Origin of the sequence: Paenibacillus sp. lzh-N1, assembly GCF_002872435.1 — a bacterium.
GTDB lineage: Bacteria > Bacillota > Bacilli > Paenibacillales > Paenibacillaceae > Paenibacillus > Paenibacillus polymyxa_C.
Map to the genome: position 1 here is coordinate 1070687 of NZ_CP025696.1, position 57671 is coordinate 1128357.

The window sequence follows — 57671 nt, forward strand, 5'->3', positions numbered from 1 at the left end:
TAATTTACCTTGGGCCATAAACTGGACTGGCTGATCGATGATGCCTAGACCCATGAGCATATCGTTTACGACACCGCCATCCGCTGAAAGCATTTTGGTGACAATGCCTGCAGCAACCACCCATGAAACAAAGTGCGGCAGATAAGATACAGTCTGAACAAATCGTTTTACAACCTGAATACGGACCTCGTTGAGCAATAGAGCAAAGACAACCGGTACAATAAAACCAGCGACCAGTCCCATAAGACTCATAGCCAACGTGTTCCGCAGTACTTGGTAAAAATGATCATCTTGGAACAAAGTACGAAAATGCTCCAAGCCCACCCACTTCTGTTCAAAAAAACTCAAACCGGGTCTGTATTTCTGAAATGCCATTGTCCAGCCCCATAGCGGCAAATACTGAAAGATGAAGACCCAGATCACAAACGGAATGGACATATAATAAAGATACCTTTGGCTTTTAAATACCTTCCAAGCATTCCGCTTCGGTTTTTTGTATATGTTTTCCGAATTTACTGTTACCGCTTTCATTTTTTCATCCCCTCTCTTAAATCCATCATAAAACAGAGGAGAGTCAGAGCCCATACAACGGATTTCGGGAAAAATCATCCACAAATTATGGATTTCTATATTCCGACGGTGAACAGCCTTCGTACCTTTTGAACTTGCTGTAAAAGTAGTTAACACTTGTATAGCCGACGCTTTCAGCGACTTCGTAAACTTTCATTCCCTGGTCCAGCAACTCCTTTGCCTTGTGGATACGGACTCTGTCCAGATAGGTGTTAAAGTACTCCCCAGTCTTGTTCTTGAATAGCTGACCCAAATAGGCAGTACTATAGTTTAGTAGTCCAGCCAGCGTTTCCAGCTTCAGGTTGTCTGTATAATGACTGTGAATGAAGTCGATCATTTTTTTGAATTCCTGCTCCTTTCCACGAGGTTCGGAGTCTTTCGCCAAAGCTAGCAGGAAACGGTAGGTCTCTTCCAAAAGATCATGTAAATGATCATGCTGGTATATCCCATTCAAAAAACGGGAAACTTCCTCCGTCTCTTTCAACTCGATACAGAAACCCGCGGTCAGCTTGTGAATGACCGCATTGGACAGAAAGAAGAACGACTCTTTGATCGACTTCTCATCTTGCCCCTGTTGGAGAAAAAATGCTGCCGCCTCGTTCAACAATGGAAGTATTACAGTCTGGTTCCCTACTTCCAGACTGTAATACAGGCGGAAGATGAATTCCTCCATCGTTTCTTCAGCTTTATCAGCAGATAATCGGGGGGAATCCAGCGCAGGAGAAAAGAAAGGATACGGACCTAGCAGTCGGTTCTTCTCACTGAAAAAAGATTGTTTTACCGCTTCCTGGGCCTTTAAAAAAGATTTACAAATATCTTCAGGAGCAGATACTGCCCCTCCGGTTGCAGCGACGAACCTAACATTATCCGCAGCATTACGAATCTCATTGTGCAGAATTTCACGCCGTTCTCTTCCGCGCAGCGGCGCGTTGAGCAACAGGACTGTATACGGTGGGATTACTGTGACAAGCCCCATCATCTGCCCCTCGATCTTTGCCTTTAATCCATTCGAAAGCTGGTATGCGACATCGGAACGGTCCACTTCAGAAACACGCGGGTAGACGGCCACGACTTCGTAGCTGGTCCACAACAAATCCGCTTCTATTGCTTTACTTCTCAACTTGGCGGGATCTTCAGTTTTCTCTTGAGGGACGAGCAGACTGTGCAGGTATAAATCGCGATTAATAACCTCTCTCTTACGCCACTCCTCTTGAAGGCGTTCCTCTTCGATTCGCTCGCGTATCCGTTTTATACTGGACGTCATTTCATCAATATCGACCGGTTTAAGGAGATAGCCGAACACCCCGTATTTAATCGCTTGTTTGGCATACTCGAAGTCGGCATATCCACTGAGGATTATAAAATGCAAATGATGACCACCGGATCTCAAGTGCTCAATCAACTGTAAGCCATCCATAACCGGCATGCGGATATCGACAATTACGACATCAGGAGCTTTTTCCTCGATGACTTCCAATGCTTCTTTTCCATTAGCTGCCGTAGCTGTAACGATACATCCGAGGCTTTCCCATGGAATCAGTGTTTGAAGCCCTTGACGAAGCTTCGGTTCATCGTCAACGATGACTACCTTAATCATTTGGTTTCACCTCCAGGTATGAAAAACTGAATACAAGTGCCTTTTCCAGGCTTGCTCTCAATATGTAAGGCACTAGAGGTCCCATACAGTAAGACGAGACGATCATTTACGTTTCGTAGTCCAATTCGCTGGACCTCCTGTTCATGTACAGATGCAGCAAGCTCTGCTTGTACAAGGACGAGACGATCGTCCGTGAAACCGGCGCCGTTGTCACATACTATAACTCGAACCCCCTCCAGGATTTTCTTAACTTTCACTTCAATGACAGCTCCTTCTGCTTGATTATCCAGACCGTGTACAATAGAATTCTCCACCAATGGTTGAATAATCAGAGGTGGAACCAGTATTTCCTCCAAATCCGGATCAACCATTAAGCGATACTCCAAACGGTCTTCATACCGGAATTTTTGAAGATCAAGATAACAGCACACTTGCTCAAGCTCTTTACGCAGTGGAATCTTGTCGTTACCAGCCTCTAGACTGCTGCGCAACAACGCGCTCAACTGCCATACGGCTTTAGCGATATCGTCCTGTTGGCGAATGTGGGCCTCCATTCTAATGGACTCTAGAGAATTGAAGAGAAAATGCGGGTTGATCTGGCTTGCCAGCATTTTGAACTTGATCTCGTTCTGTCTCTGCTCCACCAGGTTTTTCTGACGATTCGTTTCTTGAACCTCCTGGACCAAATGGTTTACGCTGCTGACGAGCGCGTTAAATTCCCTCGATAGTAGACCAACTTCATCTTTTCCGTCGATATGGAGATAGGTTTCCCACGAGCCCGCCCCTACTTGGGTCATATGCTTGCTCAAGCGGAGAAGCCTTCTGGATAATAGCGAAGCAGAAGCATAGATAAGTAAGGCTGCAAATATTAGACTAGCTGTGATCACGACTCCGCCGAGCCATATCACTTGATTAGCATCTCGGGTAATTTCAGAAACGGAAAAAACGGAAATAATGCGAAGTCCATTCCAGCTGTTCTGTGGAGTTAGATTTGCGATCACCACTTTCGATGCTTTTCCGTTAATGAGTGTGTTGTAACTTCCTTCCTGTTGGAAAAGTATATTTTCGTCGGCATGAATTTCAGATAGATTCTTCCCAAACAACTCTGCTTCATTGGACGCGACAATCTGATTCCGGTTATCCACGATCAAGGTAGGGAACGATTCCTGATTCAGGATTGAATTTAATTGGCGCTTGTTAACATTTATGACCAGAACCCCTTTGCGCCCTGGTGAATTTACTGAGAATGATCGAATCAGGCTGAGATAATCGGCATTGTACCTCTCATCCTTAATTAAATTCCAGCCAGCCAATCCTTTCTGCTCTATGGCCTCCTTGTACCAACCTGCGGTTGTGATTCTTTCGTCCGGCTGGATAAATTCCCAATTATTAAGTGCTCCAGGATTAGGGACATAGACACGGATGCCGGATATCTCTTTGTACAATTGGAGGTAGTCACGAATACCTGTATACTCCCGGTAAGCCTGAATGACTTCGATGTAGCTGTCATACTTTTGGCTGGCCACCATTTTCATCCGATTGTCATTGGTTAGCCGATACGAGATGTCCAGCGGCACTTTAATCAGTTCTTCTGTACGATTTTGGACCCGCTCGACGTTGTTGGATGCTTGCATAAAGGCGTCCTTAATGACGGCCTCTCGAAGCTTCCCAGTCAGAAACAGGCCGCATAACAGCAAGGGAAGAACAGCTACCGAAATGAATGTAAGCGTCATCTTCTTTCTCAGTTTCATGTCATTCATCATTCGTATAAAAAACATGGCTTGTCCTCCCCAATCAGTACGCTGATGCGCGCAAAATGCCCCTTTATACAAAAAGGGGCATGCATAACTCAATTGATTGTTTTCTATCTTTCGCCAATTGTACTGTTGTACTGATCCTTTAAGCCTTAAGCCTTGTTGGACCTTAATGCCCGAAGCCTGAACCATCCACTTTCATAGTCTTTCTGTCTGTAGACAAGAGGGAGGCCCAACTTCATAAGCCGATCCCCCCCATGGATAGACTTTTGCCCGCTATTTCCTGACTGAACTTCATATTCGAGCTCTGGATTTAGTCCGTCAAGGCGCAGGGCTCGCCAAGGCGCGTTCGGAACAGCCATCACTTGGAAATAGTAGACGATGGCATCCTCTTGGTCTTCAGAAACAAACATCCAAGCCGATTCGTTATCTTCAAACGGGCTCTTTAGGCGATACAAGTCACCCTTCTGTACTAAGCCACGTATCTGCTTATATACTGCGATTTGGCGTTTGACCGTCTCTTTTTCCTCATCGGTGAATTTCGTGAGATCAAGCTCATATCCAAAATTTCCGGACATGGCCACATCACCTCGAAAATCAAGGGGTGTTATGCGTCCAACTTGATGGTTCGGAACTGCCGACACATGCGCTCCGGTGGCGCTTACGGGATAGACAAGGCTAGTTCCATATTGAATCTTCAGGCGTTCCACCGCATCGGTATTATCACTAGTCCAGACTTGAGGCATGTAGTAAAGCATGCCTGGGTCAAAGCGTCCTCCGCCACTTGAACAGCTCTCGAAAAGAATATGCGGGAAATCGGTAGTGACGCGCTCCAGTAGCTCATACAATCCAAGAACATAGCGATGGGCAGTCTCAGACTGGCGCTCCGGCGGCAGTTCGGCGGAACCAATTTCCGTCAGACAGCGATTCATATCCCATTTCACGTACGAGACTGGGGCGCTGGAGAAAATGGCAGCCAGCGAATCGTAGATGTAATCGCGTACTTCCTTGCGAGTATAGTCCAGCACCAGCTGCCATCTGGCTTCGCTGCGCCGCCGTCCTGGAACGTGTAGGCACCAATCTGGATGCTTCCGGTACAGCTCACTGTCTGGGGAGATCATCTCCGGCTCGAACCAGAGCCCGAATTTAAGCCCCAATTGATTGATACGTTTCGCAACATCAGCCAGTCCGTCTGGCAGCTTCCGACGATCCTCGTACCAATCACCGAGAGACGAATTGTCAGAATCCCGTTTTCCGAACCAACCGTCATCCAAGACAAAAAGTTCGATGCCTAGCTCTGCCCCCTCTTTCGCTATCGATACCAGCTTATCTGCATTGAAGTCAAAATAGGTAGCTTCCCAGTTATTGACTAGAATAGGGCGTTCTTCATCCCGATATGTCCCTCGGCAAAGCCGAGTTCGATACAAGCGATGATATGTACGCGACATTTCTCCCAGTCCTTGACCAGAGTATACCATAACGGCTTCTGGCGTCTGGAAGCTCTCCCCTGGGCTCAGTAACCAGGAAAAGTCAAAGGAGTTTACGCCAATGCTAAACCGGGTAGAGCCAAATGAATCTAATTCCGCTCCAGCCTCAAAGCCCCCGCTGTACACAAGGCTAAAGCCGAATGCCTCACCATGGCGTTCTGTTGTCTCCTGCGTGACCAATGCAGTAAAAGGATTAAGTTGGTGACTGCTCATGCCCCTTTTACTATCAATTCGGGTTTCACCTTGAAGGATCGGTTTGCGGGTAATATTCCCTTCCCGTGCCCATGCTCCCGAAAGATACATGAACTCTAAATCGCTTTTCCCTGAGAAATCGACACTGGCACTTAGCGCACGGAGGAGTCGAAGACTTTGTTCCCCCTCATTACTTAGACGAGCCGAACGAGCGATTACGTTTCGATCCGTAAAAACAGTATAAAGAAGAACCACTTTAAGACCTGAAAAGGCATCTTTTAATTCCAGTTCCAACGTATCCGCTTCAGCTTCATTCTCGGTATATACGGCCGGAAGGCCAGGTAAAGATGGCTTTCCCTTAATAATCCGGTAACCATCGTACTTTAATTCCGTGATGCGAGTTCCATCCTCCAGCTCTACTTGATACGCCGGGGTACGGAAGTCTCCACTTCCATACTGTGGGTATTCTTGCGGCAGCCGATCCAATCCAGCCGTCGTAGGAGTGTGAAGCAATAGATCAGCCATGGGCTCACGGTGCTTCAACCTGTCTCCCCAGTATACATGCACAGGAAATCCATCGACAATCTGAATAATATAACTCATGCCCGACGACTGCAAATGAAACAGCCCCGGTTGCTCTTGAACAATGATAGCCATTGGGAAAAATAACCCCTCTCTTAGATAATAATCATCGGTGATCCACACCAAAAAGGCACTTAGAAGAATCTTTATGTAGCAGGCGTCAACTAAGTTCATATGGTGTAAAGCTTGATAAGATCCAACAATATAGCAGTAGGTTCTACAGAAATCATATATTAATTTTAGATATGAAGTACATGGCATGGTGCTCACTATTTATGTTATAATGCTTGATAATTTACATAAGGAGATTTTACCGTGATAGAGTATTTGCCACGTAGTAAACAGCACTCTGAATTGTATCTAACTCAGTTTGGCATAGAGAAATGCATACCCAGTCACTTTTTTGGACCTGCTATAAGAGATCACTATTTGCTCCATTATGTTTTGGACGGAGAGGGTACCTTCGAGGTTGGCGGGTTCAGTTATCGCTTGCGGAAAGGACAGTGGTTTCTAATCTGCCCGCAAGTCATCACTTATTATCAAGCCGATGCCGTAAATCCTTGGTCTTATTGCTGGTTTGGTTTTAACGGGACACTGGTAGAAACACTCCTCAAGCAAGCAGGCCTGACGATGGCGTCCCCAATCCTCTACTTTGAAGGAGACCATTTGATTTATCAGTATTTGCAGCAAATGAACGAATCAAGTGGATGCCTTAAAGCTCGGGAAACTAGATTGACCGGGCTGCTTTACTTAATGTTATCGGAGCTTATAGAGTTCAGTCCGGCAGCGTCCTCCGACCAAAAGGAAGGTCGGGCGGAAATTTACGTTGAAAAAGTGAAGGATTTTATTGAAATGAATTATGCTCAGAAAATTACCATTGAGCATATTGCACATTTTATCGGACTCAATCGGAGCTATTTATGTTCGTTATTTAAACAACGAGTAAACACAAGCATTCAAGATTATTTGATTCGCTATAGAATCAATAAAGCTTGTGAAATGATGGGGAACGCCGAACTTTCGATAGGCGATATTTCCCGTTCAGTCGGCTATAATGATCCTTTGCTCTTCTCCAAAATTTTTAAAAGGGTAAAGGGATTCTCTCCCAAGCATTACCGAGCCGAAACCCATGCTCAAATCTAAAACAACTACTGAAATTACAAGTAGAAGCCTTTAACGAACAAAAGAGGTCAACCAGAAAAACTGGTTGACCTCTTTTATTTATTTTGCGGTTTGCCCTTCCAAATAAGAAACAGGTTCTTTAACCTCTACTTTGGTGCCCCCAAATTCATCCTTAATGTATTTTTGGGTATCCTCGTTATGATAGAGATCCGCTAATTTTTGTAGTCCCTTATCGTTTGCCTTATCCGATGAAGTAACCAGGACGTTAATATTGTTCTTTGTTGCCTGACTGATCTCTTCGTGGAACAAGGAATCCTTCAGTACGTTCAGACCGCCTTCTAAAGCAATCGTGTTCCCGATCAACACCAAGCCTACATCCTGAATCACGCGCGGACCTGTTTTGTCGTCGATTAGTTCAAATTTCAGGTTTTTAGGATTACTAGTAATATCATTGACTGTACCTAAAGCATCATTAAAGTCAGCTTTAAGCTTAATTAAACCGGATGCTTCCAACAGCTTCAAACCTCTTGCTGTATTCGCCGGGTTGTCCGCCAAAGCCACCAACGCTCCGTCAGTCACTTCATCAATGCTTTTGAACTTTTGCGAATAAATCCCCATCGGCTCCAGGTAGGTAGTCGCTATCGCCTTCAAATCGGCTTTGCTCTCTTTGTTATAGCTCACCAGATACGCCCATGATTGGAATGCATTCACGTCCACATCGCCTTGTCTAGTCGCATTGTTCGTTTCGATCCCACCGTTAATTTCCTTTACTTCAATATCCAGCTTGGCATCCTTGGCGGCCTGGGATTGGGCAATATGCTTCCAAATCTGCGCGTCAGACCCCATGGAACCAATAACTACTTTTTGCGTTTCCGCACCGGAAGCGGAGCTGGAGTCATTACTGTCTGTGCTTTTATTACCGCATCCTGCGGCTACGAGTAATAAACTAATCCCTAATAGTAAAACGAACGATTTTTTCATGTTGTTTTCCCCCAGATCATGCTAGTATGCTAGTGCATCGTCATTCCACCTGTAACATTAATCGCTTGTCCTGTCATATATGCGGAGAGCGGACTTGCCAGAAACAACACCACATTGGCGACATCCTCTACCTCAGCCGTTCTCCCCAAAGGTACCTGCGAACAATCTTCTTCATATATATCCTGGGCGGTCATTCCGCGAATAACGCCCCCTTCAATCCGCTCGCGATGCTTCATCGGCGTTTCTACGATACCTGGACAAACCGCATTTACCAAAATTTGATGCGGAGCAAGCTCAATGGCCATCACCTTGGTCAAGCCGAGAACCGCATGTTTGGATGCACAATATCCGCCCATGGCCCGATATCCATTTTTACCAGCCTGCGAAGCAATTTGGATAATTCGCCCTGGTTTACGCGCATCCACCATTTCCTTGGCAAATCGTTTGGACGCTACATACAGCCCAGTTGAATTGATCGAAAATACTTTTTCCCAATCAGCCAACTCACTATCAATCACATAATCCATCGTAGAAGTACCTGCGCAGTTCACCAAGATGTCAGGAACTCCCGTTTCGCTGATTAGCAGATTGCACCATCTTTCGATATCATCCGGTTTGGATATGTCCAATTGAGTTTCAACCAGCTGTGAATTGACCACTCTATACGGCTCTTCATAAGAAATATCAGCAGAAATGACTTTAGCTCCACTCTGAATGAACAGCTCTACAATCCCCTTGCCTATACCTGACTTGCCGCCTGTCACTACTGCTGTCTGATGAGATAGGTCTATTGAAATCATAGATTTTAAAATACTCTTTTGAAAGGATCGCGGCTAATGCCAGCCTCCAACACAATCTTCACATATTCCTGTGCTGAAAAAAGAGAATGATCCTTATAGTTCCCGCATTCCAAAGCAGTAACAGCCGGAACTTCTGTCGTTTCCAGAATTCTTTTCAAGGTTTTTTCCAAAGCAAGTGCAATTTCCTCAGGCTCGTGTTCATTCCATAAAATCAAGTAGAATCCCGTTCTGCAGCCCATAGGAGAAATATCAATAATGCCTTTGATTTCGTCTCTCAGATACGTTGCCAATAAATGCTCCAGCGTATGTACAGCTGCTGTTGGCAGTGCGTCTTCATTCGGTTGCAGAAATCTCAAGTCATACTTTTGTACCGTGCTTCCTTTTTCATCATGCTCTACTCCTGCTGCTCTTACATAAGGAGCCTTTACAATCGTGTGGTCTAATTGGAAGCTTTCTACTTTTGCCATTTTTCTCATCCTCATTTTCTGTAATTTTTATTTTTAGTCTAATGACGACTACTCAACATTTGTGCTATTTTTTTAAAAATTTAATGCTTTAAATCAGCATTTTTGCAATTATACATCGGATTACTCGGTTTTACCACTATAATTATTATTTTATTTCTCATTTCTTTGTCCGTTTCTCCTTTGCCTGTACGTTTTGACATAGTGTACAATATATACGGTAATCCATCTTTACGAAATAGATCGAGGACATCGTAAGCCTCATTTAGGAGAATGCTCTGTGAATGAACCGGATTGGAAGCACTTGAATGCTGTCCCTTTGCCCTTGCAGGAATTTCAGCTACAGCTGGACCAGAACAGTGTTGACGCCAAGCAACTAGAGGAATGGAAAAAAATCCCCGTCCTTTATCAACTAGCTCTGGAGGAATTAAAGAACAAAATTAAGCTGATCCAAACGGAATGGAAGCTGATAGATGGTTTTAGCCCGATTGAGCACATTAAAACCCGGATCAAAGAACCCCACAGCATTGTGGAAAAAGTTCGGCGCAAAGGGCATGAGGTCACCCTGGACAATATATTGCGTGAAATTCATGATATCGCAGGCATGCGTGTGGTATGCGCATTTGTCAAAGATATCTATCGCCTGATGGATCACCTCCGCACACGGGAAGACATTCGCATACTGGAGGTCAAGGACTATATTGCCCATCCTAAGCCCAACGGCTATCAGAGCCTACATGTTATTGTGGAAATTCCACTGATTCTGTTTGAGGGCACACGCTGGATTAAGGTCGAGATTCAATTGCGCACATTGGCTATGGATTTTTGGGCCAGTATGGAGCATATTTTGTACTATAAGTTTGATAAGAAAGTGCCCGAACATGTCGTTAACGGATTGACCGAAGCTGCACGTGCAACCTACGAACTGGATCAGAAAATGCTCAAGCTGCGCGGGGAAATTTTATCGCTTAGCGAGGAACAGAATGTGGAAGAGTCTCCAGGGAAACGAGCTGAAGAGTCAGCTTTGAAGGCACTTTCCCTCCCCGCAGATCACGCCACTTCTCGGTCGCAGACGTGCTAGGCATACAGCCACAGGATAACTAAATCATTCATTCTAGGCTGTTCCCCCTCGTGCTGGAGCTTAGGAACTTATGTATGATGTATAAATAAAGAGCCGTCAACACCACTATGATCATGGTTTTGACGGCTCTTTTACACTTTTTTTCAGTCAAATCAAATATTACTGCTTCTCATGAATCTCTGTGCTGATTTTCTCAACGATGTCCGCAATGCTGAATGACCCCAGATCGCCTTCACCCCGTTTGCGCACGGCTACAGTACCGGTTGTTTTTTCATTTTCCCCGATAACGAACATGTATGGAACCTTCTCCAATTGCGCTTCACGGATTTTATAACCGAGCTTCTCATTCCGAGTATCCACTTCGACGCGCAGACCCGCTTTTAGCAACGCTTCCTGCACCTCATTGGCAGTCTCGATATAGTTCTCGGATACAGGCAACAGCTTCGCATGAACAGGAGCCAACCACAATGGGAATGCACCTGTAAAATGCTCAGTCAGGATGCCCATGAAGCGGTCAATTGAACCGTAGATAGCACGGTGAATAACGACCGGACGGTGCTTCTGGTTGTCCTCGCCCACATAAGTGAGGTCGAATTTTTCAGGCATTTGGAAGTCCAATTGGATCGTTCCGCACTGCCAGCTGCGTTTGAGCGCATCGAGAATGTGGAAGTCAATTTTCGGACCGTAAAATGCTCCATCTCCCGCATTAATACGGTAGTTGATGCCCAGGTGATCCAGCACGTTTTGCAGAGCTTGTTCCGCTTGATCCCACAGCGCTGGCTCGCCCATAAAGTCATCTGGACGTGTGGACAATTCCACTGTGAAGTCAAAGCCAAACACACTATACATTTCGTTAATCAGCTTGATTACGTCCGTAATCTCTTTTTCAATCTGACCTGGTGTAACGAAAATATGCGCATCATCCTGACAGAATGTACGAACACGCATCATACCGTTCAGCGCGCCGGACAGCTCATGACGATGCACTTGTCCAAATTCGGATATACGAATCGGCAGATCGCGGTAAGAATGAAGTTCATTTTTAAATACAAGCATATGCCCCGGGCAGTTCATCGGTTTCAAAGCAAAAGTAGTTTCATCTACTTCGGAGAAGTACATGTTTTCCTTGTAATGCTCATAGTGTCCCGATTGTTCCCACAGACGGTTGTTCATCATCAGCGGTGTACGTACTTCCTCATAGCCATGCAGACGTTGAATGTCACGGGAATAATCTTCCAACGCAGTACGCACAACCATACCTTTAGGCAGGTAGAACGGCATACCAGGTGCTTCTTCGGAGAACATGAACAGCTCCAGCTCTTTACCCAGCTTGCGATGGTCGCGTTTTTTTGCTTCCTCCAGCAAGTGCAAATGCTCATCCAGTTGTGCTTTTTTAGGGAATGCTGTTCCGTAGATACGTTGCAGCATCTTGTTGTTGGAATCGCCTCTCCAGTATGCACCCGCTACACTTAACAATTTGAAAGCCTTGATACGGCCAGTGGACGGCAGATGCGGGCCACGACACAGGTCAAAAAATTCGCCTTGATCATAAATCGTAATTTCCGCTTCTTCTGGCAAATCACGGATCAGTTCCAGCTTCAATGGATCTTCCATTTCACCAAAAATACGAGTTGCTTCCTCACGGCTAACCACACGACGTGTAATCGGCAGATTTTCCTGCGTGATCTTCGCCATTTCCTTTTCGATCTTCGCCAGATCGTCAACGGACAGTGTGTTTTCGATATCAATGTCATAATAGAAGCCGCTGTCGATGACTGGACCAATACCCAGCTTCACATTTTTCTCACCGTAAATGCGTTTGAGCGCCTGGGCCAGCAAATGCGCTGTGCTGTGACGGTAAATTTCCAGACCATCTGCACTGTCCAGCGTAACAATTTCAAGGTCAACGTTCTGATCCAAAACGGTGTTCAGATCGACAGCCTTCCCGTTCACTTTACCTGCTACTGCGTTCTTTTTCAGCCCGGAGCTGATCGAACCCGCCACGTCGGCGATAGTTACGCCCTGCTCGTACTCACGTACGGCTCCATCCGGCAATTTCACTTGAATACTCACGATTAAAGCCTCCATTTCAAATTGTGTGCTATATCAAAATTGAACGCAAAAAAACGCCTCTCTCCCTCAAGGGACGAGTGCGTTCAGCTCGTGGTTCCACCCTAGTTCGGCCCGCTACTGTACATACATTCATGTTCATCCAAACATGCTCATGCACGACCTGCGTGGCCCTCCATTGGTATCCGTTAACGGGGATAAATCGGTGGGCGCTTACTGATGTCACTGCCAGCTTGCACAGCTACACGTTCAACGTCACGGCTACAAAGGGGTAACTTCACATGCGGTTGCCGGAAAAGCTCTCAGCCTCGTCTTTTCTCTCTGAACGGCCCTTCAAGGAAATCATGTCTTTGGTCAATGCCTTGAATATTACTATATGCTACAGCATTATAGATCAAATTTGCAGGTATTTCAAGTGGACGTTTATGTAAGTTTCTGTCTTATTTATCATCCGGCTATGGAGACGAATAGGCCTATATTTACACACTACTAAAAAAACTGTAAGATAATTTCATCTAGACGATACCGTACAGAAAGAGAGCGGGAGAGATGCCTAAAATTATTGTCACAGAAGAACAATGGATTCAAAAAGGAATGGAACGTTTTGAGCAGGGGGGAATCGATGAACTCGTTGTTGAAAAAATGGCCGCTACTTTAGGGTGCAGTAAAAGCAGTTTTTATTGGTATTTTACCAATCGCAGCAGCTATATTCGACAGATTGTAGAGACATGGAAGGCACAGACGACACAACAGGTTATTGCCGCGTCCATCACCCATGCCGCTATAGATGAGCGAATCCAAGAGTTGTTAACCCAGATGTTTGGCAAGACAAAACGGGGCGATTTTCTGTTTTATCTGCGCAAGCTGTCATTGAAGGATGATAGTTACCGTTCCTTGCTCAATGAAGTCGAACAGATGCGAATGGAGTTTATGAAAGAGCTTTTAGTCCAGAAGGGAATGCAGCCAGAGAAAGCCTCTCAGAGATCATGGATGTTGTACCACTACTACTTGGGTTGGTATGAGCGTCACAAGCAAGAGACGTTAAGTGACGAAGCGATCCAGCAGCATATTCATATGATTTGGACAGAGTGGATTTCAAATTAAGGAGGATATGAGATGTTGGAGCTACTTTCATGGGTAGTTGGCGGAATTTTATTGGTACTGAGCGGCATGCATTTATATTGGGTATTCGGCGGGCAAAAAGGTGCTAAGGCAGCGATCCCAAGCACGGGAACGGATTTGCTTTTTAAACCCTCCAAAATAGGGACGTCGATTGTTGCCATTTTACTAGCCTTAGCCGCTTGGTTCGTTTTGGAGTTAGGGAGAGTCGTACCAATTCAGTTTTTCCATTTCTTCTATTTCTACGGTGCAGGCTTGTTGTCATGTTTATTTATTTTACGTTCTATAGGAGATTTCAAATGGGTAGGGTTCTTCAAGAGAAAAAAAGGAACGGTTTTTGCAAAATGGGATACTGTGCTCTATTCGCCCCTTTGTTTTCTCTTGGGAACAGCCATTTTAATGATGATGCTTTTACGTACGGCATAGCTTAAAGCTGATCTTTACCCGATTTGTTTCTTTCTTACGTCTCCACCAGTTTCTTTCTCAGTGAAATAGTACAGTAAAGCCAGCACAGGCAAAATGACTCCAATCAGAGCGCTGAAATTCCAACCACCCAACGCATAAGACCAACCACCTAATGATGATCCAATCGCTCCACCTATGAAAAAGATAGACATGAATAATCCATTCAGACGCCCTCTCGCTTCACTTCCCAAGGAGTAAATAACGCGTTGCCCAAGCACAAGGTTTCCTGATACAGCCATATCCAGTGTAATCGCTGAAACAAAGAGAAGGATGAGCGCAGCCGTCGAATGACTTTGAAAAATATAGATGACCAAAAAAGACAAGGCGGCAATGATCATAGCTAGCCCGGTTAAACCTTTGCTCCAGCCTTTATCAGCCAATCTTCCGGCAATTGGAGCTGCTATTGCGCCCCCTACACCTACTAGAGCAAACAGTGCAATTCCTTGCTGGGACATGCCGAAATCATCCGCCAAGCGTAGAGGAACAACCGTCCAAAACAGGCTGAAAGCACCAAATAGGCAGGCTTGATATAAGGCACGGCGGCGCAATGCAGGCGTTTGTTTGAAAAGAGTACCTAGCGAGAGAATCAGTTTACTGTAAGATACCGTAGGTACAGGCTTGCGCTCTGGAAGAGCCCGCGAGAGAAGAATCGTCAACAATGTCAGAACGATGGCTGACATAATAAATACGGCTTGCCAGCCCCAGATGCTGGTTATGAAGCTTGCCAATGGACGTGCGAACATAATCCCTAGCAAGAGTCCGCTCATGACATTCCCGACAACCCGGCCGCGCTGCTCTTCGGATGCTAAATAGGTAGCATACGGCACCAGTATTTGGGCTACTACAGATCCAACTCCAATGAACAAGGATGCGGTCAAGAACAACGTGGCATTGGGGGCGAAGGCAGCAACGAGCAATGCACAGACTGTAATGATGAGCGATACGACCATGAGCCGTCGATTTTCAATAATGTCGCTAATGGGTACGATAAACAGCAGTCCCACAACATAACCGATTTGAGTTAAAGTGACAATGAAGCCCGCTGTTGTGGAAGAAAGGCCCATCGCTACATGAATAGGTCCTACCAGGGTTTGAGCATAGTAAAGGTTGGCAACAATAAGGCCGCATGCCGCTGCCAACAGAAACATCATCCAATTTGAAATACGGTTACCTTCTACGGCTTGTTGTTCTCTTTGCATGATAATCCTCCTCAATAATTTAAATACTGAACGTATAGTTCTTTAATTCGATAATCAAATAATATACTGAACGTTTCGTTTTGTAAATAGGCAAATTCAACTTTTTATTCTTACCTGATATTTGATATACTGAACGTATAGTTTATTTTAATGTTTTCTTATATCTATGTAAGAAGGTGAGCATTCCAGTGCAGAGTAAAAGAGGACGTCCGCGTAATGTCGAGTCGCAAAAATCTATCCTTACCGCCTCTTATGATCTACTGTTGGAGCAAGGCTTTGGGGCTGTTACGGTAGAAAAAATTGCTGAGCGAGCAAAAGTGAGCAAAGCCACCATATATAAATGGTGGCCTAACAAAGCTGCCGTAGTGATGGATGGTTTCCTGTCAGCTACCATGGCAAGATTGCCCGTGCCCGACACGGGTCGTGTATTGGACGATATTCTCATTCATGCTACGAATTTAGTACGGTTTCTAATCAGTCGAGAAGGTAAAATTATTACGGAGTTAATTGGCGAAGGGCAACTTGATACAGGGTTGTCAGAGGCATACCGAACCCGGTATTTTCATCCACGGCGACTTGAAGCCCGGCATCTTATTGAGCGGGGAATAGAGCGTGGGGAATTGAAGGAGCATCTCGATGTTGAATTATGTATCGATCTCATTTATGGGCCGGTTTTTTATCGATTGCTGGTAACCGGTTATCCATTAGACGATGCCTATGTACGACAATTAGTCATGAATGCGTTCGAAGGGATTAGCTTGGACTGAATTGCGAATGCCATATAGCGGGGCTGGCAGCCACCACAGAGTATTCTCCGTGGTGGCTGCTTATTTCTTTTTTCCTTTTTCTTTTACCCGCCGATCCTCTATGCTAACTCCTGCTTTATTTATTCGTCAGGATCTATACTAATCTTTTGCAGTAAGTCGATCAGAAGGTCCTCTTCCTCTTCGGATAAATTGTGGACAAGACCGGCATTGAGCTCGTCCAGTATTGCTTGTAGGACAGGAGCGAATTCTAATGCCTTGGCCGTGGGAGACACAAGTTGAGAACGTCGATCATTCGGATCCGTTTTACGTTCAATGTAGCCTGATTCCTCTAATTGTTTTACAGAGCGTGCCGTGGTTGCCTTATCAAATTTAAGTTCATTCGTCAGCTGCTCCTGTGTAATACCTGGCCGCTGCAAAATAATCTTTAAAAAACTGTGTTGCCCCCCACTGCCGATTCCGTAAGGAGCCAGTTTTTTGGACAGTATTTTTTGATTTCGACGGTACAGGTGGGAAATTAGCTTTCCAATCGGTTTTTTCCTCATTAAATACACCTCATTGGCTTGAAAATGGCAATCCCCAGCTGGGACCAAAACAAAGTTTACAATAATATTGTTGCGCACGCAACTAATTTGCTGTAAACTAGAACCGTTCATTTAGTTGCGTATGCAACTAAAGAGGAACTGTCAACGATAAAGAGGTGTTAATGATGAGTTCAACTGCTACAACTGCTGCAACCTATCAAGAGAATATCGAAGTTCAGAAGAAACGTTGGATGATTTTGATTGTTTTAAATCTGTTTACGTTTATGTCCACCTTGGATGGAAGTATTGTTAATATTGCTCTTCCTGTGTTGTCTCGCACGTTACATTTACCTGTGGCACAGATTGAATGGGTGACAACCGCCTATTTAATGGCGATATGTACCGCTATTTTATTTTTTGGCAAGCTAGGGGATATGGTCGGTAAAATCAAAATATTCAAAATCGGCACCATCATATTCATTCTTGGCTCCCTATTGTGCGGTCTTAGCTCTTCACTCTCCCTATTGCTGATTTCGCGCATCATTCAGGCAATTGGAGCATCCATGACCATGGCGAACAGCCAAGGGATCGTAACAGATATCTTCCCGTCTACTGAACGGGGCAAAGCGCTTGGCCTCATCGGAACTTTCGTTTCTTTGGGTAGTATCGCCGGGCCGAGCTTGGGCGGTATTATTGTCTCCTCGCTGGGTTGGCAATACATTTTCTGGGTCAATGTACCGATAGGCCTGATCGCTGTCTTTCTGGGCTGGAGGCTTCTGCCTAAGGATCTGATCAAGGTGAAGGATAAGATCGACATTCCTGGCAGCCTGGTGTTTGCTATTTTTATTCTCACTTTATTCGTCGGATTGTTGCTGGGACAGCAGGTCGGGTATGGAGACCCACGTATTATTGCTTCGCTGGTGGTGGCCGTAGTTGCTTTTGCCATATTCATTTGGTTGGAATTGCGTCGTCCACAACCGCTGTTACAGCTCGCTCTATTCAAAAATCCGTTGTTTTCACTCAGTATTTTGTGTGCTTTTCTGGTGTTTGTCGCTAACTTCTGCTTTAACATCATTTCGCCTTTCTATGCACAGAATATGCTGAACTTGTCGCCTTTTTATGCCGGATTTCTGCTGATGTTGTTCCCCATCTCTATGGTTATTGTGGCCCCGCTCAGCGGCGCGCTTTCCGATAAAATCGGGTCTGAACTACTCACCTTCGCCGGGCTGGTCGTTATGGTCGTTGCCCAAATTGGATTAGCGGAACTGCATGCAGGCAGCTCCATCCCGCTCGTCGGTCTGTGGATTGCCATGCTGGGTATTGGCAGTGGTTTATTCCAATCGCCGAACAATTCGCTGATTATGTCCAAGGTACCCCGTACACAGCTTGGCTCAGCCGGAAGTGTTAATTCACTGGTGCGCAACGTCGGGATGGTTGTAGGGATCACGCTGGCCACAACCATTCTCTTTAATGTTATGAGTAAAGAGGCTGGTTATCGAGTCACCGGATTGGTTCCGGGTCACCCTGAAATTTTTCTGGAAGGAATGCATGTAGTCTTTATGACGTCTGCCTCCATCTGTCTTGTGTCGGCATTGTTAACAGGCTGGAGGCTGATTGGGGCAAAACGGGCAAGAGTGCAGCAAGAAAAGAGATAGGATCATCAGGAAGCCAAACAGGCTATTGTAATAAGGATTACGTATCCTCTTACACTTCTACTAAGCGTCCGTTCTCTCTCCAGGATTGCAGTATTTTCTCAAGTACCCACTGATTGTTGTATCCGTCATCGAACAATGGGGCTCGATCCACGAACTCCCCCCTTACCAGCTTAACAAAATCGCCATCGGCTGTATGATTATAGATTGGTGGAACAGCCCAAGTCTCGTATTCGGCATCCGGGTGTTCTAGGTCACGTAACACAATGCGAATACTTTCCGGATTATTGAGACTTGCGTGCAGCGTACCGAGTTCGCCGTAGATATCCACTTCGATATCGTGACGTTTGCCGATGGCATTTTTGTGAGTGATGAAGGTACCCACGGTATTATCGCCAATGATGCCATGAAAGGCGGCGAGATCTTCCACATCCACTTTTACAGGCAGACCCGTGACCGGATCGGGCCGCTCAGGTGTAATGATATGTAGCAGCGCCGCGACGCTTTTAAATTCACCAATCAGAAAACGAGCCAGATCAATAATATGTGAGGCCGTATCCCCCACTACTCCAGAGCCGGCCTTGGCTAAATTGTGTCGCCATGTATACGGATGGTGACGATACGGTGAAAATGCATCCATTAGATAACGAAATTGAATATTATAGATTTTGCCCAGCTTGTGCTCATCCAGCAGTTGCTTGGTATATTGGAAGGCCGCGCCGTAGCGATGCTTGTAGTGAACCAGCAAAGGCACCGGATTCGCGGTATACAGCTTTTTCAACTGACCTGCCTCCGACCACGTGAGTGTCAATGGTTTCTCTGCCAGTACAGCTTTGTGTTCTTCCAGCGCAATACGAATAATGTCAAAATGCACATCATTGGGTGTCAGCGACAGAATCGCATCTACCTCTGGGTCACGGATCAATGCTTCATAATGGGAGTACCGCTTGGAGGCAGGCAGTTGCAATTGCTCTCCGATGGCTTGAAGGCGGTTCGCATTTACATCACTAACGGCCACAATCGATACCCCCGACATGCTGTGTAATGATCTGATGTGATATTCAGCGATCAGGCCCAAGCCGATGATACCCATCCGAATGGGTAGGGTTGGGGAGGTAGAGGTACTCATATGTTCAGAATTCCCTTCTCTACAATTTGGTTTGATATCTGGAGCACATTCCTTTTTGCTATGCAGTATCACCCGTACCTTCGTAGAATAGTCCCCATCAGAAGTGATCGTCGTAAGTTTTACTTCCACAGACAGATAGCAGACAGTGAATACAATTCCCCATAAAAAAGGATCTGCAGCTCCGTTGTCCGGTTTTGCAGATCCTTTATGCTTCTTCTTTATATCGACTACATCGACTACATCAAAAATGTACCTACGACAAAAGATACCCCGATGATGATTGAGCGCAACAGCTGTGCCAGAGCTACATTGCCTTTGGCAATTTCCTCGCACACCTTGGTGCGCGGCGTCACCAGATCGAAAATCACATACACCAGACACAGCACTACAATGCCCACGGCCGACCAGGTCAGCATATCGAGCCATGAATGGCTGCTATACGATACCATTCCCACGATGATACACAGACCTAGCAGCTTTGCCCCCATATAGATGCCTGCCGCTTCATTGCCGCGTGCGATTTCCTGATTATCGTTATAACGTGTCAGCAAGCTGAACACAAAATAACCTACGATTAAGATGGCAAACAAGATAAGCAGGCCGATACCTACATTGCCCAATGCGTTGCCCAAACTGATATGAGAGTCCAATTTTTTTCCTCCTTATGATACTTGTGAATAGGAACAGATCTGTTCGAATATTTTACATTTCACAATTCAGCTTATACAGCGGGTGGATTAGAAGGTTCGTTGGCAACGGCGGCAGCGCAATAGTAGGCCATATCGCCTGTTACCTTTTCACCGATTCGCGGCAGAACCCCCGCAAAACGCCCCCCGATCACGAATATGCCTGTCAGTACATAGCCGTGAAATAGCCCTTCCTCAGTCTGCACCTCTGCGCTCTGCATGGGCCACAGCCGCTGATAAATCTTAGGCTGTTCCTCGTAATAAGCGGCAATATGTGCGGCTTCCTCCTGTTCAGGTGTTAGTGGAGCATCAGCTTGATGATGCAGATCAGGCTGGTCAGCCTTCGCATTTTGGGCCACTCCCAAGACACCTTCCAGTCTCTTCTCGGGTTCAGGCTGCTCAATCAAATGCGTGCCTTTACCCTCTCGGCCCCATATGCCTTTGGCGACATAAGGCTCTTTATTTTGCAGAAACACGGATGGCTCAAAATATGTAGGTAGCAGGTAGGTTTGTATCACCTCCAGCTCCCGTTCGTCAAACAAACGAAAACCGCAGAACGCTGGTGTCTGTTCATTGCGCTCGTACAGCGACCATACGGTTGCGGTGAACCCTTTGCTCTGCGTAATGATATGCTGCGGCGGATTGATTAGTCCTATTTTTCCGTCTGCCACCATATCCATTAACGCCTGCCCCACCTCAAGCCCTGTGTCCTCTTCCCGATCTTCAATCAGATATTCCAGCGGATACAGGCGATAGAGGATGTGAATCTGCTCTCCCCGGTGATACAATCCTTCATTCGGGATAATTTCCAGTTCTTCCAATGGCGCATAAACCACTTCAAACCCGGCTTGTTCACATAAACGCATGATATATTTGGTATTCGTCTGATCCTCGATATGCCATTCATAGCAAGTGAAATACACCTTTGTCCCCAAACCCTTACGACTATAAAAATGAATGAGCTCCGTCAAGGCAGACTGAATCGCCTCATCCATTCCTGATGAGGGTCCATGTAAATCAATGTCATCCCCTGACATTCTCTCACCATGCAGCACCTCCAGCAGCTTTCCTTCGAGATAAGCCACCTCGGGAATCCCGGTCGGGGTATCGGTGTTATTCTCAATGCACTTGATCCCCGCTTCCCCCACAATCCAGTCCTGACGGGTGATCCCATCCGGCGCGGCTTCCATACGTGCAGCACGCAGCAAGCCTGGATGAATCCCCAACCGCTCCACCAGGTATTCATCCGGCATATAGCGCTGGATAAATTGCTGAACCTTGCGATAAATACGATGTACCGCCTCAGAAGCAGCCTGAAGCTCTGCCAGCTCGCTTTCCCGATACACCGTTAAGGCCGGCACGCAATAGGACTTGCCGTACATGCGATGATACGGAATCATATGGCTGATTTCACCCTTAAAAAGCTCGTCATGTTCATAAGGTAATTGCCGAATCGTACGCATGCTCATTTTAACCCCCAGAAAAAAAGCCGCTGCGTGAGCCACTGCTGCCAAAACCACTGTGTGAACTGGAAGATGAGGACGAGCTTTTGCGATAAGAGCTGGAGGAAGAACGGCTGCTATGATATGAGGAGCCTCCACTATAATAGGTCGATCCGCCATAATAATACCCGCTGCTGCCTGAATCCCGACAGGCCGTTTGCTCTGATACAGGGAGCTCGTCGCAGTCATAATACTCGTCGTCACCGCAACCCGTCAGAGCGGCCGGGACAGCCAACATCAGGGCAAAGGCCGCCATCCGTGCACGAGAGCCGGGCTTGGATTTCATGGTTTCCCAAGAATGCTCCATCACAGATCGACCTCCTTCACAAACAAATGCACCTTTTTCAACTGAGGGTCCAATACCGAATATATAAATTCGTATGTTTTGCCACCCAATACCGTATAGTGATCCAATAGCCGTTGGGCTAGGTCTAAGGTAAATACCGAGCCTTCCCGCTGATCCATGCTACGGAACGCAGGCTCATGCCATACCCAGTACAATGCGCTGAATGTGGACGTATAGCCTCCTTCACTGGCTAGCACGAGGTCCGTGATCGACGCGCCGTAAGGCTGTGCACGTTCCCCTGTAAATTCGGTCACATAGACGGAATGATCCGTATGCTCCTCACTTTCATTCGAGGTATGCGCCCATAGTTTGTCATGGAGACGCGTAGCGTCTACAAGCTTGCGCAGAAACAGCTCATCTCCCGATACGGATTCCCGTGTCAGGCTGCGCAGTTCCTTTTGAGTGTCTTCTGACCATTCGCGATACGTTAATGAATAATAAATGATGATTCCCTTCCCTTCCTGTACGCTTCTGTCATGAGGTTTACTATAAATTCAAGCTTCTGTCGTCGTTCACTATACGAGATTCTACCTTGAAAAGGTTCAATTTGGAAGAAAAATACGACAAAAAGCCGCAATCCCCAGGATTACGGCTTGGTTGCAGCGCCTATAGCTTGATATTGTTTTCGTCGAAATATTCCTCCAGCGTCAACCCTTGCTTGGCTACATCCTCTGCAATGTCTACTCCCACATAACGGATATGCCAAGGCTCGTACACATAGCCGGTCACATCTTCCTTACCCTGCATATAACGAATAATAAATCCGTATTCCGGTGCATGTTGTTCCAGCCATTGACCTTCCTTGGAAGCTCCGAACGATTGCTCCAGCACATTGCCTACGCTGGGGCTGGATACGTCAATGGACAATCCTGTCTGATGCTCACTCGTACCTGGTACAGCGCTGACTTTAGAGGCATATTCCTGCCCCTTTGTCTTTACATTGTTGTCGAAAATAGACACCTGACGCTTATAGGAACGGTATCCCGATACCGCACGCAGCTCAATGCCGTCCTTTTTCGCACCGTCGAACAGCTTCTCCAGTGCCTCTGCCGCTTCCTTACGCAAATGCCGCTTCTCATGCGGTCCCTCAAAGGAAAAAGGCACCTGCGGCTCTACCAGATCATCCGGGACGTAGCCCACAGGCAAGCTGCGCTTTTTGTTCACAACGACTGTATCCGAAGTCGCATTGGTGACAACCGCAGTTCCATCCTCTTCCTTAACTGTGGCCTGCAGTGCACTTTGGCTTCGCAACGCCATCACAGGATCAGCCTGTCCACTTCCTGTATCCGCAGAGGCTTGTCCAGCGCTAGTACTGCCATTCCCCGCATCCGTCTGGGTGGAAGGCTGTACATTCTCCTGTACCGTTGTGGATGATTTTAATGGCTCACTTTCCTGTCCACCTGATCCTCCTTGCTGGCAAGCTGCCAGCAATAGCCCTGGCAAGATCAGCCCCGGAATGAGCGCTTTGGTCCATCGCTGAGATGTGCGCGTCTGTTGTATATGTCGTTTCATGCTGGTATCTCCTCCAATATTGCAATTGATACATGACTTGCAGTGACTTTTCCGTTCCCTCATTGTAACTGAACTTTGGACACTCTTCGAAGCCGTTATCCTATCCAATGAGGGTGAACAGACTCGAAAAAGAAAGCATATACCCGAATTATTACGGATTATGACGTTTTTGCGGGATTGCAGCCTGGGCTCGCTCGGCTACCCGTTCACGTATGAGTTTCAATGCTTCTTCGGCACGGGGTAACCCTGGCAGCAAGGACGTAATATCGGTCTCCTTTTTGGAAGCAAGTTTCTGCGGTAGGCGGATTTCAATGGCATGAAAGCCTGCTCCGGGACGATGTAACGCTCCTTCAGCTGCAGATTCTGCAATCCACTCGCTAATCGCTGCCGTTCCGCTGCGTCCGCCCTCCGCGCGTGAGGTAGGCTCAAGCGCGGGGGATGTTCTCTGCATATGGGATAACTCTCCAGCCCAAGCACTAAACACGTATTCCAGCAGCTCTTCCTGCGTCATTCCGATCAACGCCGGACAGTGTTGTGGCTCGTTTTCCAGTCCGGCCTGAAGAGCTTTCTTCACGTCTTCGACTGCACCCAGCCCATTCTCTCTGCTGGAGATGGCGGTCTCAGCTGCGAGTTGAACAATCTCATCCAGCGACAGGCAAGCTTCCCCTTTCAGAAGACGGTAGATGTCCAAAGGCTCCGCTTTTAATTGCTCCAGCCATGCCCCTCGCTGTTCCAGGTTCAGTACAGGCACTGGGCCAGTCCATTGAACGGGATGTGCGAAAGGTACACCCGTCGATTTACCTTCTGGCCCATTGCCGTCTAATTCCACGATCCATCGACCGTCAGTTACTTTCAGCTTCACTTGCGGTCTCGTCATCGCCTTCATCCTTTCTCTGCTCACTCGATCCATACGTCATTTTGCAACGCAATCAGACCACGCAGTTCATCATCAGACATTTCGGTGAGCCAATGTTCTCCAGAGCCGACAACCTGCTCGGAAAGGGCCTTTTTGCTCTCGATCAGCTCGTCGATTCTTTCCTCCAGTGTTCCCTGACAAATCAGCTTGTGCACTTGTACGTTGCGACTTTGGCCAATACGGAATACTCGGTCTGTCGCCTGATTTTCCACCGCAGGATTCCACCAGCGATCATAGTGAATGACATGGCTGGCACGCGTCAGGTTCAGACCCACGCCACCTGCACGCAAGGAAAGTACGAATATATTCGGTCCTTTTCCCTGCTGGAAGTTGTGAACCATTTCGTCCCGTCTGGTTTTCGCCAGTCCTCCATGCAGGAAATATGGCTCTTCTCCCAAAATCTTGGCCAAACGGGATACCAGCAGTTCTCCCATCGACACATATTGGGTGAAAATCAGCGCCGATTCATTGTTCTCGCGAATGGTCTCTACCAATTCCAGCAGTCGCTCCATTTTACCCGAGTTTTCGGTTTTACTGCTGTCAGCACGTCCTGGGATGATCAAACCCGGATGGTCACATATTTGCTTCAACTTGGTCAGCGATGACAGAACAAGCCCCTTGCGGGCCATACCGACCTGCCCATCCAATGTTCCCATTAATTGATCCACCACACCGCGGTATAATCCGGCCTGCTCTGGTGTCAGTACACAATAGGACTTCAACTCCAGCTTCTCTGGCAAATCCTTGCGAATATCCGGATCGCTTTTGAGCCGACGCAGCATGAACGGGGAGACGAGACGATGAAGCTCACGCAACGCGGACCCCCGCTCCTCTCCTGCCAGACTGTACCGCTGGCGGAATGAAGATGCCGTACCGAGGTACCCTGGATTCAGAAATTGAAAAATAGACCACAGCTCGCTTAGCCGATTCTCTACCGGCGTGCCCGTCATGGCAATTCGATGCGGGGCGGACAACTTCATGACGCTTTGTGCCTGCTTAGTGCGTGCATTTTTTATATATTGCGCCTCATCCAACACAATGGAAGACCAGTAGACCGCAGATAAATCGCTGCCGTCCCGGCCCGCCAAATGATAGGTAGTGAGGACGATATCATACTCTCGTACATTTTCCTGAAACAGCTCACCGTGGAGTCGCTGGTTGCCATGGTGAATATAAAGCGACAAATCCGGTGAAAAACGCTTCAATTCCCGCTGCCAGTTGCCAAGCAAAGACGTCGGACAGATAATTAACGCCGGACGCTGATCATCTGCGCCGATGCCACCATCGAGCAAACAGGTAATAACCTGAATCGTTTTACCCAGCCCCATGTCGTCCGCAAGGCACACACCAAAGCCCAATCCGCGCATCGCAGCCAGCCATTGAAAGCCGCGCTCTTGATACGGCCGTAGTGCACCATGCAGCGTCTCCGGCACAGGCCGCGGCTCTACGGAACGGAGTACCCCGCCCTCAGCCAACGAGGCAAGCAATCCGACGGATTCCGCGCCAAAGATGGACAAGCCCTTCCACGAGGCCTCGCCTGCACTTTCATTTTCCGCAGCCAAATGCATCCATTCGGACAAGCTCATTTCACCGTTTTCTCCGCGCTTGATAAACCGCAGCACCTGACGAATTTCCTTGGGATCTACCTCAATCCATTCCCCTCCGAGACGTACATAAGGCAAATTGGCCGCGACGATGCTTTCCAATTCCTCCATCGTCAAGGTCGTATCCCCCAGCACAGCCTCGGCATCAAACGAAATCATGCGGTTAATGCCAACCGACGATGTATCGGCGATCACACCATCTGGCTTGGCACCCTGCTCTGTCGAGCGCATTTTAAGCCGCAAGCCTGCACGTCTTCGCCCCTCCCGGCTCCAGCGTGAAGGCATTTGCACAGTGATACCATTCTTTTGTAAAGAAGGTACGGCTTCCGTTAGGAAGCGGAAGAACATCTCCGGCTCCAGGGTCAGTCCCTCGGGATAAGGGCGGTTTAATGCTTCCTGCAATATAGGTGCCGCTTCAGCCGCCTGTCCGAGCCTCGTCAGCAGTTGCGCCTGTACTTGACGGTACACTATTTCACCACGAACCAGATCACGTTCCGGATATGCCCACAATGCCAGAGCAGGCAGTCGTAATCCGGGCTCAGCATCGCTTTCTGCCCAAAAGGTAATGCGCCATTCCTGGATACTCTCTTCCAAAGAAGGCTCCAAACGAAGGCACAGACGCAATTGCCCTTCAATGGGTTCCTTGGCTTCCCGTTCCGTTACAGGCATCGTGCTTCCCTTAAGAGAGGACGCCTGAAGAACCAGCTCCTCCATCTCAGCAGGCGTTCCCTGAATCGCAACCTGGCGCGAACCTGTCAACAGACTGTTCCACCACAGCTCCGCCAGTGGTGATCCTCCGCGCCGATAATCTGCTCGATATCGTCCCAATTCACGATCTGACGCAGCCAGCACCGCGGTCGTTTCTGCATGAACGACCGCACACAAGAAGGAATACAGCACCATTCCAGCTGCATCCTCACGTGTTTCTGGCTCCTTGCCCGCAAAAACGGCCGGAGCTGCCATACAAACAGCCGGCATCGCAGCTGCCAGCTCATGAAAGCGGCGAATGTCCTCCTCTTCGCGAAGCCGAGGAATCCACACCCCTACCGCCGCATCCGGGCCGCGCCGTCGCGGTCCAGATGGACGCGCCTCTGTAAGTGATGGCACGATTTCGCCCCGCTGCATCAGCTCCAGCGCAAAATAAGCAGCCTTTTGCCAATATTGCATTTCCTCGCCAAGCGTAATGCCCGATGCCGCACAGCCCTTCTCGTCCATGCGAGTCAGCAGAGCCATCGTCTCGCGGGGTTCCAGTGCCAGACCCTCCAGCGTACGCCCCAGCATGGAGCGTCTCTTGCCACCTCTGCCTGCGGTTTCCACGCGAGCATTGTTAGGTATCCGCACCTCGGCAAGACGCAACGCAGCCTGCCGAAACGGCCGAAGGTCTCCCTTTAGCGTCAGCCTGCGGATTACACTGCTCCACGCATCAATACGTGGTTCCGACGTCTCACCAGAAAAGCAAAAAAACACATCTCCGAGCCATATTCCATAAAGCGGTTGATTCATATCTGTCTCCCGTCCAGCCTTTTGAATTATTACTCTTCATCATATACGAAAACGGGCTCATTTCAAAACTTTATCACAAAAATAAATGGAAAGTCATACGTTAATAACCTTAAATATTCATGTGATTAACTATAAGCACTTCCTCTTATTCTTCATCATCCTTCAGATAAGGATTCAGGCTGTCTTGCAGCAATTTCCTGACCAGCATACGCAGTTCTTGCGGATATACGACCTCGGCTTCTGGCCCATACTTTAACAAAAGTCTGGATACATACCTAAACTCTTCAACGGGGATATGTCCGTGCCATTCCTGACCCAGGCCTTCCTGATGGGAGACATTGTGGAAGAGGGTATCTGATTCGGCCAGCCTAGCACCCAATGCGGTAAATTTTATTTTGGACGGAATTCCTACACGGGAATCCTCTGAAGCCAACCATGCTTGAAGGGTGGGGAGGCTGTCCAAGGTTTCATCTAGTATCGTGATGGTGATCACCCGATCTGAACGGTACAGAATGATGCGGTCTTTGTTATGCGCTGGCATATACCAATATCCGTGATCAAAATAAAGCCCAATCGGATATACCTGGGTCCACTTTGCCCCGGAAGCGGAGCGGTAGTGCATGTTCACCCTGCGCTTGTTTAGTGCAGCCTCCAAAATGAGCGAGGTGTAGGGTGAGTCTGCGTGAGTAGGTATCATACGAAAAGAAATGTAATCCTTTAATTGGTCAATGCTGTCCTGTACATCCTGGGGAAGCTCGGCATAATAATGCTCGGACAAATGTCCACGAACCGATCCAAAAGGGATATCCGGAATGTCTTCCAGCAGTTGCAGCATGAGAAAAAGACCCAGTGCCTCGTCGCGCGCAAGATGAAGGGGAGGAAGAAGCCGATTGGGAAGTGCCCGGTATCCGCCATGAGGGCCCGTTTCGGTATACAGGGGTAACCCGGTTTGCTGCAAATAGTCGAGATCTCTTTGTATCGTTCTGACGGAGACGCCAAATCGTTCGGCCAACTCACGCGCCGTATATTTTTTTTTGGAATCCAGTATCCTCATAAGAGCAATTCTGCGTTCGTTCATAGGATGCTCCTCTAATAAAAATGAAGTTTAAACAATTATTTAACTACGACAAAGTATGTCATAAATAGATTGTAACATAGAGATAGAAAGGAGTGATGAACGATGAAGGATTTGAAATCAAATGAAGTCGTGCTGTATATCGCCATGAGTCTCGACGGGTATATTGCGTTGCCTGACGGGTCGGTGGACTGGCTGTATGATGTCAAAGGAGATGGCGGGGACAATGGATACGCTGATTTTTACGATACTGTAAGTACAGTGCTGATGGGCAGGCTGACGTATGAGGAAGTGTTAAAGCTTTCGGGTGATTTTCCTTATGCCGGAAAGCCGTGTTATGTACTCACCCGATCATTGACGGAGCAACAGCAGGCACCACATGTTACATTTACGGACGAGGCTTTGTCTGAACTGGTTCCGCGTCTACAAAAACAATCGGAAGGTTTGGTATGGTTAGTAGGTGGGGGTCAGTTAGTTCAGGCCTTCATGCAGGCTGGGCTGCTGGAAAAGGCGATCATTGCAATCATTCCCAAAGTGCTTGGACAAGGAATACCCTTATTTCCAGAAGGAACGCCGCCCAGCACATTTGAACTCCAGGAAATAGAACGCCGCGGGGATATTGTTCTACTTCATTATCATTTATAGTTATGTTTGCCGAAAAGCCTTCGTATGCTCAGGACAATGTATCTCCCTGACATGCGAAGGCTCTTCTGTGTATTTCATTTCATTATTTGGTCTTCAAATTATCCCATGTTCTCTGGAAGTCCTCGAACAGCTTCCCGGCATCCGATTTACCTGCCACATAGGCCTGCATCTCACTTCCAAATTCCTGCTGTGCTCCTTCAGGATAGCGGTTGAAGAACCAGCCTAGCACTTTATTTTCCTGACTGTATTTCACGACTTCGGCACCCAATTGACCCATATCAGCCTCGTCGCCTTTGATGCTCTTGAACGCTGGAATGAACTTAAATTCTTTGGTGATGTACTTTTTCCCTTGCTCGGATGTCGCCATCCAGTTTAAGAACTCTTTCGCTTCGGCTTTGACAGACGAATTTTTATTAACCACCCAGTTATTAGCGACACCTACAAATAGCTTATCTCCCGCTGCTGGGTCTTCACCAATCGGCATAGGCAGAATACCCAGATTCAGCTTCGGATTAATTCCGTCAATTTGGACCTGAGTCCAGTTCCCTTGCTGCATCATAGCAGCTTTGCCAGTGGCAAAGTTCGTTACCTGCGTGTTGTAATCGGTCGTGAGCGGCTTCGCATTGCCATACTTGAGCGTCAGATCAAGCAGCTTAATCCACTCGGCGAATACAGCATTGCCCGGAATTTTGGCTGTTCCATCATTCAGTCCCTTGACGAAGCCGGACGGGTCTGGCTGATTAGCAAATGCCACGTTCAGCAAATGAATGCCCAGCACCCAAAACTCCTGGTACCCATTGGAAAAAGGTGTGATGCCTGCGGCTTGCAGCTTTTGCGCAGCAGCCTCTAGCTGGGACAGCGTTTTAGGAGGCTCGGTGATTCCAGCCTTTTTGAACAAGTCCTTGTTATAAATAAAGCCGTACCCCTCCAGGTTCATCGGCTGACCATATAGCTTGCCATCCTTGGTCATCGGTTCTTTAGCGACATCGACCACATCACCGACCCAAGGCTGATCGGACAGGTCTTCCAAATATTCCAGCCACGTATCCAGCTCACGATAACCGCCGACGTTAAAAACATCCGGCTGTTCGCCAGAGGCAAACTTGGCCTTCAACGCCGCCCCATAGTCACTGCCTCCGCCTACAGTCTGAATGTCGAGCTTGATTCCCGGGTGAGTCGCTTCATATTCTCCTTTCATGCGATTTAGCGCTTCTGCAATTTCTACCTTGAACTGAAAAATGTGAATGGTTTTTTCCTTTACTTCCTCATTGCTTGCTTTTTGTCCACCACTGCTGTTACACCCCGCCAAAACCAGAGCAAAGGCTGCAAAAAGCAAAATTAGTGCTTGGGCTTTCTTTTTAAAAGTATGCGTTTTCATTTTGATGTTCCTTTCTATTCTAGGTTTCATAGCACCATACTCAACACTCAACCTTTAACCGAACCTGCCATAATCCCTTGTATAATATATTTTTGCATAGCCAGAAAGAATGCGATCACTGGCAGGATGCCGAGTACCAGAGCAGGTAAAGCCAGATCCCACTGCTTCGTATATTGTCCGAAAAAGGCATAGGTTGCAATCGGAATGGTGCGCAATTCAGCCTTTTGCAGTACCAGAGAAGGCAGTAGATAATCATTCCAGATCCAGAGTGTATTCAAAATAATAACCGTTACCATCATGGGCAGCATCAACGGATATACAATCCGGAAAAACACCCCGTAAGGCGTGCAACCATCTACTGTAGCTGCTTCTTCCACCTCAACCGGCACACCTTTGACGAATCCGTGAAAGAGAAAGATCGACATAGGAGCCCCGAATCCCAGATAACAGATTACCAGACCACTAATACTGTTCATTAAATCCAGCGTGCTTACAACCTTAACCAAAGGAATCATCACCGATTGGAAAGGAATGACCATCGCAGCCACGAACAGGCTGAACAGCACCCGATTGTAGCGTGTTGGACGCCGAACCATTCGGTAGGCAGCCATTGAGCTAATCAGTACCAGCAGCAGATTGCTGACCACCGTAACTACGAGTGAGTTCCACAACGCTTCAGGAAAACGTGTGATGCTCCAGGCTCTAGCATAGTTGCTCCATACAAAAGTTTGTGGCCAGGCTGCAGAATCGGTGAGCAGATCACCAAAGCTTTTGACCGAATTCACGAACAAAAAGTAAAACGGGACGAGGAATAACAATGCTACGAGAATCATCACCAATTCGGTCGCCCATGTTCCAATACGGTAGCGATTGCTTGTTTCCATTTACGATTCCACCTCCCGGCTTTTCGTCAAGCGTACCTGAAGGCTCGTAACAAGAGCAACAATGATAAAGAAAATAAGTGCTTTAGCCGTCCCCAGCCCATAACGATTATTGATAAACGCTTCATTGTATATATTGAGTGCCACTGACTCTGTAGAACCAAAGGGACCGCCCTTGGTCAATGACAGATTGAGATCGAACATTTTAAACGACCACGATATCGCCAGGAAGAGACACACCGTAATGGCGGGCATGATCAAAGGCAATATAATCGACCGCAAGATTTGCATTCGGCTCGCTCCGTCAATCTCGGCTGCCTCCAGCATATCCCGGGGCACATTGGTTAGGGAAGAGATATAAATTACCATTAAATATCCTGCTGTTTGCCAGATAAACACGATCACAATGCCCCAGAAGGCCGTAATCTCATCTCCCAGCCAGGACAGATTGAAGAAGGACAACCCTGTACTCTCTCCAATCGCAGCAAATCCCTTGACGAAAATAAACTGCCAGATAAACCCGAGCAACAGACCTCCGATCACATTAGGCATGAAAAAAATAGTTCGAAGCACATTTTTTGTTTTTAGCGGCTTGGTTAGAAAATACGCCAGCAGAAAACCAAAAATATTGGCAGCTACCACTCCAATCACCGTAAAACGGACGGTAAACCAGAACGCTGTTCCGAATTTGTCGTCGTTAAATAAGATGTGACTGAAATTATCCAGCCCAACCCACTTGGCCTGATTGGCTACCCCGTTCCACTCCGTAAAAGAATAGTACATTCCTAGCATGAAAGGGATTACAATAATGATAACGAAAAATAACGTCGACGGCCCTACAAAAATCCATTGTTGGAGCCATTGCGACGACTTGGCACGATTCAAACCGATCCCCCCCTTTGTAGTCTTTGGTGTCTGGAACGCTCCCCTACGGCATCCTTGCAAGCAGTGTGGACGCTGAACCCGTATGGATATGCAATTCACATGTTCATTATGTCGAATTAGCGCTCTGGAGAACACGCAAGATCGTGAACCATTAAGGGGGAAAATATTGACCTCTGCTTTGCCTTGAATTCTGAAAGGAGCTAACTGCATGAAATTTCATAGCATTCGTTCTCGCCTAATCTGGTTTCTACTCATTGCAGTCACCCTTCCGCTGCTGCTTTCAATGACCATGACCTTCATTCTCACCAAGCAATCCTTGCGGGAGCAGGCCACCCAGGAAAATGAACGGCTTATTTTTCAGGGAATTACGAATCTGGATAACTATTTACAGGGGTTAAATCGCGCATCGATCGGAGTCTATAATGACCCGCATTTTCTGCGCAACCTGGCCAAAATTCCAGATGATTACCGGGCCGTCGCCGAGATTTATACCACGCTGCAAACCATGATGAATGCTTCCTCAGGCATTGACCAGGTGTATTTGCATTCGTTCGAGGCCGGGCAATCTACGCTGATTACCAGCACGGTCCCTCTGCGGGAATTCAGGCTGGCTCCCTTCACTGGCTCTATTCATTACGGTCCTTCCGGGCTGTTCATTCAACCCTCGCACATAAAGCATTTGTACGGCTTTTCAGCGGTTTCCTATGCGGAGCACGATACTAAGCGGCGGGTATTTACACTCCACCGGGCGATTCGGAACATTCCTTCTTCAGAGACGCTTGGGGTACTGGCTATAGATGTGGATCTGGAGCCGCTGCGCAGTATTTGCCGTCAATTGTATGATGCGGATACAGAGGAGTTATTTTTAATCGATCGGAACGGGACGATCATATATAGCGGAAAAGAATCATCCATTGGAACACACTGGGAGGAATCTGACCTGCTCAATCGAATTTCTAAAGAAGGCGGGCACGGTGTAATTGAGGATGACACAGCCCTGCACGTATATGGCAAACTGGATGCCAACCTGTCAAGCTGGACGCTCGTCAAGAAAATCCCTCATCGGACGCTTTATTTGCAGGCTACCCAACTGACCCAGATCAATGCGGTCATTACAGGCGCAGCGTTGCTGCTCGTTATTGTCGCCACGTTATGGATTTCGATAAAAATTACGGAACCTATTAAGCGGCTGACCCGCTACATTACCCAGATCCAGTCCGGTCAGTTGGATGTAGACATCCGAGCCATGGGCAACGATGAGATTGGAGTGCTGTCGCGTCGCTTCAGACAGATGATGGATACCATCAATAACCTCATTTTGCAAGAATACAAGCTCGAACTGGCTAACAAGACGAACCAGTTGAAAGCGCTTCAGGCACAGATTAATCCTCATTTTTTATATAATACGCTACAGTCTATTGGAACACTGGCTCTACAGCATGAGGTGCCGCGCATTTATTCTCTGCTCTCCTCCCTTGCCAAAATGCTGCGCTATAACATGCGAGACCATACGGTTGTTACACTTAAGGAAGAAGCTGAGCATGTAAAACAATATCTTGATTTGCAAAAGGAACGCTTCGGTGAGCAATTAGAAGTAACCTATCAGTGGGATGATGAAATTCTGAATGAGCGGGTGCCTAAGATGATTCTCCAGCCGTTGGTGGAAAACTACTTTAAACACGGTGCCGATCCCCGGCTGGGGCCCGGTAAGATTCGCATTACAGGCAGCCGAATCCGGGAAGGCATTGTGAAGATAGAAGTGGAGAATAACGGCGCATCGATTCCACCAACCGAGTTGGAGCAGCTTCAGCAAATGCTAAAACGTCCGCTGAAAGCCCATGAAGAATCAGACACTAGCGAACAGAACTCCATCGGTCTTCGTAATGTTCTATTACGTATCCAACTTCACTCGGAGGATGGTTCTAATACCTTGTGTGTAGATAATATTCTGCCTCATGGTGTTCGTTTTACACTTGAAATTTGCTCCGAACCGCTTACAGAAATTCATATTAAGGGAGAGTGATCTGTCAATGAAAGTCCTGATTGTGGATGATGAAAAGCATGTACGTCACGCCATTCGGATGCTTGTACATTGGGAAGCTTACGGAGTGACCGAGGTGATTGAGGCTGAATCGGGCGATCAGGCGATTGAGGTCATTACCGCACTTTCCCCACCCGTGGTACTCACTGATATGCGAATGCCCGGGAAGGATGGAGTAGCCTTGATGGAGTGGATTCAAGCGAATTCCCCTTCCACCAGGGTCGTGGTGGTCAGTGGATATGATGATTTTGAGTTGGTTCGACAGGCCATTCGCCGAGGAGGCATGGACTATATTCTTAAGCCCGTAGATCCGGTAGAGATTAATGAGGCAGTTAGTAAAGCTACTCAAGCTTGGAGAACAGCGGAGCAGGACCGGAACAGGCAGGCCATGCAGGCTATAGAGGTCAATCGAATGAGACCGCACTATGCTGATAAACTCCTGACCGAGCTCATTTCCGGTACATCGCTCTCCATCACGCCTTTACGTGAGGAGCTGCGTCTCCCGCCAGCTATCCAAGTCTGCAATGCGGCAGTGATGAGCACCACTCAGCTGGACGCCGATATCCTGGATAAATACAAAACGCGCCGCGCGCTCTTAGGCTTTTCCCTCATGAACATCTGCAACGAATTTCTGGGCACCTCTCAGACCGGAGTTGCATTCCGTCATCTGGAGCGTACGGACGAAATTATCCTGCTGTATTGGGGCGAGCCGGCTCGTTGGCCAGCGCTCTTGCAGGACATTCACGCAGGGATCAGAACGGCGCTGCGGTGCTACATGCACATTGGAGTTGGTTCTTTCGAAACCTTTCCCGCAGGGGCAGCCACAGCCTACCAAGAAGCACGGCAAGCGCTCTGGAAACGGGATATGTTGCAGAACACTGACTGGATGCACGAAAGTTCTCCGGCCCGGCAGACCGTTCGTCTTCCCCAGTTGTCTGAAATGGAAGAAGAACTACGGCTTAGTGCGCTCAGCTGTAATGCCAGTCGCGTATCTATGGCGGTAAGCAGCTGGATGGAAGCCGTAGCCGTACTGCCTTTGGTTACAGCAGAGCAGCTAGCCGGCTGGAATCAAGAGCTGGATTGGATGCTGGCTCGCTGGCTGAATGACAGACCTGGAGATACCGAAGGCGAGGAACTGACGGATGAGTCGAGCACCATTCCTGCCTTGCCGGTCGACAATCGCGGCATGCTTTCCCTGCCTTTATGGAAAAAACAAATCGAAAATCGATTGCTGGCAGCTGGTCAGGCACTTACACCAAGCCATAGCCCAAACAACCCGACGATCCGTGATATTGCCCGCTATCTGGATGCTCACTACGACGAGGACATTTCTCTACAGGATATAGCGAGCCGCTTTTACCTCAGCCGAGAATATATTTCTCGTAAGTTCAAGCAGGAGTACGGGGTCAATCTGTCCGATTATTTGTGCCAGATCAGGATGGGCAAGGCAAAGCTGTTACTGCTGAATGACAAGCTGCGGCTTCATCATATTGCCGGTATGGTCGGATATCAGGATGAGAAATACTTTGGCAAGGTGTTCAAAAAGCTTGAGGGCGTCACGCCTGGCGAATTCAGAAGGCGCCATTCTGCAAATCCTCAGCCGTCATCGCATATAACACATGATCTTCCCACACACCATTAATCTTCAAATAGTTGAGAGCCAGCCCTTCGCGGCGAAATCCCGCCTTTTCCATCACTCGATGGGAGGGCTTATTTCTTGGCATGACTCCAGCTTGAATACGGTGTAATTCCAACTCATTCAAGGCATAGTGTACAATATCCTTCACTGCGGAGGTAGCATAGCCTTGTCCATGATATGCAGGATCTACGAGGTAGCCCAGATTGGCATTTTGGAAAGGACCTCTGGCAACACCTGACAGCTCCATTCTGCCAATCAGCTTATTATTTTCCACCAAAAAAAGTCCAAACGTATATCCCTGTCCGGCTTGTGCCGCTTCTAAACCGTTGGAAATCAGGCGCGCCTGTTCTTCCAGCGTAAAATAAATTTCAGGTCGTTCTGGCTCGTACGGCTTGAAGAAATCAAAATTTTCACGTCTGATCTCCAATAAATGTTCAGCATCACTTACTTGTAACAATCGAATCTGTAACCCCGGATGGGTGGACCTCATCGAAATCACACCATTCGTTTCATAGAACATTATCATTACCTTCTCTCTGTGTTATTCCTATGTAATTGTAATTCACGGTCACGAGACAAGAAAATACCCCAGGCGCATGAACGCAGCCTAGGGTATTATTATTCAAAATTTAGTCCGTAACCGGCATCCAGCCAGGGATGGTCGTCAGTGCACCCCACAAGTAGTCAGGAATGACCAGCTCCTGCTGGGCTTGCTTGGATAATGTCGTGCGAATAGTATCTTCTGTGCCGTTTTGCACTTTCTGAACCCATTGCGGCTCCATCAGCAACGGACGTCCCAGTGAAACAAGCGGTACACCTGTCTCCAGTGCTGCAAGCGCCTCATCGGGTGTATTCAGTGAACCAACGCCCATGACTGGCACACGGTTCCCAACCTTCTCATGGATCAGAACCGTACGTGACCGTTCGTCACTACGGTCACGGAACGAACCGCCGAAGAAATGATTTACGGAAATGTGCAGGTAATCCAGCCCTTCATCCGCCAGGCGGTCTACAAGCACCATCGTATCATCCAGCGTGATGCCTGGCGTGTGTCCTTCTTCAGGAGACAAGCGGTATCCGAAGATGAATGGACGCTTCGCATGTTCTGCGATCACTTTCTTCACTTCGTGAACAATCGCCAGCGGAAAGGTCAACCGTTTTTCAAGGCTTCCTCCCCATTCATCGGTACGGATGTTGGAATGCGGAGAGAAGAACTGCTGCACCAGGTAACCATTCGCTCCGTGAAGCTCTACACCATCATAGCCTGCTTCAATCGCGCGGCGAGTTGCTTCGCCATAGGCACGGATGACGCGGTGGATATCGTCAGATGTCATTTCACGCGGCACAGGTGCGCCTTCTTTTTCCTCGGCTACTGCGCTTGCACTAATTGGTTGTCCGTCTGGAATTTGATCCGGCGGACACAGACGGCCACCATGATAAATTTGCAGGATCGCTTTCGCGCCCTCCTGATGAATCGTATCTGCCAGACGACGTAGGCTAGGAATCATCTCATCCTTGTCCGCACCAAACTCATTAACAAATCCTTTACCATCTGGAGTTACATACACACAAGCGGTAATAACCGCTCCCACACCACCGGAGCGTTCACGGTAGTATGCCAGTTCCTCATCACTGACTTCGCCATTTTCGTGGGAAGCAAAGTTAGTCATAGGGGCCATCGTAATGCGGTTCTTCAATGTAACACCGGATGGCAGGGTAAAAGCTTCAAATAAAGGATTATATTTCGGATTCATTCGTTCTCTCTCCTTCAGTTTAAGTCAGAACAGATCATATAAGGCTTTTAAGCATGAAACGATTGCGAATACGAATTCGATATCATTTTTCTTCCATGACAAAGCCTATCTACCGTGCTTACTTAAATACAGTGGTTATAATAACCACAGTATAATGATCCGCCCCTACAAAGTCAAATCTATCCTTTCTGATCTCCCTTAAACTGTCCGAAAAACCTGAATTTCAGCCACTTGTCATCAGCTATTGACAGTCACTTATTTGCCTCCGGCTATGCTATCTTTCTCCTCTCGGCGGGAAAACCAGGTCGCCAGCAACGAGCCGGAAATATTATGCCACACGCTAAAAATCGCACTCGGTACAGCAGCAATCGGATTAAAATGAGCTGCTGCCAACGCAGCGCCCAGCCCGGAATTCTGCATTCCCGTTTCCAGCGTAACGGCCTTACGTTTGGAAAGATTCATGCCAAACAGCTTGGCAAACCAATATCCGAGCAGATAGCCGATACCGTTATGCAAAATAACCACAGCAAAAATAATCGGGCCTGTCTCCAAAATCTTGCCTTTGCTGCCTGCAACCACAATAGCCACAATGAGTACAATTGCCAATGTTGAAATGAGCGGCAGCGCCTTAACACTCGCTTCCGCTTGTTTGCGAAATAGCGACTTGACGATTACACCCAACACGATCGGGACAATAACCACGATGAGAATATCCATGATCAGCGACTTTGCATCAATATTCATCCAGCGTCCGGCAAGCAGACTAATCATCGCCGGGGTCGCCAGTGGAGCAATCAGCGTCGACACTGAGGCAATCGATACGCCAAGCGCCACGTCGCCTTTGGATAAGAGCGTCATTACGTTGGATGCAGTTCCACTCGGGCAACAGCCGACCAAAATAACACCCACCGCAATATCCGGTGGAAGCTGTAATACTAATGCCAATACAAAAGCGAGAAATGGCATGATCAGATAATGCCCGACCACTCCTATAGCCACATCCACTGGACGCCGGAATACTTCACGAAAGTCAGCTGCAGATAAAGTCAGTCCCATCCCGAACATGACAATGCCCAGAAATAGCTGTATGTATCCTTTCAACCCTGTAAACGCCGTAGGAAAGAAAAATCCCAAACATGCAAACAAAAGCACCCAGATGGAAAAGGTCCCACCTACAAATTTACCTACTTTCTCTAATCCTCTCATTCTACTAATCCCCTTATTTCTATATAAGCTGAATTTAAGTAAATTCACATCGGAAGCATCTTCCGTCTGCGTATTAGCTCCCCAATGTGAACTCTTCATTCAGCTCATATAGTGCTTAAAATTTTTACCATTGTACTACATATGAATGTATATACATACAACTTTTTATGATTATATTGGGTTTAAGAAACTTTTTCCCGTTCGGACATATTTGAAAGCAAAGTGGGTATATTCATAGTAGAAGATAGTGACCAGTCGGTCATTTTGAACATCATTCGTTGAGGAGGAGTTATTCCTATGTCACGAAGCCATCCGTATAAATGGTGGAATATTATCGCATTCATCGCTGTCGTTCTTGTTAACATTCTGGCTTCTACACTTCCTATTGGCGGAAGAAGCACTGCTGCTGTATCCAACATGTATCCTACCTTAATTACGCCAGCAGGTTACGCTTTTTCCATCTGGTCGGTCATCTACGTGCTGCTCGCCTGTTTTGCCATGTACCAAGCTACATCTACAGGGCAAGCCAAGACAAGCGTTCAGTCTATCGGTATTTTCTTTATTTTGAGCTGTCTCTTCAACATCATCTGGATTTTCCTATGGCAGTATGTATACGTAGAGCTGTGCGTGATCGTCATTATTCTATACTTGCTCTCCCTATTCGTCGTATATACACGTACCCGTACACCGCAGCCAACTCGCGGAGAAATGTGGTTCGTCAAGCTTCCTTTCAGTCTGAATCTCGGTTGGGTATCTGTGGCTACCCTCATCAACATTGCAGTAGCACTGGAAAAGAATGAATGGAGTGGCTGGGGTCTCAGCGATACGATATGGGCGATCATCATCCTGTTTATTGGCACCGTATTGGCCATCTTGGTCAGCTTTCCTTATCGTGACAGCATCTACCCACTTGTATTTGTATGGGCCTATGTCGCTATCGCCATCGAGCATCCGAACAATGAAAATGTACGGCTGGCTGCATGGATCTTGTCGGCAATCATCCTGGTATACGCGCTATGGCTATTTTTTGCCCGTAATCGAGACCGGGATTAAAGTCAACGAATATAATCTCCTAACAAGCACAAGCGAGCATGGGTCTGAATTATTTAGCCCAAGCTCGCTTGCTTCGTTTTTTATTAAATATGATCAGGCATAGACTTTAATCAAATCTAAAAGCTTGCTTGTCGATTGATCAGTAATTATTTTCTCCATATTACGAATGTAATCCGACCTTTTTTCATACAAACGAAGAATCATGTCGACAAATCGTTCAGATTCCAGATCTTCTTCTTCTAAAAACTCACACATGCCTTGTGCTTTAAATGATTTTGCATTTAGAATCTGATCTCCCCTGCTGACTGCCTTTGAAAGAGGAATCAACAGCATAGGCTTGCGCAGCGTCAAGAATTCAAAAATGGAATTTGAACCTGCCCTGGAAACAACCATATCTGCCATCGTCATTACATCCGCCAATTCATCGTTTATGTATTCAAATTGCTTATAACCATTCGTACGAATAGATTCATTCACTTGGTCCTTACCACAAATATGCACGATTTGAAAATGAGCAAGCAAAGCCTCTAAATTTAACCAGACCAGCTCATTGATCTTCTTGGAACCTAAACTCCCACCCATGATCAGCATGCTAGGCTTATTTCGAGTAAAACCGCAGTAGGCCAACCCTTTAGCTGCCTTCCCCTCTTTTAGTTCATCTCTCACAATAGCACCAATATACCGGGTATTCTTTGAGCGAAAATATTCAGTTGTTTCAGGAAAAGTAGTACAAATTTCGGTAGCAAACATGCTGGAAATCTTATTCGCTAATCCAGGAGTAAGATCAGATTCATGGATGATGACGGGGACTCTGTTCAACCACCCAGCCAATACCACAGGAACGGAAACAAACCCGCCTTTTGAAAAAATAATATCCGGTTTTTCTTTCTTTATAATCCGGTATGCTTGAGAAATCCCCTTTAACACTTTAAACGGGTCCTTAACATTATTCCAGTCAAAATATCTACGTAATTTCCCAGTTGCGACACTAAAATAACACACATCTTCTAGCCCCGAGATCAAATTCCTTTCAATCCCTTGTTCTGAGCCTATGTATTGAACACTCCAATGTTGTTCCAGTAAGTGAGGAATCAAAGCTAGGTTTACTGCTACATGTCCTGAAGAGCCTCCACCAGTGAACATTATTTTTTTATTCATCATCTCCACCTCCACTTTGTATACAAAAGAACAACACATATTACATTCAAAACAACCGGATGCCACTATAGTAGTGACACCCGGTTGTCATGCAAACTATTTATTTTATGAACAAACCTTGCCAACTATTCGCCCTTCAGTGCAATGACTTCAATCTCCACCAGTGCATCCTTAGGCAGACGAGCTACCTCGACCGCACTGCGCGCTGGATACGGTTGCTCAAAGAAAGAACTGTACACCTCATTGACGCTGACAAAATCGTTCATGTCCTTCAGGAATACAGTCGCTTTCACAACCTGGTTCATGTTGCTGCCTGCTGCTTCCAGAATAGCTTGTACATTGCTCAAGGACAGGCGAGCCTGCTCCTGTACATCCTTGCCAAACTCACCTGTTGCCGGATTCAGCCCAAGCTGTCCTGAGGTGTAAATAAACCCGCCTGCCTCTACCGCTTGGCTATAGGGTCCGATCGCACCGGGTGCTTTTTCAGTAGCAATTGTTTTTTTCATAAGGGTTGGATTCTCCTTCCTGATACTGGTTTACCGTATTATAGCATGTGAAGTCCAAAGCCACTATTCCGTGCGACGGTTTGACACGTTGGGTTTCTTTAAAGACACCCTGTTGCGATGGTGCTACATTTTTTTATTTCCGCTGTAACCTTTAACGCCCATGTAACATCTAATTCCTGTAACCTGCTACACAATAGATTGTACAAAATCAAATACAGGTACAAGTACAATGATTATAGCTAGTAGTATAGACGGGAAAGGAGTACCATCCTTTGAATCTCGAAACAATTTTACATCAAGCAAGGAATGGGGACCGCAAGGCGTTCGTCGCCTTGATGAAACATATGGAATCCGATATGTATGGCATGGCGCGTTCCATTCTTCGCAGCAATGAGGATTGCGCAGACGCAATGCAAGAAGCGATGCTCAAAGCATACAAGTCTCTGGGTGAGCTACGTGAACCTCGCTATTTTAAAACATGGCTGCTTCGTATTCTCATTAATGAATGCCATCTCATTATCCGCAAGCAAAAACGGGTTGTACCCGTCGCGGAATTTATAAAGGAACCGTCCACCTCGGGCGGATACGAAAAAATCGAACTGCGCGAGGCCATCGACCATTTGGAGGAATCCATGCGAACCGTGATTTCCCTGCACTATTTGCGCGATATGCCGATCAGGGAAATATCAGAGTTACTGGATCTATCAGAGGGTGCCGTCAAAACACGATTGCACCGTGCTCGCAGAACATTAATGGACCTGCTACAAAATCGCGGAGAAAGGAAGGTGACCTTTCAATGAATCCTTCAGGGTTTGAAAACCAGGATCAAGAGCTGGATGAGAAATTACAATCGGAAAAGGAAAACTTGGAAGCAGAAATGGTAGTAATCCCTGATTTGGTAAGGCAACGCCTAGATGCATTTTATGCACAAATGGAATCGGATCCGGAACTGCTACCCGACCGCCCATCCTCCCATCTATCCGTTAAAAGGTTTTTTCGGGGAACTGCAATTACCGCTGCTTCTGCAGCGCTTATTGGCGTTATGATCATTGGCAGCGCCTTTGTTTCGCCTACAATGGCGGAGTCATTGAAACAGGTCCCCCTTGTTGATAGTGTGTTCAAGCTAGCTGGGGATCTTGGGCTGCAAACCGCTGATCGGAAAGGATTGGCAACCTCCACAAATCTCAGCGTCACCCATGACGGCATTACGTTGAAAGTATCCCAAATTATTTTTGACGGCACCCGGCTGGTCTTAGCACTTGAAAAACAGGATGGTGGACAAAAAGTGCTGCCCTTGTTTACGAGAATAACTCCCGACGGAAATATACCCGAAGACAGTATCGAAAAATTCGACTTATTTATTAACGGAAAATCCGCGCTTAATCAAAATGGTGCATTTAGCTTATTGGATGGCGGTCCGGGCAAAGACAGCAACTCTATGATCATTTCCTATATGCGCGACCCTGCTGGTGGGCTGCCTGACTTACCAGAGCAATTTGATCTGAAAGTATATGCCAAGCTGAAGGGAGTGACAAAACCGTTCACACTGCAAACGACCGTTTACAAAACGAAGCTGGGGCGCAAGGTGTTGCAGCCACAGATCAGCAAGACGAATCAATATCTTAAATATACTGTAAATCGGGTAGAAATGACGCCGGTTACGACCAGAATCCTCACCACCTTCACCATGCTTGTGGACCTTAAGGATATGCCCGACGACTATGCAGTAGAACGTAAGTACATTTCCACAGAGGGACCGCACAAAAACTACACCAAAAAAGAAGTCAAACCTCTTAATTATGCGGTAATTGACGATAAGGGACGTGAACTGGAAATACTCGGCGGCTCGGGCCAGTCTATTTCCAAAAATCAGCCAGGGCAAATGGTCATGTTGTTTACTCCTTTTGTTGACCCGCCCAAAAAGATTACCTTTAAACCATATATTCTTCTTATGACTCCAGATGGAAGAGCTATTCTGGACGCTAAAGGCCAATGGGTCCGCCAATACCTTTCTGAATTTGAGATTACGATCGATGTGCCGCAAAATACAAACCACCCATAAAACACGAATAACGCCGCTGCTACCCGAGTCATTGGGCAACAGCGGCGTTATTGTCATTTTCTAATCCTAAGCATGGTTTTATACATTGTCATCAGGAATAGTTCCTGTACCAGGTTCCTTATCATCGGAGGTTAGTTCCGCACCGATGACCCGAATGATGTCGTTCGGGTAAATATGTACGCCGCTCGCCTGCGCGAGAGCAATTCGGACCATAGCTCGTGCGATGAACGAAGCGGGGATAGCGCGGTAGGAAGCGAGCCTGCCTGTCATCAGGCCGTCTAGCGCCTTCATGACAACCGTGGCGGCGGCTTCACCAAAACGCCGTTCAGGCCTCGCTCCCAAAATGAGCGATGGACGGAACAAATGCAGTGCAGGCAGCCCGATCGCGGCAAGCGCCTCTTCAGCTTCACCCTTGGTGCGGTTATAAAACACACGTGAATCCGGATTAGCGCCCATCGCAGAGATCGCAAGCATTTGTACCGCTCCAGCTTCTTTGCCCAACTGGGCTGTCAGAACGGGATAGTCCAGATCCACCTGTCGAAATCGCTCCTTGGAGCCTGCCTTTTTCATCGTTGTCCCAAGGCAGCAAAACACATCATCCACCCCTTCGAGGGCGAAGGTCGACTTCTGTGGTTTTTCCCAGTCGATTAACGCCTGCTCCAGCTTAGGATGCTTGATATCCAGTGGGCGCCTGCCCATAACCATGACGCGGGTGTATTCTTTTTGCACCAGCAGCTCACGTACAACATAACCCCCGACAAGCCCTGTGCCACCCACAACGACCGCTTTACGTTCCATATATACCTCCTAACGCTCCTTGTTCCCATGATTGCGATCAGGTTAATTTAAACGGCTGTTCGTCCGCCTCCTTGCTGTCGGACGGACACATAGGCAGGTACAGGGAAAAAGTACTTCCCTTGCCCTCTTCACTCTCCAGACGGATAAACCCGCCTAACAAGCGGGAAAAATCACGGCTGATGGACAACCCCAGCCCGGTTCCACCATATTTACGATTAATCGAACCGTTCGCCTGCTGGAATGCCTCAAAAATAACATGTTGCTGAAGCTTGGATATACCGATGCCTGTATCTTTTACAGCAAATACAACCCAATCTCCCTCCTGGCCTTTTCGTTCCAAATGCTGTGTGCTAATTTCCAGCAATACACGTCCTTTATGAGTAAACTTAAAGGCATTGGACAATAGATTGCGTAAAATTTGCTGTACTCGTTTGGAATCGGATCGGATTTCATCCGGTATATGTTCATGCACTTTCAAGTTGAATTCCAGGTTTTTATCCTTCGCTGTGACTTCAAAATGCATCATCATCCCCTGCGCAATCTCACGCACACTGACTGGCTCACTTACGATTTCCATGTGCCCAGCCTCGACCTTGGATAAGTCCAGAATGTCATTGATCAGTTGGAGCAAATCATGCCCCGAGGCATAGATTAGATCACTGTACTGGTATAGCTCGTCCTCATCCAGCTCTTTTCCCTGCTCGTTGATAATCTGTGCCAGGTTAATAATACTATTAAGTGGTGTACGTAACTCATGCGACATCGTTGCCATAAAATCCGATTTATACTGGGAAGCCATCATGAGCTGCTTGGCGCGTTCCTCTAAAATAACCTTTGCCTTCTGCAACTTATCACGCTGCTCTGACAATAACTCATTCGCCTGCTGAATCTGATAGTTTCGCTGCTGCTCCATCTGAAAATCACGTAATATCAGTGCAAATAAAAAGCTGAGGATCACGCCGATAGGCAGTGTAAGAGGAACAACCTCTGCTACATAATAGCGCCAGGGAATAACGCCCAGGAAGGCAATATTTAACGTATTTACAATATTAACCGCTAAAATGGTTACGGATGCCTTAATAATCAAGCGCCAGGTGGAGCGGCGCATCCAGTAGTTCAATCCGGCGCACAATACGCCCAAAATGCTCATATTCAGAAAGCCGACCCATGCCGCCATATTCAGACCGAAGGTAAATCTTGTAAGACCGATCGCTACCCCAATAATAATCAGCGTATAGGAACGGGGATACACCAACGCTGCGATAATTAGCGGAACAAAACGCAGATCAAAAATAACGGTTTCATTGAAGTTAAAACCAAAGCAAGAGCTGACCCATCCGCCAAATACCACCAGCAGCACCGAGCTGACATATTTGAACCGCGTAGACGTACGACTCAAACCATATTTATAAATCACGTTCGCCACATAGGCAACAGCAATCAGCATCCCCAAATTCATTAGAAACATCATTGAAAATTGCATGGATTCACACTCCCATTGCGCGAGAAATTGGATGCCAGGCCTATGCTAGCCGATTTTGCCTTACTCGTACATCATAACATGAAGCCCCATCTTTCGACATATCCAAAGAGGCTTGCGTGTATGTATAAAAAAAGCGAACCGCAACGGCTCGCTCTAGTGGGAGTATCTATAGTGTCAGCTTAGAATGCCTTTGTTCCGGCGCCACTCCTTGACAAATAATTCGGCAAAGTAAGGGTCCCACTGGGTTCCTTTACCCTCTTCCAATATCATAACCGCCTTCTCTTCCTTCATCCCTTTCCGATAGGGGCGATCCGACGTCATCGCATCATAGGCATCTGCTACGGCTATGATTCGCCCAAATAGGGGAATATCTTCTCCGGAGAGCTGATCAGGGTATCCCTTGCCATCGTAACGCTCATGATGCGAGCGCACCCCAGGCAGATAAGGGGCCATAGCATAAGCAGGCTCCACTTGCCGAAGAATACTCTCCCCCATAACCGGATGCATTTTAATCTGGTCAAACTCCTCGTCCGTCAGCTTGCCATCCTTAAACAGCACAGCGTCAGCCACACCGATTTTACCGATATCATGCAGCAAGGCTGTTTTACGCAGCAAGTCAAGGTCCGTCTCGCTCAAACCGCCCTTTCGCCCAATGAGTACAGAGTATTCAGCCACGCGCAACGAATGTCCTGCGGTATAGGCATCCCGCGCATCCAGCGCTGCAGCCAAAGTGGCAAAATAACTGTCTAATAGCTGACCGTTCTTTTCCTCTCGTTCCTTCAGGCCCTCGATCATCATGTTAAATCCTTCGACAAGCTCCGCAAATTCGTCCGAATACAAGTCACTGGCGTTACTATTCAGGCGGCCTTCCTTCACTTCATTCATTTTTTCCAACAAGTGATGGATGGGCTGTTCAATTTCACGGGTCAGCAATCTGCCCCCCAGATAAGCAAAAGCTACACCAAATATTAAAATCATACCCGCCCATGCCCAATAGGAGCCGGAATCCGTCGCTTCCAAACGTTCCAGCCGAATCTGTGTAGCCAAACAAAACAGAAACAGAGGAAAAGCACCAATTAACGTTGCACTTAACTGAAATTTATGCCGCAGTGATAGCAGAACTCGACCTCGCAGGGACAAGCTCAATCCATATTGCTGGTAGGTCCGATTCCGAATTTCCTCAAGTAGCGGTTTGATTGCTCTCATGGTCAGAAAAAATTCAACCAGTGCATGCATGGAAGCAACCAGACAAGCTCCTATACAGGCGATTCCTACATAATAAAAGGGAAAGGTAAGTTGTCCAGTATGTATCATCCATAATGCAATAACGGTTGCCGGGATAGAGAAGCCTAACAAATGCGGCCCAACAATACGCAAAACTGACAAATTAGGCAGATGGTGAACCCGAATGTACACCGCTTCTACATCCTTGAGCGTCTCCTGGTTTCCTTGAAAAAAACGATGAACAGGTCTTAAATGCATTCGAAACACTATGGTTTCACAAACAATCATAATGACGCTGGAAAATGCAACAATTTTGACAAGACCCAGAAGCTCATAGTGGGCTACATTTAACGTGGAAAATACAAAAATCATACATACCAGTAGTACAGCAATAAATGAACCTATAATATAGTTCAGGATAACATGCTGAATAAAGCGCTTATAGATCGGCAAAATGCTACCCCTCTTTTCATCCGTACGCTCATAAGATATCTTTGTATTCAATATCGGAGTCCAGCCGTCAAAAGTTAACCTTCTTGCTTGAGCAATTTGCATAGATCTTAGGAAAATAACACTAGCGAGCGGTCCGCATCGGATTGCGGCTTTCGCAGGGCACCTTGGTCTGGCAAAGTCCGCAGCCGGCACCCGATTCAGCCTCACCGCCGTTTAACACGGCCCACTTTCGGGATTCCTCACCATACACAAATTTCATGCAGGCGATTTTGTCATGACCACCTTCCTTGCTGATAGCCTGCACAGGGCAGCGAGTAATGCACACACCGCAAATGCCTTTGCTGCACAGCAGGCAGTTTCCGGTATGGCTCAGGTTCGAGGACACTCTGACATCAGGCGGCACCTGCAGATCCGTTACTACAGACAGCAGACGGATGGCAATTCCTTTCTCGGTGATAAAGCCATCGTTGATACTGAAGGTGCCAAGACCGGCTGCATACGCGATATGCCGTTCCGACCAGTTAGAGACCGGACCACCTGCGGCACCGTGGATGCTGTACCAATCCGTATCCAGCGGCGCCACAGCTCGGTAACCAAGCCCGATCAGATATCCCGCCAAATGCTGCCTTGCCGAACGCACAAAATATTCATCGCCAAAGGTCCGTAGCAGCGCCCACTCTCTGGAGGCTCTTGCTTTTTGCGCACGATTGGCCTTGCGGATCGTCTCACTGATCGGCAGCACAACACTGACAACGGTGCCTCCACCAAAACTTCCTGTGCCGAAGGTCCGTTCGAAGGCTTCCTGCGGCGTAGCATGGTCGGAGCCCACCACTGTTTTATACTGCTCAAACAAAGGATCATTGGCCTCTGCAAATTGAATAATCGGTTCCTCGTAGTACGGGCTCTGTAATTCTTCGCAGAAATTGCCCTTGTCTTCACTCACATAGGCTTTCATCTCGGCTGCGATAAGTTCTTTCATGTCCGGTACGGGCGTTACCATCCTGTCCACATCCCTCTTCTTAAGTTATTGTGAATTCTCTCGACTTCCTGGCGGATACCTGTTGACCGATGAATGGCTGCGTTACACATCCGAACCCTTTTCGTGTATATACACGAATGAGTCGGCATACCTCCCTTATTAGGCAAAAGCTAATCACAGTCGCAATTTTTCAATTTTAGATAACAGTGTGGTCAATATCTGCAAATCGGCACTTCCCAGTGACTCCTGTAAAAATAACTGCGCCTCCTCCCAGAGCTCTGCTGCATCGTTATATAGTGCTTTTCCACTCTCCGTCAGGGTAAGGCAGCGGTTCCGGCTTCCCTCGGCGGATGTATCCTCCACATACCCGCTTTGTTCCAGTGCCTTCAAATTGCGCACAAGCGTGGTTCGGTCGAGTCGCATCTCCAATGCTAATTCGCTTACACTTACCGGTCCCAGTACCGTTAAATGCTTGAGCAGCGAAAACTGGCTGATATTGAGTCCACTTGGAGCCAGATACTGGTCATACAGCCCTGTTACAGCCATCGAGGCACGACGCAGATTAATGCATGTGCAGACTGAGGGCGAGTTATTCTGTGATGTTTTTTTGTCTTTCCTTGAGGCAGTCATAGTTCTTAATTTCCTTCCATCTTTTCGTGTAACTACACTATTTCAAAATTCGGGTGCTTTGTCAGAGCAATTTATCACAGTCTCCATTCTCTGCAAATGCAAATGAGTCTAATTCATTGCAAAAAGTGCATTATTTCCAGTCTACAATCAAAAAAAACCATAAATACCTTGCGTTTTAGAATTAAGCTTGTTATACTAATAAAGTATGTATTAACCCCATAGGATTCCACGCAAGAAGCTATACTCCTAATACCGCATGGAGCTTCTCCAAATTTTATGTATAACCCTAATGTAGAATTTTGAGCTTTTGCCGAAGATTTTCACATTCACACTGGCGCGGTCATCGGAGCCGCAAGGACGAAAGAGAGGTAGGGCTTTTGTCGTTTGGAAAATGAACAGAGGAATCAGACTGCCCCTTATGAACATGCTGACCATATAATGCAAGGTAGCAGGGGTTAAATATATATTATGCCGTCAAACGATGAAGTTTGAGCAGGCCGTGCAGTATACGCAAGCTGCACACATCCTCCGGATGATCCCCGGGGGATTTTTTATATACGGAAAACGTATCTATGAACAAAAAAGTGACCCTGCCGATACATCGACAGGGCCTATAGCTTGATCAAAAAGGGGTTAATAGGGTCATTATAGTCTTGCTTTCTTAAAACTAAATGATATGCACCTTAAAAACTCATTAATTTTCCAGCTATATATCGCTGCTAATAATTCGTCCAATATTCCGTACTACCAGACTGTATCGTTTGGGTAGAAGGGCGTCCAGCTTCCACTTGGGCAGGCTTGTTACTGGAAGGACGCTCCCATCCTTCCAGTAACACAATATGCTGGGTACCTGTGTTATTTTCCCATGTGATATAGCGCTCTTGTTCCATATGCCGCAATGCGGCTGTAATTTCAGAATCTCGCCTACCCGTTTTTGCTGACAATTCAGCCATTGTAGGCATGTGGCGATGCTGGGCAAAATAATTATACAAAATACGCAGTAGCTTCCGTTCCAAATCCGGCAACATCATTACCCCTCCTGTAAAGAACATATGTTCCCATTATAACATATAAAAATGCACCCTCCTACTGGAAGATGCATACGGGCTTGTATGCCCATGCTGAATTTAGTTTTTTTCCTTCTCCTGACGACCGATAGAGCGCAACCACCAAGAGATTCCTCCAACACTTCCAAGTGCCAGAACCGTCAAGAAAATAATATAAAACAAATGAAATGCACGATCACTCATGGCAATCGCCTCCTCACTTTATGTATACACTTTCCAGCTAAGCCTGTAAACCTCTTTTTGATCCCACAATCACATTTTCGCCAAACATTTGACAATACATACTTGCTTGGGATGCATCGGTGCACACTTATTAAAAATGGTTAATATCAAATAGGAGACAGATCAAGGAGGTTATCGAATATGAAGTTTCTATTGATCGTGATCATCATTGTGCTGATCGTTGTTTTGCTCATGAGAAGACGTAGATGAACGAAAACATCCTGTATCGTTAACTAAGAATACAAAAAGGGCTTTCGGTACATCACCGAAAGCCTTTGTTCATCTGAGGTTAAGGCTGAACTACGCCTTGTTCCTTTTGCTATATTTAATAAAAGCAATCACAAGCGCTACAGCAAACAATATTCCGCTGACTACCCATGTGGTCAGAAACGCCATACCCAGACCAACATTAGCCCCCATGGTCGGGTGCTTCATAGCAGTAAACACCGAGCCCTGCATCATAAATATGGTACAGAACAAAACAATGGGTGCCAAAATAATCGTGCTTGCGGTCTTCCGACTACCAGATACTGCAATCACACACAGAGCAGAAATCACCAAGATCACCCAATAGATAACTGCTTCCCAAATCGCTGAAGTGCCCACCTGTTCGACCTCTTTTCTATCCATCATATATGCCTCTTCTATTGTAACAGACGTCACACAGTGAACCAAGCCATAAATTTAATCAGAAAAGGGGTAAACCCTGCCGACAATGTAAATAATGTATGTTAGCAGACAGCCCTACATAGAAGAAATGAGAGGATTGGATCCCATGAGAAGTGCAAGTCCTTTTGTCATTGTAAACGATGTGCAGCAATCGATTGACTACTACCAATCTGTTCTAGGCGGGAAAATCAAAGTACTGAACAAGCAAGAAGGCAAGCTCTTACATGCCGAACTGCACCTGGGTAGCAGTCATATCCATTTTTCCGATTCCTACGGTAAACCACTGAAAGCACAGCATGTCCAAATCATTCTCGACTGTGAGAGTGAGGATGAGCTTAAACAGGCTTACTACTCACTATCAGAAAAAGGTACCATCACTGTAGAGCTACAAGATACCTTCTTTGGTGCGTTGCACGGCGAAGTAACGGATCATCTTAATCAGATTGGATGGGTAATGAACTATTTTAAAAGATGACCACGTTTAGCCATAACCGAATATGTTTTGTAGCCACCATCAACGTTCCTTACCCGATAGCCCGATTGGGTCAGAATTCTGGCCGCTAGATAGCCACGCAGCCCGACTTGGCAGGATACCGCGATCTCCAGATCACGAGGAATTTCCGACATCCGCTCTCTGATCTCGGCCAGAGGAATATGCATGGAACCTGGAATGGTTCCTCCCTGTAGCTCCACCGCATCCCGGACATCAATTACAAGACCATCATTGCGGTGGAAATCGTCAACTTCATGCCATTGTATCGTCTGGACCAGTCCATCCATGATATTCGAAGCCACGTAACCCGCCATATTCACAGGATCTTTAGCTGAAGAATAAGGAGGTGCATAAGCAAGTTCGATATCTGCCAATTCACGGACATTCAAATGACCGCGAATCGCCGTGGCAATAACATCAATCCTTTTGTCCGCGCCATCAGCCCCAACAGCCTGCGCCCCGTAGATCATCCCAGTCTCCGGATGAAAGAGCAGCTTCATCGAAATGGGTGACGCGCCAGGATAATAACCGGCATGTGAACCGGGATGAATATGAATAGCCTGATAAGGAACAGCCAGTCGCTGCAATGTTTTTTCATTGTTGCCTGTAGAAGCTGCGGTCAATGCAAAGGTCTTAATTACGGATGTTCCGAGCGCACCATCATAGGAAATCGCCTGACCATTAATATGATCTGCGGCCAAACGCCCCTGCCGATTGGCTCCCCAGGCCAGCGATACCATCGTTGCAAACCCATGATTGCGGTCTTTGACCTGGATGGCATCCCCTACCGCATAAATGGACGGATCACTGGTTTGCAGCTGAGCATTCACCTGAATGGCACCGCGAAAACCTAGTTCCAATCCGCATTGCTTGGCCAGCTCATTTTCAGGCACAACACCAATCGCCAGAATAACCAGGTCCGTCTGAAGCATCTCCCCGGAAGTCAAACGGAGCTGTGTACCCTGTTCTTCAAGAGCTGCGACTCCTTCCTCTAAACGCACCTCCACCCCGTTCAGCTTTACATGCTGTTCCACCAGTTTAGCCATTTCGGGGTCAAGCGGATTCAACAATTGTTGTCCCTTATCCATGATGGTTACTGCAAGTCCACGCTCCCGCAAATTTTCAGCCATCTCCAGCCCAACAAATCCGGCCCCGATTACCGTGGCATGCTTGGGATGCCTTTCATCTACATATGCCTTAATAAGGTCGGTGTCATGAATGTTTCTTAACGTAAATACATTTGTAGCTTCATATAATCCGGGAATATCCGCTATCATCGGTTTGGCTCCCGGCGATAATACCACAATATCGTATGGCTGCTCATCCGTCTCTCCTGTGATCATATCGCGGTAATGGACAAGCTTATGCTCGCGGTCTATTTGTATTACCTCTTTTTGCACCCGTACATCTATATTAAAACGGTCTCTAATGCCTTGAGGCGTCTGGAGAAACAGCTTCTCCCGCGCCTGGATTGTCCCCCCAATATAGTAGGGAAGGCCACAGTTTGCAAAAGAAACATGCTCACCGCGTTCAAATAGAATAATCTCGTCTTCCTCACTCCATCTACGCAATCTTGCCGCAGCAGAAGCTCCACCTGCTACCCCGCCAATAATAATTATTGTCCTACCCAATTTCTTCCCCTCCTTATATACCCTATGGGGTATAATATATACCTATGGGGGTATGTTGTCAACATACAAAAAAGGCGAAGGTTGCCCCCCGCCTGATCAAACTCTGAATGAAAACCGATTGGAATCAAAAATCACTTGCGAATGCTACAAAACTTCCCTATCTCACTGGGCCTAACAAGACGCCAACTACTGTTTGTTATTGTTGACTGGCCGCGATTGCCTGCTCCAGATCATACAAAATATCGTCTATCGCTTCGGTCCCAACAGATAAACGTAACAGCTCCGGTTTGACTCCGGCAGCCACCTGTTCCTCTGCATCCAGTTGCTGGTGAGTCGTGCTTGCCGGATGAATAATCAAAGACTTGGAATCGCCCACATTCGCCAGATGAGAAAACAGCTTTACATTCGCAATCAGCTTGCTTCCCGCCTGGCTCCCGCCTTTGATACCAAAGGTCAGAATTGCCCCTTGTCCTTTTGGCAAATATTTTTGGGCTAACTCATAGGATGGATGGCTCGGCAATCCGGCATAGCTGACCCACTCCACATCCTTGTGACTTTCGAGATATTGCGCTACCTTCAGGGCATTATGACTATGTCTTTCCAGCCGCAGATGCAATGTTTCCAAGCCTTGAAGCAGCAGCCATGAATTGAACGGAGAAATGGCCGCTCCCAAGTCACGCAGCAATTGCACCCGTGCCTTGATAATGTACGCGATAGGCCCCACCGCCTCGGTGTATACAACCCCATGATAGCTCGGGTCCGGCTCAGTCAGTCCTGGGAAACGACCACTCGCTTTCCAGTCAAACTTGCCGCTGTCAACAATCACTCCGCCAATAGACGTACCGTGTCCGCCAATGAACTTCGTTGCCGAATGCACAACAATGTCCGCTCCATATTCGATAGGACGCAATAAATAAGGGCTCGGGAACGTGTTATCCACAATCAGCGGAATACCATATTCGTGCGCAATCGCAGATACTGCTTCCACATCCAGCACATTGCCCTGTGGATTGCCAATCGTTTCGGCAAATATGGCCTTCGTTTTATCCGTAATGGCATGACGGAAATTCTCTGGATCATCCGAATCGACAAAATGCACCTTAATACCCAATTTGGGCAGTGTGGTAGAAAACAGATTATATGTACCGCCATACAGGCTGGAGGCCGATACAATTTCATCTCCAGCTCCCGCAATGTTCAGAATGGAGAAGGAAATCGCCGCCATTCCCGAAGCTGTGGCCAACGCACCAGCCCCGCCTTCCAGTGCGGCGATCCGTTGTTCGAACACATCCGTAGTTGGATTCATCAGACGCGTATAAATGTTGCCGAATTCTTTCAGCGAGAACAAATCAGCCGCATGCTCGGCATCCCGAAATCCATATGAAGTGGTTTGGTACAACGGAACGGCGCGGGAAAAGGTAGTAGGATCAATCTCTTGTCCGGCATGGACAGCGAGGGTTTCGAATGACAGCTTGCGTTCTTCTGACATGATTATTTCCTCCCTTGTTATACGTGCTGTATGAATCGTCTCTTCCTGTATGCGTAGTCATGGATGATTTTTCAATTATTCTCGCACAAAAAGGACGATTTGGGAAGATAATTCTCATTATTCAGGTAGGATAATATTATTTTATTTGAAGTATCAGGTTTCGGATCGGAAAGTTTTGCCCAAATGCTCACCCAAACCAAAATAATGGCGAAAATTATAGATGAGTGGGCTCCACTTTGCCGGATCAATATGATTCTCACCGAAGATGATATCCTGATGAACATGCACCTGAATGGCTTGAGCTTCGACGATCGCAAAATAAGGAGAATGGTCAGGAATCCGGACTTCCTTCACCTTGGCTTCAATTTGAATAGGGCACTCCCTGATTCGTGCGGGCTTGACCCTATTCGAGTCAATCGCAGTCAGTCCGCTGATCTCATACTTATCTTTTTGATATGTAAATCCATGTTTCTCTTTTTCCACTGGAACGGGATTCTTACCTGTAAAAGGAGCCAAACGCTCTACATTTTCCCACATGGAAGGCCCAGGAACATTGATTACACATTCGGAATGCCGCTCCATATTTTCTAATGCTTTGCCACCTGTTCCAATGCCTAGTACCACACAATCTCCTAATGCCCACGAGGAGGAAATAGGGCTAATATTGGTCGTTCCATCCTCATTCAGCGTGTTGAGTAAAATCACAGGGGTTCCGTAATATAAAATGCTAGGGGTTATCGTTTTTATACTTGGGCTGTAGTTCATCTGATTTATTTGATTCATTGGGTCCATTTTCTCTTCTCCTTCTGTTCAGATCTGCCTCCTTATTGTAAAATGTAAACATTTCAACCTTCATCGAAGTATGGATTACAAAGGGGGATAACCGTGCCATGAGCACCAAATCAAATGTAGCCATGATTGCTTCTCTCGTCAGTGAGCCTTCCCGTGCAGCCATTCTCACCGCTCTATTAGACGGCAGATTTCACACGGCAAGTGAATTAGCCCATATGGCAGGTATCAAACCGCAAACCGCCAGCTTCCATCTGGCTAAAATGACCGAGGCACAAGTCGTTACCGTAGAAAAACAAGGTCGGCACCGTTACTATGGCATTCAAGACCCCGAGGTTGCCCAGGTGATGGAGTCACTTTTATCCATAGCTCCACCTGTTCCAATCAAGTCATTCAAACAAGCCTCCGAAAACGAGGCCATACGGTTGGCAAGAACTTGCTACGATCATGTTGCGGGTTATTTAGGCGTACAAATCATGAGTTTTTTCATTCAAAAGGGGATTCTTTCCGAGGATCAGGACGGACTTCATATTACCCAACAAGGAGAGATTTTCTTCGCTGACTTTCAGATAGACCTCAAGAACACAAGACAAAAGCGTCGCTCCTTCTCACATAAATGCCTGGATTGGAGTGAACGACGCCATCACCTTGCCGGTGCTTTAGGAAGTGCTCTTCTGGACAGATTATTCGAATTACATTGGGTCGAGCATCTGCCCACAACCCGAGCGATACGCATTACAGCCGAGGGTAAAAGAGGTTTTAAAGAGGTGTTTTCGATAGAGATCGGCTAGATAACCATAGTCTAATGCTTTTCTTGTTCTGTATTGGATGTTATGACCGGAGACAAGGACCTTTGTTTTCTGGTCAATGGCCGGACATAGGCATAATTGTTTTTTGGAGCCTTTCCTTTTGCCACACCTGCTTTATATCCTCCAGCAGCAGCTGGAATGGCAACCAAAGTCCCATAGGTTCTCATCGCCCGTTCAATTGGGAAAGATACAGAACGCGTTCCATCGGTAGATCCGGCAAAATGAACCGCGGCTGCATAATTGTTCAACCGATCGTTACTGTCATTCAGCCATACGGAACCCGAATCTCCAGGTCCAGTTCGCCCCTGGGTAAAACGAATGACGGTTTGATCACGGAAAATCTTGATTCCCGAATCGCCCCTCACTCTTTGCTCCACGCCAATCGCCTCCACAACTCCTCTGGCGAAGCCGTTTGTTTTAGCCATTCTTTTAAACGTCATCCCCAGACGATAGCTCAATAAGTGCCCAGGTACGGTAATGAGACCACCACTTTGGTTAATCAGATACCTCGGATTAAGCAGACTATTTGAATTGGCAATAGCTATGGCAGAGTCCTGAAAGTTAACACCTGTCGTAGTAAGCGGGACAAATTGAAAAGCTCTCCCGATCTGATCCGCCGTTCTACCCCCATCTGCCGGAGAAGGCTGAATGGTATTGTGAAATTGGCTTGTATTCGTCGGGACTAGAACATGGGCATTACTCAAAATAAACAAAGTATTATTCTTAATAACAATGAGTCCTCCGGTCCCTCCTGCAGTGGTGGGAACCGTTGTTCCTACACTGACTGCACCGGGCACGGGGCGCCATCTTTGGCGAGGGTTCGTTTGGGTAGGCGTCGCCGCTTCGCTTTTGAAGGAACCCACACCTAAAATTCGGATAGGTATCGCAGAAGCCCGACTTATATTTTGGGTTACTGCCTGCAATTTGGTTTGCGACACAGCCGAAAGATTTCTCAAGGTGTATAACACAATCGCCGCACCCTTTGCCGGTCTATTGGGATCAGCATAACCTACTCCAATCCCTGTTACTCC

The 57671-nt window shown here is 47.1% G+C and carries 53 protein-coding genes (2 of these 53 running past the window's edge); 14 read left to right on the forward strand and 39 right to left on the reverse strand.

The genetic code is table 11. The features are described from left to right. The 4 genes from C0638_RS04835 to C0638_RS04850 form a co-directional block, all read right to left on the reverse strand. Window positions 1-531: the 5' portion of an ABC transporter permease gene (locus C0638_RS04835; protein ID WP_058710961.1), read on the reverse strand. It extends 426 nt beyond the left edge of the window; 531 of the gene's 957 nt are visible here — the first part of the coding sequence; it begins with the start codon at window positions 529-531; the stop codon falls past the left edge of the window. 85 nt (window positions 532-616) lie between these two features. Then, entirely contained in the window at window positions 617-2167 is a 1551-nt protein-coding gene (locus tag C0638_RS04840; protein WP_058710962.1) for a response regulator transcription factor, read from the reverse strand. Next, window positions 2164-3945 carry a sensor histidine kinase gene (locus C0638_RS04845; protein ID WP_058710963.1) on the reverse strand — a complete coding sequence of 594 codons (1782 nt, stop codon included), beginning with the start codon at window positions 3943-3945 and terminating at the stop codon, window positions 2164-2166. Before C0638_RS04845 ends, C0638_RS04840 begins: the two co-directional genes overlap by 4 nt. 128 nt (window positions 3946-4073) lie before the next feature. Continuing rightward, window positions 4074-6257, reverse strand: a complete 2184-nt coding sequence (locus C0638_RS04850) for an alpha-galactosidase (RefSeq protein ID WP_040102232.1) — start codon at window positions 6255-6257, stop codon at window positions 4074-4076. Window positions 6258-6497: 240 nt separating this feature from the next. Between C0638_RS04850 and C0638_RS04855 the strand changes: the two genes are divergently transcribed. Then, the gene (locus tag C0638_RS04855) at window positions 6498-7325 is read left to right on the forward strand and encodes an AraC family transcriptional regulator (protein ID WP_058710964.1); all 828 of its coding nucleotides are present in this window, start codon (window positions 6498-6500) and stop codon (window positions 7323-7325) included. A gap of 78 nt (window positions 7326-7403) precedes the next feature. Here C0638_RS04855 and C0638_RS04860 read toward each other — a convergent pair whose 3' ends face one another. Genes C0638_RS04860 through C0638_RS04870 form a run of 3 tightly spaced genes read right to left on the reverse strand, consistent with a single transcriptional unit; the run spans window position 7404 to window position 9552 of the window. Then, entirely contained in the window at window positions 7404-8285 is an 882-nt protein-coding gene (locus C0638_RS04860) for a MetQ/NlpA family ABC transporter substrate-binding protein (protein ID WP_058710965.1), read from the reverse strand. 29 nt (window positions 8286-8314) lie between these two features. After that, window positions 8315-9085, reverse strand: a complete 771-nt coding sequence (locus C0638_RS04865) for an SDR family NAD(P)-dependent oxidoreductase (protein ID WP_013369210.1) — start codon at window positions 9083-9085, stop codon at window positions 8315-8317. Between the two features lie 5 nt (window positions 9086-9090). Further along, on the reverse strand, window positions 9091-9552 hold the full coding sequence (locus tag C0638_RS04870) for an S-ribosylhomocysteine lyase (RefSeq protein WP_013369209.1): 462 nt from the start codon (window positions 9550-9552) through the stop codon (window positions 9091-9093). Window positions 9553-9829: 277 nt separating this feature from the next. On the opposite strand from C0638_RS04870, the gene C0638_RS04875 reads away from it, so the two are divergent. Further along, a complete protein-coding gene (locus tag C0638_RS04875; protein ID WP_102163370.1) occupies window positions 9830-10630 on the forward strand; it encodes a GTP pyrophosphokinase in 801 nt (266 codons plus the stop codon). Window positions 10631-10789: 159 nt separating this feature from the next. Here the strand turns inward: C0638_RS04875 and thrS are convergent, their stop codons facing one another. Next, the gene (thrS, locus tag C0638_RS04880) at window positions 10790-12703 is read right to left on the reverse strand and encodes a threonine--tRNA ligase (RefSeq protein WP_102163371.1); all 1914 of its coding nucleotides are present in this window, start codon (window positions 12701-12703) and stop codon (window positions 10790-10792) included. A gap of 546 nt (window positions 12704-13249) precedes the next feature. Here thrS and C0638_RS04885 point away from each other — a divergent pair. Together C0638_RS04885 and C0638_RS04890 are read left to right on the forward strand one after the other, a co-directional pair. Beyond that, window positions 13250-13804 (forward strand): TetR/AcrR family transcriptional regulator, encoded by a 555-nt coding sequence (locus tag C0638_RS04885; protein WP_058710966.1) that lies wholly within the window; start codon window positions 13250-13252, stop codon window positions 13802-13804. Window positions 13805-13816: 12 nt separating this feature from the next. Beyond that, on the forward strand, window positions 13817-14245 hold the full coding sequence (locus tag C0638_RS04890) for a DUF3995 domain-containing protein (protein ID WP_058710967.1): 429 nt from the start codon (window positions 13817-13819) through the stop codon (window positions 14243-14245). A 14-nt stretch (window positions 14246-14259) separates the two neighbouring features. Here C0638_RS04890 and C0638_RS04895 read toward each other — a convergent pair whose 3' ends face one another. After that, window positions 14260-15483, reverse strand: coding sequence for an MFS transporter (locus C0638_RS04895; RefSeq protein WP_058710968.1), 1224 nt, complete (start codon window positions 15481-15483; stop codon window positions 14260-14262). A 188-nt stretch (window positions 15484-15671) separates the two neighbouring features. On the opposite strand from C0638_RS04895, the gene C0638_RS04900 reads away from it, so the two are divergent. After that, window positions 15672-16250: a TetR/AcrR family transcriptional regulator gene (locus C0638_RS04900; RefSeq protein ID WP_044787061.1), complete on the forward strand. Its 579-nt coding sequence runs from the start codon at window positions 15672-15674 to the stop codon at window positions 16248-16250. A gap of 119 nt (window positions 16251-16369) precedes the next feature. Here C0638_RS04900 and C0638_RS04905 read toward each other — a convergent pair whose 3' ends face one another. Next, the gene (locus C0638_RS04905) at window positions 16370-16792 is read right to left on the reverse strand and encodes a MarR family winged helix-turn-helix transcriptional regulator (RefSeq protein ID WP_025675684.1); all 423 of its coding nucleotides are present in this window, start codon (window positions 16790-16792) and stop codon (window positions 16370-16372) included. A 164-nt stretch (window positions 16793-16956) separates the two neighbouring features. On the opposite strand from C0638_RS04905, the gene C0638_RS04910 reads away from it, so the two are divergent. Further along, complete coding sequence (locus C0638_RS04910; RefSeq protein WP_040102236.1) at window positions 16957-18426, forward strand: MFS transporter; 1470 nt, start codon at window positions 16957-16959, stop codon at window positions 18424-18426. Window positions 18427-18475: 49 nt separating this feature from the next. Here the strand turns inward: C0638_RS04910 and C0638_RS04915 are convergent, their stop codons facing one another. The 9 genes from C0638_RS04915 to C0638_RS04955 all read right to left on the reverse strand — a co-directional run bounded on the left by C0638_RS04915 (window position 18476) and on the right by C0638_RS04955 (window position 28699). Next, window positions 18476-19552, reverse strand: coding sequence for a Gfo/Idh/MocA family protein (locus C0638_RS04915; protein ID WP_040102237.1), 1077 nt, complete (start codon window positions 19550-19552; stop codon window positions 18476-18478). A 236-nt stretch (window positions 19553-19788) separates the two neighbouring features. Continuing rightward, window positions 19789-20202: a DUF350 domain-containing protein gene (locus C0638_RS04920; protein ID WP_016819503.1), complete on the reverse strand. Its 414-nt coding sequence runs from the start codon at window positions 20200-20202 to the stop codon at window positions 19789-19791. Window positions 20203-20273: 71 nt separating this feature from the next. After that, a complete protein-coding gene (locus C0638_RS04925; protein WP_058710969.1) occupies window positions 20274-21707 on the reverse strand; it encodes a glutathionylspermidine synthase family protein in 1434 nt (477 codons plus the stop codon). A gap of 1 nt (window position 21708) precedes the next feature. After that, complete coding sequence (locus C0638_RS04930; RefSeq protein WP_013369194.1) at window positions 21709-22047, reverse strand: hypothetical protein; 339 nt, start codon at window positions 22045-22047, stop codon at window positions 21709-21711. Further along, the gene (locus C0638_RS04935) at window positions 22047-22340 is read right to left on the reverse strand and encodes a hypothetical protein (protein ID WP_013369193.1); all 294 of its coding nucleotides are present in this window, start codon (window positions 22338-22340) and stop codon (window positions 22047-22049) included. The genes C0638_RS04930 and C0638_RS04935 overlap by 1 nt, the downstream gene beginning before the upstream one ends. A gap of 352 nt (window positions 22341-22692) precedes the next feature. Then, entirely contained in the window at window positions 22693-23598 is a 906-nt protein-coding gene (locus C0638_RS04940; protein ID WP_013369192.1) for a M15 family metallopeptidase, read from the reverse strand. Window positions 23599-23749: 151 nt separating this feature from the next. After that, entirely contained in the window at window positions 23750-24475 is a 726-nt protein-coding gene (locus C0638_RS04945) for a hypothetical protein (protein WP_058710970.1), read from the reverse strand. Window positions 24476-24495: 20 nt separating this feature from the next. Beyond that, on the reverse strand, window positions 24496-27621 hold the full coding sequence (locus tag C0638_RS04950) for a DEAD/DEAH box helicase (RefSeq protein ID WP_058710971.1): 3126 nt from the start codon (window positions 27619-27621) through the stop codon (window positions 24496-24498). Between the two features lie 145 nt (window positions 27622-27766). Then, window positions 27767-28699, reverse strand: a complete 933-nt coding sequence (locus tag C0638_RS04955) for a helix-turn-helix transcriptional regulator (protein WP_025676207.1) — start codon at window positions 28697-28699, stop codon at window positions 27767-27769. A 102-nt stretch (window positions 28700-28801) separates the two neighbouring features. On the opposite strand from C0638_RS04955, the gene C0638_RS04960 reads away from it, so the two are divergent. Further along, the gene (locus C0638_RS04960; protein WP_058710972.1) at window positions 28802-29341 is read left to right on the forward strand and encodes a dihydrofolate reductase family protein; all 540 of its coding nucleotides are present in this window, start codon (window positions 28802-28804) and stop codon (window positions 29339-29341) included. A gap of 82 nt (window positions 29342-29423) precedes the next feature. Here C0638_RS04960 and C0638_RS04965 read toward each other — a convergent pair whose 3' ends face one another. Genes C0638_RS04965 through C0638_RS04975 form a run of 3 tightly spaced genes read right to left on the reverse strand, consistent with a single transcriptional unit; the run spans window position 29424 to window position 32485 of the window. Further along, window positions 29424-30719: an ABC transporter substrate-binding protein gene (locus C0638_RS04965; RefSeq protein ID WP_025676209.1), complete on the reverse strand. Its 1296-nt coding sequence runs from the start codon at window positions 30717-30719 to the stop codon at window positions 29424-29426. A 47-nt stretch (window positions 30720-30766) separates the two neighbouring features. Further along, complete coding sequence (locus tag C0638_RS04970) at window positions 30767-31603, reverse strand: carbohydrate ABC transporter permease (RefSeq protein WP_025676210.1); 837 nt, start codon at window positions 31601-31603, stop codon at window positions 30767-30769. Further along, a complete protein-coding gene (locus tag C0638_RS04975) occupies window positions 31604-32485 on the reverse strand; it encodes a carbohydrate ABC transporter permease (protein WP_025676211.1) in 882 nt (293 codons plus the stop codon). A 208-nt stretch (window positions 32486-32693) separates the two neighbouring features. Here C0638_RS04975 and C0638_RS04980 point away from each other — a divergent pair, with 208 nt between their 5' ends. Next, window positions 32694-34508 carry a cache domain-containing sensor histidine kinase gene (locus C0638_RS04980; RefSeq protein ID WP_058710973.1) on the forward strand — a complete coding sequence of 605 codons (1815 nt, stop codon included), beginning with the start codon at window positions 32694-32696 and terminating at the stop codon, window positions 34506-34508. Window positions 34509-34515: 7 nt separating this feature from the next. Next, window positions 34516-36168: a response regulator gene (locus C0638_RS04985; RefSeq protein ID WP_058710974.1), complete on the forward strand. Its 1653-nt coding sequence runs from the start codon at window positions 34516-34518 to the stop codon at window positions 36166-36168. Here the strand turns inward: C0638_RS04985 and C0638_RS04990 are convergent. The 3 genes from C0638_RS04990 to C0638_RS05000 all read right to left on the reverse strand — a co-directional run bounded on the left by C0638_RS04990 (window position 36098) and on the right by C0638_RS05000 (window position 39125). After that, window positions 36098-36685, reverse strand: coding sequence for a GNAT family N-acetyltransferase (locus tag C0638_RS04990; protein WP_058710975.1), 588 nt, complete (start codon window positions 36683-36685; stop codon window positions 36098-36100). The two genes, C0638_RS04985 and C0638_RS04990, sit on opposite strands and share 71 nt — an antisense overlap. A gap of 109 nt (window positions 36686-36794) precedes the next feature. Beyond that, on the reverse strand, window positions 36795-37919 hold the full coding sequence (locus C0638_RS04995; RefSeq protein ID WP_058710976.1) for an NADH-dependent flavin oxidoreductase: 1125 nt from the start codon (window positions 37917-37919) through the stop codon (window positions 36795-36797). A gap of 255 nt (window positions 37920-38174) precedes the next feature. Further along, a complete protein-coding gene (locus tag C0638_RS05000; RefSeq protein ID WP_058710977.1) occupies window positions 38175-39125 on the reverse strand; it encodes a bile acid:sodium symporter family protein in 951 nt (316 codons plus the stop codon). Window positions 39126-39422: 297 nt separating this feature from the next. Between C0638_RS05000 and C0638_RS05005 the strand changes: the two genes are divergently transcribed. Then, entirely contained in the window at window positions 39423-40178 is a 756-nt protein-coding gene (locus tag C0638_RS05005; RefSeq protein WP_058710978.1) for a tryptophan-rich sensory protein, read from the forward strand. A gap of 93 nt (window positions 40179-40271) precedes the next feature. On the opposite strand, the gene C0638_RS05010 is transcribed toward C0638_RS05005, so the two are convergent. Together C0638_RS05010 and C0638_RS05015 are read right to left on the reverse strand one after the other, a co-directional pair. Further along, window positions 40272-41336, reverse strand: coding sequence for an undecaprenyldiphospho-muramoylpentapeptide beta-N-acetylglucosaminyltransferase (locus C0638_RS05010; RefSeq protein WP_199771171.1), 1065 nt, complete (start codon window positions 41334-41336; stop codon window positions 40272-40274). Window positions 41337-41461: 125 nt separating this feature from the next. Then, window positions 41462-41842: a RidA family protein gene (locus C0638_RS05015; protein ID WP_013308546.1), complete on the reverse strand. Its 381-nt coding sequence runs from the start codon at window positions 41840-41842 to the stop codon at window positions 41462-41464. 272 nt (window positions 41843-42114) lie between these two features. Between C0638_RS05015 and C0638_RS05020 the strand changes: the two genes are divergently transcribed. Both C0638_RS05020 and C0638_RS05025 read left to right on the forward strand, forming a co-directional pair. Next, entirely contained in the window at window positions 42115-42642 is a 528-nt protein-coding gene (locus C0638_RS05020; protein WP_014599431.1) for an RNA polymerase sigma factor, read from the forward strand. Further along, window positions 42639-43904, forward strand: coding sequence for a DUF4179 domain-containing protein (locus tag C0638_RS05025; protein WP_058710980.1), 1266 nt, complete (start codon window positions 42639-42641; stop codon window positions 43902-43904). The genes C0638_RS05020 and C0638_RS05025 overlap by 4 nt, the downstream gene beginning before the upstream one ends. 78 nt (window positions 43905-43982) lie before the next feature. Here the strand turns inward: C0638_RS05025 and C0638_RS05030 are convergent, their stop codons facing one another. From C0638_RS05030 to C0638_RS05060, 8 genes are all read right to left on the reverse strand, one after another. Beyond that, window positions 43983-44702 carry an NAD(P)H-binding protein gene (locus C0638_RS05030; protein WP_058710981.1) on the reverse strand — a complete coding sequence of 240 codons (720 nt, stop codon included), beginning with the start codon at window positions 44700-44702 and terminating at the stop codon, window positions 43983-43985. Between the two features lie 37 nt (window positions 44703-44739). Beyond that, entirely contained in the window at window positions 44740-46185 is a 1446-nt protein-coding gene (locus C0638_RS05035; RefSeq protein ID WP_025676219.1) for an ATP-binding protein, read from the reverse strand. A gap of 174 nt (window positions 46186-46359) precedes the next feature. Beyond that, window positions 46360-47862, reverse strand: a complete 1503-nt coding sequence (locus C0638_RS05040) for an HD-GYP domain-containing protein (RefSeq protein ID WP_058710982.1) — start codon at window positions 47860-47862, stop codon at window positions 46360-46362. Between the two features lie 121 nt (window positions 47863-47983). Beyond that, window positions 47984-48862: a hypothetical protein gene (locus tag C0638_RS05045; RefSeq protein ID WP_058710983.1), complete on the reverse strand. Its 879-nt coding sequence runs from the start codon at window positions 48860-48862 to the stop codon at window positions 47984-47986. Window positions 48863-49015: 153 nt separating this feature from the next. Beyond that, window positions 49016-49471: a MarR family winged helix-turn-helix transcriptional regulator gene (locus tag C0638_RS05050; RefSeq protein WP_014599429.1), complete on the reverse strand. Its 456-nt coding sequence runs from the start codon at window positions 49469-49471 to the stop codon at window positions 49016-49018. Window positions 49472-50190: 719 nt separating this feature from the next. Next, the gene (locus tag C0638_RS05055) at window positions 50191-50499 is read right to left on the reverse strand and encodes a LexA family transcriptional regulator (protein ID WP_040102254.1); all 309 of its coding nucleotides are present in this window, start codon (window positions 50497-50499) and stop codon (window positions 50191-50193) included. A 99-nt stretch (window positions 50500-50598) separates the two neighbouring features. After that, a complete protein-coding gene (locus C0638_RS25970; RefSeq protein ID WP_255305280.1) occupies window positions 50599-50721 on the reverse strand; it encodes a hypothetical protein in 123 nt (40 codons plus the stop codon). 339 nt (window positions 50722-51060) lie between these two features. Continuing rightward, window positions 51061-51393 carry a hypothetical protein gene (locus C0638_RS05060; RefSeq protein WP_013369166.1) on the reverse strand — a complete coding sequence of 111 codons (333 nt, stop codon included), beginning with the start codon at window positions 51391-51393 and terminating at the stop codon, window positions 51061-51063. Window positions 51394-51535: 142 nt separating this feature from the next. Here C0638_RS05060 and C0638_RS05065 point away from each other — a divergent pair, with 142 nt between their 5' ends. Continuing rightward, the gene (locus C0638_RS05065) at window positions 51536-51904 is read left to right on the forward strand and encodes a VOC family protein (RefSeq protein ID WP_013369165.1); all 369 of its coding nucleotides are present in this window, start codon (window positions 51536-51538) and stop codon (window positions 51902-51904) included. Here the strand turns inward: C0638_RS05065 and C0638_RS05070 are convergent. From C0638_RS05070 to C0638_RS05080, 3 genes are all read right to left on the reverse strand, one after another. Further along, window positions 51889-53553 (reverse strand): CoA-disulfide reductase, encoded by a 1665-nt coding sequence (locus C0638_RS05070; RefSeq protein ID WP_058710984.1) that lies wholly within the window; start codon window positions 53551-53553, stop codon window positions 51889-51891. The two genes, C0638_RS05065 and C0638_RS05070, sit on opposite strands and share 16 nt — an antisense overlap. 196 nt (window positions 53554-53749) lie before the next feature. Continuing rightward, window positions 53750-55042, reverse strand: a complete 1293-nt coding sequence (locus tag C0638_RS05075) for a homocysteine synthase (protein WP_058710985.1) — start codon at window positions 55040-55042, stop codon at window positions 53750-53752. Window positions 55043-55195: 153 nt separating this feature from the next. Continuing rightward, a complete protein-coding gene (locus C0638_RS05080) occupies window positions 55196-55834 on the reverse strand; it encodes a flavin reductase family protein (RefSeq protein WP_058710986.1) in 639 nt (212 codons plus the stop codon). A 98-nt stretch (window positions 55835-55932) separates the two neighbouring features. Between C0638_RS05080 and C0638_RS05085 the strand changes: the two genes are divergently transcribed. Beyond that, window positions 55933-56622 carry an ArsR/SmtB family transcription factor gene (locus tag C0638_RS05085; RefSeq protein ID WP_058710987.1) on the forward strand — a complete coding sequence of 230 codons (690 nt, stop codon included), beginning with the start codon at window positions 55933-55935 and terminating at the stop codon, window positions 56620-56622. Window positions 56623-56633: 11 nt separating this feature from the next. On the opposite strand, the gene C0638_RS05090 is transcribed toward C0638_RS05085, so the two are convergent. Beyond that, a protein-coding gene (locus tag C0638_RS05090; protein WP_058710988.1) for a hypothetical protein crosses the window boundary here: on the reverse strand, window positions 56634-57671 show its 3' portion. It continues 129 nt past the right edge of the window; only the last 1038 of its 1167 coding nucleotides appear in the window; its start codon lies off the right edge, out of view; the stop codon is at window positions 56634-56636.

What these genes read in the sequence shown, in the direction of transcription:
- C0638_RS04840 (WP_058710962.1), bottom strand. Translation starts at nt 2,167, where the DNA reads ATGATTAAGGTAGTCATCGTTGACGATGAACCGAAGCTTCGTCAAGGG.
- C0638_RS04845 (WP_058710963.1), bottom strand. Translation starts at nt 3,945, where the DNA reads ATGTTTTTTATACGAATGATGAATGACATGAAACTGAGAAAGAAGATG.
- C0638_RS04850 (WP_040102232.1), bottom strand. Translation starts at nt 6,257, where the DNA reads ATGGCTATCATTGTTCAAGAGCAACCGGGGCTGTTTCATTTGCAGTCG.
- C0638_RS04860 (WP_058710965.1), bottom strand. Translation starts at nt 8,285, where the DNA reads ATGAAAAAATCGTTCGTTTTACTATTAGGGATTAGTTTATTACTCGTA.
- C0638_RS04865 (WP_013369210.1), bottom strand. Translation starts at nt 9,085, where the DNA reads ATGATTTCAATAGACCTATCTCATCAGACAGCAGTAGTGACAGGCGGC.
- C0638_RS04870 (WP_013369209.1), bottom strand. Translation starts at nt 9,552, where the DNA reads ATGGCAAAAGTAGAAAGCTTCCAATTAGACCACACGATTGTAAAGGCT.
- C0638_RS04885 (WP_058710966.1), top strand. Translation starts at nt 13,250, where the DNA reads ATGCCTAAAATTATTGTCACAGAAGAACAATGGATTCAAAAAGGAATG.
- C0638_RS04890 (WP_058710967.1), top strand. Translation starts at nt 13,817, where the DNA reads ATGTTGGAGCTACTTTCATGGGTAGTTGGCGGAATTTTATTGGTACTG.
- C0638_RS04895 (WP_058710968.1), bottom strand. Translation starts at nt 15,483, where the DNA reads ATGCAAAGAGAACAACAAGCCGTAGAAGGTAACCGTATTTCAAATTGG.
- C0638_RS04905 (WP_025675684.1), bottom strand. Translation starts at nt 16,792, where the DNA reads ATGAGGAAAAAACCGATTGGAAAGCTAATTTCCCACCTGTACCGTCGA.
- C0638_RS04910 (WP_040102236.1), top strand. Translation starts at nt 16,957, where the DNA reads ATGAGTTCAACTGCTACAACTGCTGCAACCTATCAAGAGAATATCGAA.
- C0638_RS04915 (WP_040102237.1), bottom strand. Translation starts at nt 19,552, where the DNA reads ATGAGTACCTCTACCTCCCCAACCCTACCCATTCGGATGGGTATCATC.
- C0638_RS04925 (WP_058710969.1), bottom strand. Translation starts at nt 21,707, where the DNA reads ATGAGCATGCGTACGATTCGGCAATTACCTTATGAACATGACGAGCTT.
- C0638_RS04930 (WP_013369194.1), bottom strand. Translation starts at nt 22,047, where the DNA reads ATGGAGCATTCTTGGGAAACCATGAAATCCAAGCCCGGCTCTCGTGCA.
- C0638_RS04940 (WP_013369192.1), bottom strand. Translation starts at nt 23,598, where the DNA reads ATGAAACGACATATACAACAGACGCGCACATCTCAGCGATGGACCAAA.
- C0638_RS04945 (WP_058710970.1), bottom strand. Translation starts at nt 24,475, where the DNA reads ATGACGAGACCGCAAGTGAAGCTGAAAGTAACTGACGGTCGATGGATC.
- C0638_RS04950 (WP_058710971.1), bottom strand. Translation starts at nt 27,621, where the DNA reads ATGAATCAACCGCTTTATGGAATATGGCTCGGAGATGTGTTTTTTTGC.
- C0638_RS04955 (WP_025676207.1), bottom strand. Translation starts at nt 28,699, where the DNA reads ATGAACGAACGCAGAATTGCTCTTATGAGGATACTGGATTCCAAAAAA.
- C0638_RS04960 (WP_058710972.1), top strand. Translation starts at nt 28,802, where the DNA reads ATGAAGGATTTGAAATCAAATGAAGTCGTGCTGTATATCGCCATGAGT.
- C0638_RS04965 (WP_025676209.1), bottom strand. Translation starts at nt 30,719, where the DNA reads ATGAAAACGCATACTTTTAAAAAGAAAGCCCAAGCACTAATTTTGCTT.
- C0638_RS04970 (WP_025676210.1), bottom strand. Translation starts at nt 31,603, where the DNA reads ATGGAAACAAGCAATCGCTACCGTATTGGAACATGGGCGACCGAATTG.
- C0638_RS04980 (WP_058710973.1), top strand. Translation starts at nt 32,694, where the DNA reads ATGAAATTTCATAGCATTCGTTCTCGCCTAATCTGGTTTCTACTCATT.
- C0638_RS04985 (WP_058710974.1), top strand. Translation starts at nt 34,516, where the DNA reads ATGAAAGTCCTGATTGTGGATGATGAAAAGCATGTACGTCACGCCATT.
- C0638_RS04990 (WP_058710975.1), bottom strand. Translation starts at nt 36,685, where the DNA reads ATGTTCTATGAAACGAATGGTGTGATTTCGATGAGGTCCACCCATCCG.
- C0638_RS04995 (WP_058710976.1), bottom strand. Translation starts at nt 37,919, where the DNA reads ATGAATCCGAAATATAATCCTTTATTTGAAGCTTTTACCCTGCCATCC.
- C0638_RS05000 (WP_058710977.1), bottom strand. Translation starts at nt 39,125, where the DNA reads ATGAGAGGATTAGAGAAAGTAGGTAAATTTGTAGGTGGGACCTTTTCC.
- C0638_RS05005 (WP_058710978.1), top strand. Translation starts at nt 39,423, where the DNA reads ATGTCACGAAGCCATCCGTATAAATGGTGGAATATTATCGCATTCATC.
- C0638_RS05010 (WP_199771171.1), bottom strand. Translation starts at nt 41,336, where the DNA reads ATGAATAAAAAAATAATGTTCACTGGTGGAGGCTCTTCAGGACATGTA.
- C0638_RS05015 (WP_013308546.1), bottom strand. Translation starts at nt 41,842, where the DNA reads ATGAAAAAAACAATTGCTACTGAAAAAGCACCCGGTGCGATCGGACCC.
- C0638_RS05025 (WP_058710980.1), top strand. Translation starts at nt 42,639, where the DNA reads ATGAATCCTTCAGGGTTTGAAAACCAGGATCAAGAGCTGGATGAGAAA.
- C0638_RS05030 (WP_058710981.1), bottom strand. Translation starts at nt 44,702, where the DNA reads ATGGAACGTAAAGCGGTCGTTGTGGGTGGCACAGGGCTTGTCGGGGGT.
- C0638_RS05035 (WP_025676219.1), bottom strand. Translation starts at nt 46,185, where the DNA reads ATGCAATTTTCAATGATGTTTCTAATGAATTTGGGGATGCTGATTGCT.
- C0638_RS05045 (WP_058710983.1), bottom strand. Translation starts at nt 48,862, where the DNA reads ATGGTAACGCCCGTACCGGACATGAAAGAACTTATCGCAGCCGAGATG.
- C0638_RS05050 (WP_014599429.1), bottom strand. Translation starts at nt 49,471, where the DNA reads ATGACTGCCTCAAGGAAAGACAAAAAAACATCACAGAATAACTCGCCC.
- C0638_RS05055 (WP_040102254.1), bottom strand. Translation starts at nt 50,499, where the DNA reads ATGTTGCCGGATTTGGAACGGAAGCTACTGCGTATTTTGTATAATTAT.
- C0638_RS25970 (WP_255305280.1), bottom strand. Translation starts at nt 50,721, where the DNA reads ATGAGTGATCGTGCATTTCATTTGTTTTATATTATTTTCTTGACGGTT.
- C0638_RS05060 (WP_013369166.1), bottom strand. Translation starts at nt 51,393, where the DNA reads ATGATGGATAGAAAAGAGGTCGAACAGGTGGGCACTTCAGCGATTTGG.
- C0638_RS05065 (WP_013369165.1), top strand. Translation starts at nt 51,536, where the DNA reads ATGAGAAGTGCAAGTCCTTTTGTCATTGTAAACGATGTGCAGCAATCG.
- C0638_RS05075 (WP_058710985.1), bottom strand. Translation starts at nt 55,042, where the DNA reads ATGTCAGAAGAACGCAAGCTGTCATTCGAAACCCTCGCTGTCCATGCC.
- C0638_RS05080 (WP_058710986.1), bottom strand. Translation starts at nt 55,834, where the DNA reads ATGGACCCAATGAATCAAATAAATCAGATGAACTACAGCCCAAGTATA.
- C0638_RS05085 (WP_058710987.1), top strand. Translation starts at nt 55,933, where the DNA reads ATGAGCACCAAATCAAATGTAGCCATGATTGCTTCTCTCGTCAGTGAG.